The 57671-nt window shown below is 71.7% G+C and carries 49 protein-coding genes; 42 read left to right on the plus strand and 7 right to left on the minus strand.

What is annotated here, in order from left to right; translation table 11 throughout:
- Window positions 1–57: 57 nt before the first annotated feature.
- Window positions 58–1287 (minus strand): DUF349 domain-containing protein, encoded by a 1230-nt coding sequence (locus ACFXKG_RS33075; RefSeq protein ID WP_384846852.1) that lies wholly within the window; start codon window positions 1285–1287, stop codon window positions 58–60.
- Window positions 1288–1436: 149 nt separating this feature from the next.
- Window positions 1437–2225 (minus strand): peptidylprolyl isomerase, encoded by a 789-nt coding sequence (locus tag ACFXKG_RS33080; RefSeq protein WP_384846854.1) that lies wholly within the window; start codon window positions 2223–2225, stop codon window positions 1437–1439.
- Between the two features lie 202 nt (window positions 2226–2427).
- Here ACFXKG_RS33080 and ACFXKG_RS33085 point away from each other — a divergent pair, with 202 nt between their 5' ends.
- The 4 genes from ACFXKG_RS33085 to ACFXKG_RS33100 all read left to right on the plus strand — a co-directional run bounded on the left by ACFXKG_RS33085 (window position 2428) and on the right by ACFXKG_RS33100 (window position 6608).
- A complete protein-coding gene (locus tag ACFXKG_RS33085; protein WP_384846856.1) occupies window positions 2428–3141 on the plus strand; it encodes an MBL fold metallo-hydrolase in 714 nt (237 codons plus the stop codon).
- Window positions 3142–3154: 13 nt separating this feature from the next.
- Window positions 3155–4417, plus strand: a complete 1263-nt coding sequence (gene hisS / locus ACFXKG_RS33090) for a histidine--tRNA ligase (RefSeq protein WP_384846858.1) — start codon at window positions 3155–3157, stop codon at window positions 4415–4417.
- A 156-nt stretch (window positions 4418–4573) separates the two neighbouring features.
- On the plus strand, window positions 4574–5209 hold the full coding sequence (locus tag ACFXKG_RS33095; RefSeq protein ID WP_384846860.1) for a vitamin K epoxide reductase family protein: 636 nt from the start codon (window positions 4574–4576) through the stop codon (window positions 5207–5209).
- Window positions 5210–5252: 43 nt separating this feature from the next.
- The gene (locus tag ACFXKG_RS33100) at window positions 5253–6608 is read left to right on the plus strand and encodes a replication-associated recombination protein A (RefSeq protein WP_384846862.1); all 1356 of its coding nucleotides are present in this window, start codon (window positions 5253–5255) and stop codon (window positions 6606–6608) included.
- A gap of 72 nt (window positions 6609–6680) precedes the next feature.
- Here ACFXKG_RS33100 and ACFXKG_RS33105 read toward each other — a convergent pair whose 3' ends face one another.
- The gene (locus ACFXKG_RS33105; protein ID WP_384846864.1) at window positions 6681–7376 is read right to left on the minus strand and encodes a DUF2470 domain-containing protein; all 696 of its coding nucleotides are present in this window, start codon (window positions 7374–7376) and stop codon (window positions 6681–6683) included.
- Window positions 7377–7561: 185 nt separating this feature from the next.
- On the opposite strand from ACFXKG_RS33105, the gene rpsD reads away from it, so the two are divergent.
- From rpsD to nusB, 15 genes are all read left to right on the plus strand, one after another.
- Complete coding sequence (rpsD, locus tag ACFXKG_RS33110; RefSeq protein ID WP_114622954.1) at window positions 7562–8176, plus strand: 30S ribosomal protein S4; 615 nt, start codon at window positions 7562–7564, stop codon at window positions 8174–8176.
- Between the two features lie 244 nt (window positions 8177–8420).
- Complete coding sequence (locus ACFXKG_RS33115; RefSeq protein ID WP_384846866.1) at window positions 8421–8867, plus strand: DUF948 domain-containing protein; 447 nt, start codon at window positions 8421–8423, stop codon at window positions 8865–8867.
- An 8-nt stretch (window positions 8868–8875) separates the two neighbouring features.
- Window positions 8876–9211, plus strand: a complete 336-nt coding sequence (locus ACFXKG_RS33120) for a DUF6167 family protein (protein WP_384846868.1) — start codon at window positions 8876–8878, stop codon at window positions 9209–9211.
- Window positions 9211–11880, plus strand: coding sequence for an alanine--tRNA ligase (gene alaS / locus ACFXKG_RS33125; protein WP_384846870.1), 2670 nt, complete (start codon window positions 9211–9213; stop codon window positions 11878–11880). Before ACFXKG_RS33120 ends, alaS begins: the two co-directional genes overlap by 1 nt.
- A gap of 14 nt (window positions 11881–11894) precedes the next feature.
- The gene (ruvX, locus tag ACFXKG_RS33130) at window positions 11895–12368 is read left to right on the plus strand and encodes a Holliday junction resolvase RuvX (RefSeq protein ID WP_384846872.1); all 474 of its coding nucleotides are present in this window, start codon (window positions 11895–11897) and stop codon (window positions 12366–12368) included.
- Between the two features lie 122 nt (window positions 12369–12490).
- Window positions 12491–14314 (plus strand): endolytic transglycosylase MltG, encoded by a 1824-nt coding sequence (gene mltG / locus ACFXKG_RS33135; protein ID WP_384846875.1) that lies wholly within the window; start codon window positions 12491–12493, stop codon window positions 14312–14314.
- 1046 nt (window positions 14315–15360) lie between these two features.
- Entirely contained in the window at window positions 15361–16194 is an 834-nt protein-coding gene (locus tag ACFXKG_RS33140; RefSeq protein WP_384846877.1) for a shikimate dehydrogenase, read from the plus strand.
- Window positions 16195–16351: 157 nt separating this feature from the next.
- A complete protein-coding gene (gene aroC, locus ACFXKG_RS33145) occupies window positions 16352–17536 on the plus strand; it encodes a chorismate synthase (RefSeq protein ID WP_384846879.1) in 1185 nt (394 codons plus the stop codon).
- Window positions 17533–18108, plus strand: coding sequence for a shikimate kinase (locus ACFXKG_RS33150; RefSeq protein WP_384846881.1), 576 nt, complete (start codon window positions 17533–17535; stop codon window positions 18106–18108). Before aroC ends, ACFXKG_RS33150 begins: the two co-directional genes overlap by 4 nt.
- Entirely contained in the window at window positions 18105–19199 is a 1095-nt protein-coding gene (gene aroB, locus ACFXKG_RS33155) for a 3-dehydroquinate synthase (protein ID WP_384846883.1), read from the plus strand. The genes ACFXKG_RS33150 and aroB overlap by 4 nt, the downstream gene beginning before the upstream one ends.
- Window positions 19196–19636 carry a type II 3-dehydroquinate dehydratase gene (gene aroQ, locus ACFXKG_RS33160; RefSeq protein ID WP_384846885.1) on the plus strand — a complete coding sequence of 147 codons (441 nt, stop codon included), beginning with the start codon at window positions 19196–19198 and terminating at the stop codon, window positions 19634–19636. The genes aroB and aroQ overlap by 4 nt, the downstream gene beginning before the upstream one ends.
- Before the next feature lie 152 nt (window positions 19637–19788).
- Window positions 19789–20853: an AAA family ATPase gene (locus ACFXKG_RS33165; protein ID WP_384846887.1), complete on the plus strand. Its 1065-nt coding sequence runs from the start codon at window positions 19789–19791 to the stop codon at window positions 20851–20853.
- 105 nt (window positions 20854–20958) lie between these two features.
- Entirely contained in the window at window positions 20959–22071 is a 1113-nt protein-coding gene (locus ACFXKG_RS33170; RefSeq protein ID WP_384846889.1) for an aminopeptidase P family protein, read from the plus strand.
- 141 nt (window positions 22072–22212) lie between these two features.
- The gene (efp, locus tag ACFXKG_RS33175) at window positions 22213–22779 is read left to right on the plus strand and encodes an elongation factor P (protein WP_384846891.1); all 567 of its coding nucleotides are present in this window, start codon (window positions 22213–22215) and stop codon (window positions 22777–22779) included.
- A 2-nt stretch (window positions 22780–22781) separates the two neighbouring features.
- Window positions 22782–23210 carry a transcription antitermination factor NusB gene (nusB, locus tag ACFXKG_RS33180; protein ID WP_365813196.1) on the plus strand — a complete coding sequence of 143 codons (429 nt, stop codon included), beginning with the start codon at window positions 22782–22784 and terminating at the stop codon, window positions 23208–23210.
- A 255-nt stretch (window positions 23211–23465) separates the two neighbouring features.
- Here the strand turns inward: nusB and bldD are convergent, their stop codons facing one another.
- Entirely contained in the window at window positions 23466–23966 is a 501-nt protein-coding gene (gene bldD / locus ACFXKG_RS33185; RefSeq protein ID WP_329828429.1) for a transcriptional regulator BldD, read from the minus strand.
- 299 nt (window positions 23967–24265) lie between these two features.
- Here bldD and pyrR point away from each other — a divergent pair, with 299 nt between their 5' ends.
- From pyrR to ACFXKG_RS33255, 14 genes are all read left to right on the plus strand, one after another.
- The gene (pyrR, locus tag ACFXKG_RS33190) at window positions 24266–24895 is read left to right on the plus strand and encodes a bifunctional pyr operon transcriptional regulator/uracil phosphoribosyltransferase PyrR (RefSeq protein ID WP_384846894.1); all 630 of its coding nucleotides are present in this window, start codon (window positions 24266–24268) and stop codon (window positions 24893–24895) included.
- A gap of 95 nt (window positions 24896–24990) precedes the next feature.
- Window positions 24991–26028, plus strand: coding sequence for an aspartate carbamoyltransferase catalytic subunit (locus ACFXKG_RS33195; RefSeq protein ID WP_384846896.1), 1038 nt, complete (start codon window positions 24991–24993; stop codon window positions 26026–26028).
- 2 nt (window positions 26029–26030) lie between these two features.
- The gene (locus tag ACFXKG_RS33200; RefSeq protein ID WP_384846898.1) at window positions 26031–27317 is read left to right on the plus strand and encodes a dihydroorotase; all 1287 of its coding nucleotides are present in this window, start codon (window positions 26031–26033) and stop codon (window positions 27315–27317) included.
- Window positions 27314–27946 (plus strand): hypothetical protein, encoded by a 633-nt coding sequence (locus tag ACFXKG_RS33205; RefSeq protein ID WP_384846900.1) that lies wholly within the window; start codon window positions 27314–27316, stop codon window positions 27944–27946. Before ACFXKG_RS33200 ends, ACFXKG_RS33205 begins: the two co-directional genes overlap by 4 nt.
- Window positions 27943–29079: a glutamine-hydrolyzing carbamoyl-phosphate synthase small subunit gene (gene carA, locus ACFXKG_RS33210; protein ID WP_365813188.1), complete on the plus strand. Its 1137-nt coding sequence runs from the start codon at window positions 27943–27945 to the stop codon at window positions 29077–29079. Before ACFXKG_RS33205 ends, carA begins: the two co-directional genes overlap by 4 nt.
- Window positions 29072–32383, plus strand: coding sequence for a carbamoyl-phosphate synthase large subunit (gene carB, locus ACFXKG_RS33215; RefSeq protein ID WP_384846902.1), 3312 nt, complete (start codon window positions 29072–29074; stop codon window positions 32381–32383). Before carA ends, carB begins: the two co-directional genes overlap by 8 nt.
- A 14-nt stretch (window positions 32384–32397) precedes the next feature.
- Window positions 32398–33543 (plus strand): quinone-dependent dihydroorotate dehydrogenase, encoded by a 1146-nt coding sequence (locus ACFXKG_RS33220; RefSeq protein ID WP_384846992.1) that lies wholly within the window; start codon window positions 32398–32400, stop codon window positions 33541–33543.
- Window positions 33540–34430: an orotidine-5'-phosphate decarboxylase gene (gene pyrF / locus ACFXKG_RS33225; RefSeq protein WP_384846904.1), complete on the plus strand. Its 891-nt coding sequence runs from the start codon at window positions 33540–33542 to the stop codon at window positions 34428–34430. The genes ACFXKG_RS33220 and pyrF overlap by 4 nt, the downstream gene beginning before the upstream one ends.
- 233 nt (window positions 34431–34663) lie before the next feature.
- On the plus strand, window positions 34664–34987 hold the full coding sequence (locus ACFXKG_RS33230) for an integration host factor (RefSeq protein ID WP_329828420.1): 324 nt from the start codon (window positions 34664–34666) through the stop codon (window positions 34985–34987).
- 38 nt (window positions 34988–35025) lie between these two features.
- Complete coding sequence (gene gmk, locus ACFXKG_RS33235) at window positions 35026–35589, plus strand: guanylate kinase (protein ID WP_384846906.1); 564 nt, start codon at window positions 35026–35028, stop codon at window positions 35587–35589.
- A 172-nt stretch (window positions 35590–35761) separates the two neighbouring features.
- Window positions 35762–36034 (plus strand): DNA-directed RNA polymerase subunit omega, encoded by a 273-nt coding sequence (gene rpoZ, locus ACFXKG_RS33240; protein ID WP_003970369.1) that lies wholly within the window; start codon window positions 35762–35764, stop codon window positions 36032–36034.
- A gap of 115 nt (window positions 36035–36149) precedes the next feature.
- The gene (gene coaBC, locus ACFXKG_RS33245; protein WP_384846908.1) at window positions 36150–37358 is read left to right on the plus strand and encodes a bifunctional phosphopantothenoylcysteine decarboxylase/phosphopantothenate--cysteine ligase CoaBC; all 1209 of its coding nucleotides are present in this window, start codon (window positions 36150–36152) and stop codon (window positions 37356–37358) included.
- A 355-nt stretch (window positions 37359–37713) separates the two neighbouring features.
- Entirely contained in the window at window positions 37714–38937 is a 1224-nt protein-coding gene (gene metK / locus ACFXKG_RS33250) for a methionine adenosyltransferase (RefSeq protein WP_384846910.1), read from the plus strand.
- Window positions 38938–39117: 180 nt separating this feature from the next.
- Window positions 39118–41262: a primosomal protein N' gene (locus tag ACFXKG_RS33255; protein WP_384846912.1), complete on the plus strand. Its 2145-nt coding sequence runs from the start codon at window positions 39118–39120 to the stop codon at window positions 41260–41262.
- A gap of 173 nt (window positions 41263–41435) precedes the next feature.
- Here ACFXKG_RS33255 and ACFXKG_RS33260 read toward each other — a convergent pair whose 3' ends face one another.
- Window positions 41436–41969, minus strand: coding sequence for a hypothetical protein (locus ACFXKG_RS33260; protein WP_382896254.1), 534 nt, complete (start codon window positions 41967–41969; stop codon window positions 41436–41438).
- A 344-nt stretch (window positions 41970–42313) separates the two neighbouring features.
- Between ACFXKG_RS33260 and fmt the strand changes: the two genes are divergently transcribed.
- Window positions 42314–43258, plus strand: coding sequence for a methionyl-tRNA formyltransferase (gene fmt / locus ACFXKG_RS33265; RefSeq protein WP_384846914.1), 945 nt, complete (start codon window positions 42314–42316; stop codon window positions 43256–43258).
- A gap of 32 nt (window positions 43259–43290) precedes the next feature.
- Window positions 43291–44724 (plus strand): RsmB/NOP family class I SAM-dependent RNA methyltransferase, encoded by a 1434-nt coding sequence (locus tag ACFXKG_RS33270; protein ID WP_384846916.1) that lies wholly within the window; start codon window positions 43291–43293, stop codon window positions 44722–44724.
- A 58-nt stretch (window positions 44725–44782) separates the two neighbouring features.
- Here the strand turns inward: ACFXKG_RS33270 and ACFXKG_RS33275 are convergent, their stop codons facing one another.
- Window positions 44783–47206, minus strand: a complete 2424-nt coding sequence (locus tag ACFXKG_RS33275) for an excinuclease ABC subunit UvrA (RefSeq protein WP_384846918.1) — start codon at window positions 47204–47206, stop codon at window positions 44783–44785.
- 457 nt (window positions 47207–47663) lie between these two features.
- Between ACFXKG_RS33275 and rpe the strand changes: the two genes are divergently transcribed.
- The 7 genes from rpe to ACFXKG_RS33310 all read left to right on the plus strand — a co-directional run bounded on the left by rpe (window position 47664) and on the right by ACFXKG_RS33310 (window position 56172).
- Window positions 47664–48347 carry a ribulose-phosphate 3-epimerase gene (rpe, locus tag ACFXKG_RS33280; protein WP_384846920.1) on the plus strand — a complete coding sequence of 228 codons (684 nt, stop codon included), beginning with the start codon at window positions 47664–47666 and terminating at the stop codon, window positions 48345–48347.
- 196 nt (window positions 48348–48543) lie between these two features.
- Window positions 48544–49593, plus strand: a complete 1050-nt coding sequence (locus ACFXKG_RS33285; protein WP_365815796.1) for a sugar-binding domain-containing protein — start codon at window positions 48544–48546, stop codon at window positions 49591–49593.
- A gap of 208 nt (window positions 49594–49801) precedes the next feature.
- Window positions 49802–51244 carry a GuaB1 family IMP dehydrogenase-related protein gene (locus tag ACFXKG_RS33290; RefSeq protein WP_384846922.1) on the plus strand — a complete coding sequence of 481 codons (1443 nt, stop codon included), beginning with the start codon at window positions 49802–49804 and terminating at the stop codon, window positions 51242–51244.
- 154 nt (window positions 51245–51398) lie between these two features.
- Window positions 51399–51851 (plus strand): Lrp/AsnC family transcriptional regulator, encoded by a 453-nt coding sequence (locus ACFXKG_RS33295; RefSeq protein ID WP_384846924.1) that lies wholly within the window; start codon window positions 51399–51401, stop codon window positions 51849–51851.
- 177 nt (window positions 51852–52028) lie between these two features.
- Complete coding sequence (locus ACFXKG_RS33300) at window positions 52029–52856, plus strand: carbon-nitrogen hydrolase family protein (RefSeq protein WP_384846926.1); 828 nt, start codon at window positions 52029–52031, stop codon at window positions 52854–52856.
- Window positions 52857–52970: 114 nt separating this feature from the next.
- Entirely contained in the window at window positions 52971–54677 is a 1707-nt protein-coding gene (locus tag ACFXKG_RS33305; protein ID WP_384846928.1) for a flavin monoamine oxidase family protein, read from the plus strand.
- Between the two features lie 262 nt (window positions 54678–54939).
- Window positions 54940–56172, plus strand: a complete 1233-nt coding sequence (locus tag ACFXKG_RS33310) for a glycoside hydrolase family 6 protein (RefSeq protein ID WP_384846930.1) — start codon at window positions 54940–54942, stop codon at window positions 56170–56172.
- On the opposite strand, the gene ACFXKG_RS33315 is transcribed toward ACFXKG_RS33310, so the two are convergent.
- Window positions 56151–57590 carry a uracil-xanthine permease family protein gene (locus ACFXKG_RS33315; RefSeq protein ID WP_384846932.1) on the minus strand — a complete coding sequence of 480 codons (1440 nt, stop codon included), beginning with the start codon at window positions 57588–57590 and terminating at the stop codon, window positions 56151–56153. The genes ACFXKG_RS33310 and ACFXKG_RS33315 overlap by 22 nt on opposite strands.
- Window positions 57591–57671 lie beyond the last annotated feature (81 nt).

Raw genomic sequence — 57671 nt, forward strand, 5'->3', positions numbered from 1 at the left:
GGAATCCACTGCCGGGCCGCCCTCCGTACGCGTTGATCCAGCCGTTCCGGCCTTGGCTCAGCCGCCGAACTCCTGGAGGCCCTTGAGCGCCTGGTCCAGCAGCGCCTGCCGGCCCTCCAGCTCCCGGGCCAGCTTGTCGGCCTTCGCGTTGTTGCCCGCCGCGCGCGCCGTGTCGATCTGCGCGCGCAGCTTGTCCACGGCCCCCTGGAGCTGGCCCGTCAGACCCGCGGCCCGCGCACGGGCCTCCGGGTTCGTCCGGCGCCACTCGTTCTCCTCGGACTCCTGGAGCGCCCGCTCCACCGCGTGCATCCGGGCCTCGACCTTGGGCCTGGCGTCACGCGGTACGTGGCCGACGGCCTCCCAGCGCTCGTTCAGCGCGCGGAAGGCGGCCCGGGCCGCCTTGAGGTCCGTGACCGGCACCAGCCGCTCGGCCTCGACCGCCAGCTCCTCCTTGAGCTTCAGATTCTCCGACTGCTCGGCGTCGCGCTCCGCGAAGACCTCGCCGCGCGCCGCGAAGAAGACGTCCTGAGCGCCGCGGAAGCGGTTCCACAGGTCGTCCTCGGCGTCGCGCTGCGCGCGGCCCGCCGCCTTCCAGTCGGTCATCAGCTCGCGGTAGCGCGCCGCCGTACCGCCCCAGTCGGTGGAGCCGGAGAGCGACTCCGCCTCGGCAACCAGCTTCTCCTTGGCCTTACGGGCCTCCTCGCGCTGCGCGTCGAGCGCCGCGAAGTGCGCCTTGCGCCGCTTGGAGAACGCCGAGCGCGCGTGCGAGAAGCGGTGCCACAGCTCGTCGTCGGACTTCCGGTCCAGCCGGGGCAGGCCCTTCCAGGTGTCCACGAGCGCCCGCAGCCGCTCACCGGCCGACCGCCACTGGTCGCTCTGCGCGAGCTCCTCCGCCTCGGCGACCAGTGCCTCCTTGGCGTGGCGCGCCTCGTCGGTCTGCTTGGCCCGCTGCACCTTGCGCTCCTCGCGGCGCGCCTCGACCGTGGCGACCAGCGCGTCGAGCCGCGTCCGCAGCGCGGCGAGATCGCCGACGGCGTGGTGCTCGTCCACCTGACCGCGCAGATGGTCGATGGCCGTCGTCGCGTCCTTCGCGGACAGGTCGGTGGTCTTCACGCGCTTTTCCAGGAGGCCGATCTCGACCACCAGGCCCTCGTACTTGCGCTCGAAATAGGCCAGAGCCTCCTCCGGAGAGCCGGCCTGCCACGATCCGACCACCTGCTCGCCCTCGGCCGTACGCACGTACACGGTGCCCGTCTCGTCGACACGGCCCCACGGGTCGCTGCTCACAGCGCCTCCTCCACCTGATGCCCGCGAGGGGATTGGCCCCCGGGCATCATCCACAGTTCCTGGGGCGGGCCGCGCCCGCCCTGCACAACGCCAATCTAGGCGACCGGCCGCCCGGCTGTCCGCACTCAGCGCGGCCGAAATTCACAGGGTCACGCCGTGTCGACCGTGACCTTCTCCACGGTGACGGCCTTCTTGGGCGCGCCGTCGCTCGCCCCGCCGTCGACCCCGGCCTTCCCCACGGCCTCCACGGCCTTCAGTCCGGCGTCGTCCATGGTGCCGAACGGGGTGTAGCTGGGCGGCAGTTTGGTGTCCTTGTAGACCAGGAAGAACTGGCTGCCGCCGGTGCCCGGCTGGCCGGTGTTGGCCATGGCCACCGTGCCCGCCGGGTACGTCACGCTGCCGTCCGCGCCGGCCTTGCCGAGAGCCGTCAGGTTCTCGTCCTCGATCGTGTAGCCGGGGCCGCCGGTCCCGTCACCCTTCGGGTCGCCGCACTGGAGCACGAAGATCCCCTCGGTGGTCAGCCGGTGGCACTTCGTCTTGTCGAAGTACCCCTTGTCGGCGAGCGCCTTGAAGGAGTTCACCGTGTGCGGGGTCTTCTTCGCGTCCATGGCGATCGCGATGTCGCCCTGGCTCGTCCTGAGGTCCAGCGTGTACTTCGCGTTCTGGTCGATGGCCATCTTCGGCTCGGGCTCGGCGCTCTCCGAGGGCTCCGCCGACGGGCTCGCCTCGGCCGCGGCGTCGTCCTTCGCCGTCTTGTCGCCGTCGCTCAGGCCGACGGAGAAGTACGCCGCGCCTCCCGCGAGCACCACCACGGCCAGCACGGAGGCGATGATCGCGTTACGCCGCTTCGCCTTCTGCCGGGCCTCAACCCGCCGCTGCTGCTGCCGCTCGAACTTCTCCCTGGCGAGCTGCCGCCGCCGCTGATCGCTCTTGACCACCGGGTCCACTCCTCGTGTCTGTGTGTGATCCTGTTCGGTCCCATCCGGCCTGACCAGTGCCACGACCGGGCAAACCTTTCCGGGAGGGGCACCAGATGCGTACGGTATATGGGTTGGCTGTGGAATGAGGAGCGCCGGTATCCTCTCCGAACTGCCGCATACTCCGCCGGACCACGCGCCCGGACGACATATAAGGACGATCGTGCTCATTGCCGGGTTCCCCGCCGGAGCCTGGGGGACCAATTGCTACCTGGTCGCCCCCGCCGCGGGTGAGGAGTGCGTGATCATCGACCCGGGCCACCAGGCCGCCCAAGGGGTCGAGGAAACGGTCAGGAAGCACCGCCTCAAGCCCGTCGCCGTCATCCTCACCCACGGACACATCGACCATGTCGCCTCCGTCGTCCCGGTGTGCGGCGCCCATGACGTACCGGCGTGGATCCACCCCGCCGACCGCTTCATGATGAGCGACCCGGAGAAGGCCCTCGGCCGGTCGATCGGGATGCCGCTCATGGGCGAGCTGACGGTCGGCGAGCCGGACGACCTGCGGGAGCTGACCGACGGCGCCGGGCTCGCGCTGGCGGGCCTGGAGTTCACCGTCGCGCACGCCCCCGGCCATACGAAGGGGTCGGTGACCTTCGCGATGCCCGAGGCCGCGGACATCCCGCCGGTCCTCTTCTCGGGCGATCTGCTCTTCGCCGGCTCCATCGGACGCACCGACCTGCCCGGCGGTGACCACGCCGAGATCCTGGCCTCGCTGGGCCGCGTGTGCCTGCCGCTCGACGACTCGACCGTGGTGCTGTCCGGCCACGGCCCCCAGACGACCATCGGCCGGGAGCGCGCCACCAACCCGTATCTCCGGGACGCGGCCACCGGCCAGGGAGACGGCACGCACGCCGCTCCGCGACGAGGAATGTGAAACACCGATCTCCATGAGCACTTTCCAGGCACCCAAGGGCACCTACGACCTGATCCCGCCCGTCTCGGCGACCTTCCTCGCCGTACGCGAGGCGATCGCCGCGCCGCTGAGGAACTCCGGCTACGGCTATGTCGAGACGCCCGGATTCGAGAACGTCGAGCTGTTCGCCCGCGGTGTCGGCGAGTCCACCGACATCGTCTCCAAGGAGATGTACGCCTTCGAGACCAAGGGCGGCGACAAGCTCGCACTGCGCCCCGAGGGCACCGCCTCCGTGCTGCGCGCCGCGCTGGAGGCCAACCTCCACAAGGCCGGCAATCTGCCCGTCAAGCTCTGGTACTCCGGCTCGTACTACCGCTACGAGCGCCCGCAGAAGGGCCGCTACCGCCACTTCTCGCAGGTCGGCGCCGAGGCGATCGGCGTCGAGGACCCGGCGCTCGACGCCGAGCTGATCGTCCTGGCCGACCAGGCGTACCGCTCGCTGGGCCTGCGGAACTTCCGCATCCTCCTCAACTCGCTGGGCGACAAGGAGTGCCGTCCCGTCTACCGCGAGGCGCTTCAGGGCTTCCTGCGCGGCCTCGACCTGGACGAGGAGACCCGCCGCCGCATCGAGATCAACCCGCTGCGCGTCCTCGACGACAAGCGCGCCGACGTCCAGGAGCAGCTGGCCGGGGCGCCGATGCTGCGCGACTACCTGTGCGACGCCTGCAAGGCGTACCACGAAGAGGTACGGGAGCTGCTGACCGTCCAGGGCGTCGCCTTCGAGGACGACGAGAAGCTCGTCCGCGGCCTGGACTACTACACCCGCACCACCTTCGAGTTCGTCCACGACGGCCTCGGCGCGCAGTCCGCGGTGGGCGGCGGCGGCCGCTACGACGGGCTCTCCGAGATGCTCGGCGGCCCCGCGCTCCCCTCGGTCGGCTGGGCGCTGGGCGTGGACCGTACGGTCCTGGCCCTGGAGGCCGAGTCCATCGAACTGGACATCCCGCCGGCCACCAGCGTGTACGCGATCCCGCTCGGCGAGGAGGCGCGGCGGCGGCTGTTCGGCGTCGTCACGGAGTTGCGCGCGGCGGGGATCGCGACGGACTTCGCGTTCGGCGGCCGTGGTCTCAAGGGCGCGATGAAGTCGGCCAACCGCTCCGGCGCGCGCTACACGCTCGTCGCGGGGGAGCGGGACCTCGCGGAGGGCGTGGTCCAGCTCAAGGACATGGAGAGCGGCGAGCAGACGGCGGTCGCGCTCGACACCCTGGTGGCCGAGGTGGCCCGGCGGCTCGGCTGAGGTCTGGCCGCTGAAGCCGAGCCCCGGCCCCGGGAAGCCGAGCCCCGGCCCCTCCTGAAGCGCCTTTATCCCCCGCGGACGCCGGTCGTAGGAGCCTGTACGGCAGAATGAGCCTGCGCGTACAGGCCCCAGGCCCCTGACCGATGGAACGGCGATATGACGAGTGCTGCGGTTGACGACGTCTCCTCCGACCGGGAGGACGGGAAGATCTCCGGCGCGGTCGGCGGCGGCCGTGTGTTCGCGCTGCTTCTGGTCGTCACGGGCGCGGCGGGGCTGCTGGCCGCGTGGGTGATCACGATCGACAAGTTCAAGCTGCTGGAGGACCCCAATTTCACGCCGGGGTGCAGCCTGAACCCGGTGGTGTCCTGCGGCAACATCATGAAGAGCGCCCAGGCGTCGGTCTTCGGCTTCCCCAACCCGATGCTCGGGCTCGCCGCGTACTCCGTGGTCATCGCCATCGGCATGGGCCTGCTCGCAGGGGCCCGCTACCGCGGCTGGTTCTGGCTGGGGCTGAACGCGGGGACGCTCTTCGGCGTCGGATTCTGCACGTGGCTGCAGTACCAGTCGCTGTACAACATCAACTCGCTCTGCCTGTGGTGCTGTCTCGCCTGGGTCGCCACGATCCTGATGTTCTGGTACGTCACCGCCCACAACATCCGCCACCGGGTGCTGCCGGCGCCCGGCTGGCTGCGCGGCTTCCTCGACGAGTTCACCTGGGTGCCGCCGGCGCTGCACATCGGGATCATCGGGATGCTGATCCTGACCCGCTGGTGGGACTTCTGGACGAGCTGACAGCGCTGACGGCTGTGTCAGTGGGCTGGCATAGGCTTCACCCGTGGAGCCCGATCTCTTTACCGCAGCCGCCGAAGACCGCCAGGAGAAGGACCCGTCCGCCAGCCCCCTGGCGGTCCGGATGCGCCCCCGTGTCGTCGACGAGGTCGTCGGCCAGAGGCATCTGCTGAAGCCGGGATCCCCGCTGCGCCGGCTGGTGGGCGAGGGCGGCGGCGGCCCCGCGGGCCCCTCGTCGGTGATCCTCTGGGGCCCGCCCGGCACCGGGAAGACGACCCTCGCCTACGTCGTCTCCAAGGCGACCAACAAGCGCTTCGTCGAGCTGTCCGCCATCACCGCGGGCGTCAAGGAGGTCCGCGCCGTCATCGACGGGGCGCGGCGCGCCTCCGGCGGCTTCGGCAAGGAAACGGTCCTCTTCCTCGACGAGATCCACCGCTTCAGCAAGGCCCAGCAGGACTCCCTGCTGCCCGCCGTGGAGAACCGCTGGGTGACGCTGATCGCCGCCACCACGGAGAACCCGTACTTCTCGGTGATCTCCCCCCTGCTCTCCCGCTCCCTGCTGCTCACGCTGGAGCCGCTCACGGACGAGGACCTGCGCGCCCTGCTGCGGCGGGCGCTCACCGAGGAGCGTGGTCTCGGGGGCGCCGTCACCCTGCCCGAGGACGCGGAGGCGCATCTGCTGCGGGTGGCGGGCGGCGACGCCCGGCGGGCGCTGACCGCGCTGGAGGCGGCGGCCGGCGCGGCGCTCGCCAAGAGCGAGAAGGAGATCACCCTCCAGACCGTGGAGGAGACCGTCGACCGCGCGGCGGTGATGTACGACCGGGACGGCGACCAGCACTATGACGTGGCGAGCGCGCTCATCAAGTCGATCCGCGGCTCCGACGTGGACGCCGCGCTGCACTATCTGGCCCGGATGATCGACGCGGGGGAGGATCCCCGGTTCATCGCCAGACGGCTGATGATCTCGGCGAGCGAGGACATCGGTCTCGCCGATCCGACGGCGCTGCCCATCGCGGTCGCCGCCGCCCAGGCCGTGGCCATGATCGGCTTCCCGGAGGCCGCCCTCACCCTCAGCCACGCCACCATCGCGCTGGCGCTCGCGCCCAAGTCCAATGCCGCCACGACCGCGATCTCGGCGGCCCTGGAGGACGTGAAGAAGGGGCTGACGGGCCAGGTCCCGGCGCATCTGCGCGACGGCCACTACAAGGGCGCGGCCAAGCTCGGCCATGCCCAGGGTTACATCTATCCGCACGACGTCCCGGGCGGTATCGCGGCCCAGCAGTACGCGCCGGAGCCGGTGCGCGGCAGGCGCTACTACGAGCCCACGCGGTACGGCGCGGAAGCGCGCTACGCGGACGTGGTCGACAAGGTGCGCGAGCGGCTGCGCGGCGACGGCGGCTGAGTCCCCCGGCGTACGGCGACAGCGGTGCCGGACCGCGTACGGCCGCGGTGCCCGGTCGCACGGGGCGGCGGGTCAGCGGGCGGCCGCGTCGAAGAGTGTGTGCATCGCGTAGCGCAGCTCGTTGACGTTCCGCACCGGCTCGGGGAAGTCGAAGCGGGCGTCGAAGCACCGGACGCCGGTGAAGCGCACGCGCAGCCCGAAGCGGTCGAGCCCCACCGGTACGGCCGCGGTCCCGGCGGCCGAGGCGGACGCGGTCCGCTCGCCGAGCAGCGCGCGCAGCGACCGTACCTCGGCGCCGTGCGCGGAGTGGAGGTGCTGCAGCAGCTCCGCCTCGTGCTCCACCAGCGGATCGGGGGTGGCCGCCACGAAGTCCTCGGGCTCCACGGACTCGGCGCCCCACAGGTCGTCCACGCACGCCTCGCCGATCTCCAGGCGCAGCGTCATCCGGCCGGCGTCCGCCAGGCCGGGTTCGCGGGTGAGCCAGCCGGAGAGCCAGGCCCGGCCGCGGATACGGTGGGGCACGGAGACGGGCGCGACGTCGGTGAGCTCCAGCACCGCGTGGAGTTCGTCGTCCTGCGCGTGGGTGGCGGCCCGTACCGCGGGGGAGTCCGACGGGAAGACGAGGAACACCTCGCCGTCCGGGCCCACGGACCGTACGTCGGGCATGAGCTGGTAGGAGGGCCTGGCCCCGTGCAGACCGGGGATGAACAGCACCGCCGAGCATGTACCCTGTACGAGAGTTCGTGTGCGTTCGGCTGCTGACGGCATCCGATCGATTTCAAGCCCGCTGGGACGCGGCTGACCATGAGCTGATCGGACCTCCGTCGATTCGTCGCTCTGCGCGCCGAGCTTGTCTGTGATGTCCGTGATGCGCGTGGTGTTCCCAGGGCGAGACATGCGATCTCCTTTAGTAAGGTGAGCCTAACCTAACCTACAACGGAGGTCTGGAGAACGTGCCTAACCAGTCGCGTCCCAAGGTCAAGAAGTCGCGTGCGCTCGGTATCGCCCTGACGCCCAAGGCCGTCAAGTACTTCGAGGCCCGTCCTTACCCGCCGGGTGAGCACGGTCGTGGACGCAAGCAGAACAGTGACTACAAGGTCCGTCTGCTGGAGAAGCAGCGCCTGCGCGCCCAGTACGACATCAGCGAGCGCCAGATGGCCCGCGCCTACGACCGCGCCAAGAAGGCCGGCGGCAAGACGGGCGAGGCCCTGGTCGTCGAGCTGGAGCGCCGTCTCGACGCGCTCGTCCTGCGGTCGGGCATCGCCCGCACCATCTACCAGGCCCGTCAGATGGTCGTGCACGGTCACATCGAGGTCAACGGCGGCAAGGTCGACAAGCCGTCGTTCCGCGTCCGTCCCGACGACGTCGTGATGGTCCGCGAGCGCAGCCGCGACAAGGTCCCCTTCCAGGTCGCCCGCGAGGGTGGCTACGACACGGACGGCGAGACCCCGCGCTACCTCCAGGTCAACCTGAAGGCGCTGGCGTTCCGCCTGGACCGCGACCCGAACCGCAAGGAGATCCCGGTCATCTGCGACGAGCAGCTCGTCGTCGAGTACTACGCCCGCTGACCCGGACGCGGTAGCTCCACCACGCTTCGGCCCGCCGTCTCCCCGCCCTCGCGGACGGGAGAGCCGGCGGGCTTTCGCGTGGATCCTCCCACCATCCGACGAGGCTCTAATCCGGTACGGGGCGGGGGCGTCGGCGCGATAAGGTCGGAGGACGACTTTCCAGTCGCCTGTCAGGTGTCAGTGACCTTCTGTCGTGTCAGTGACCCGCTGCCAGGGGCCTTCGACGATCAGGGAGCGGTGCGGCGTGACCGGTGGAGAGGTTGCCGGAATCCTGGTGGCCGTGTTCTGGGCCATTCTGGTCTCCTTCCTCGCCGTGGTGCTGGTGAGGCTGGCCCAGACGCTCAAGGCGACCACCCGGCTGGTGGCGGACATCACCGAACAGGCAGTCCCTCTGCTCGCGGACGCCTCCGAGACGGTCCGTTCCGCGCAGACCCAGCTCGACCGGGTCGACGCGATCGCGTCGGACGTCCAGGAAGTCACCTCGAACGCCTCGGCACTCTCCACCACGGTCGCCTCGACGTTCGGCGGCCCCCTCGTCAAGGTCGCGGCGTTCGGCTACGGCGTACGCCAGGCCATGGGACGCCGGGGCGCGCCCGCCGCCGGGAGCGAGCCCACGGAGCGGGCCACCCGCCGTACGGTCGTCGTCGGCCGTACGCTCCCCGCCGCCCGGCTCAGGAAGAAGAAGGGCTGACCGCAGCGATGTTCCGCCGTACGTTCTGGTTCACCGCGGGCGCCGCAGCCGGCGTCTGGGCCACCGCCAAGGTCAACCGCAAGCTCAAGCAGCTCACCCCGGAGAGCCTCGCCGCCCAGGCTGCGAACAAGGCGATCGACGCCGGGCACAAGGTCAGGGAGTTCGCCGTCGACGTACGCTCCGGAATGGTGCGGCGCGAGGCCGAGCTCGGTGAGGCACTGGGCCTGGACGCACCGGCGGACCACGCGTTGCCCGCCCCACGCAGGCTCGCCGCGATCGACCGCCCCCTCGGAACCACGACCACGCACTCCTACAACCCGCACAACCGGAATGAGGACCACTGATGGAGTCGGCTGAAATTCGTCGCCGCTGGCTGAGCTTCTTCGAGGAGCGCGGTCACACCGTCGTCCCTTCGGCGTCGCTCATCGCGGACGACCCGACTCTGCTGCTGGTCCCGGCGGGCATGGTGCCCTTCAAGCCGTACTTCCTCGGCGAGGTCAAGCCTCCGTACGACCGGGCCACCAGCGTGCAGAAGTGCGTCCGTACCCCGGACATCGAAGAGGTCGGCAAGACCACCCGGCACGGCACGTTCTTCCAGATGTGCGGCAACTTCTCCTTCGGCGACTACTTCAAGGAAGGCGCCATCAAGTACGCCTGGGAGCTGCTGACCAGCTCCCTGGCGGACGGCGGCTACGGGCTGGAGCCGGAGAAGCTCTGGATCACGGTGTACGAACAGGACGACGAGGCCGAGCGCATCTGGCGCGATGTCGTCGGCGTCCCCACCGAGCGCATCCAGCGACTGGGTATGGGCCCCAACTACTGGTCCATGGGCGTGCCGGGCCCCTGCGGCCCCTGCTCGGAGATCAACTACGACCGGGGCCCCGAGTTCGGCGTCGAGGGCGGCCCCGCCGTCAACGACGAGCGGTACGTGGAGATCTGGAACCTGGTCTTCATGCAGTACGAGCGCGGCGCCGGCGAGGGCAAGGAGGACTTCCCGATCCTCGGTGAGCTGCCCTCCAAGAACATCGACACCGGTCTCGGCCTCGAACGTCTCGCCATGATCCTCCAGGGCGTACAGAACATGTACGAGACGGACACGCTCCGGGTCGTCATGGACAAGGCCACCGAGCTGACCGGCGTGCGCTACGGCGCCGAGCACGGCTCGGACGTCTCGCTGCGCGTGGTCGCCGACCACATCCGTACGTCCACGATGCTCATCGGCGACGGCGTCACCCCGGGCAACGAGGGGCGCGGCTACGTCCTGCGCCGCATCATGCGCCGCGCCATCCGCAACATGCGCCTTCTCGGCGCCACGGAGCCGGTCGTCGCCGCCCTGGTCGACGTGGTCATCAGGACCATGGGCGAGCAGTACCCGGAGCTGGAGACCGACCGCAAGCGCATCGAGACCGTCGCCCTCGCCGAGGAGGCCGCCTTCCTCAAGGCCCTCAAGGGCGGCACGAACATCCTCGACACGGCCGTCACCGAGACCAAGGCCGCCGGTGGCCAGGTGCTCTCCGGCGACAAGGCGTTCCTGCTCCACGACACCTGGGGCTTCCCCATCGACCTCACCTTGGAGATGGCCTCGGAACAGGGCCTCTCCGTGGACGAGGAGGGCTTCCGGCGGCTCATGAAGGAGCAGCGGGAGCGGGCCAAGGCCGACGCCAAGGCCAAGAAGTCCGGCCACGCCGACCTCTCCGCCTACCGCTCGGTCGCGGACGCCGGCGGCGCCACCGAGTTCACCGGCTACACCGCCACCGAGGGCGAGTCGACCGTGGTCGGCCTGCTCGTCGACGGGGTGCCCTCGCCCGCCGCCACCGAGGGCGACGACGTCGAGATCGTCCTCGACCGCACGCCCTTCTACGCCGAGGGCGGCGGCCAGCTCGCCGACCAGGGCCGGATCCGGCTCGACAGCGGCGCCGTCGTCCAGATCCGCGACGTCCAGCAGCCGGTCCCCGGTGTCTCCGTGCACAAGGGAACGGTGCAGGTCGGCGAGGTGACGGTGGGCGCCTCCGCGTACGCCGCCATCGATCTGAACCGCCGCCGGGCCATCGCCAGGGCCCACAGCGCCACCCACCTCACCCACCAGGCGCTGCGCGACGCCCTCGGCCCGACGGCCGCCCAGGCCGGTTCGGAGAACTCCCCGGGCCGCTTCCGCTTCGACTTCGGCTCGCCCGCCGCCGTACCGGGCACGGTGCTCCTCGACGTCGAGCAGAAGATCAACGAGGTGCTCGCCCGGGAGCTGGACGTCCAGGCCGAGGTCATGTCGATCGACGAGGCCAAGAAGCAGGGCGCCATCGCCGAGTTCGGCGAGAAGTACGGCGAGCGGGTCCGGGTCGTCACCATCGGGGACTTCTCCAAGGAGCTGTGCGGCGGCACGCACGTCCACAACACCGCCCAGCTCGGCCTGGTGAAGCTGCTCGGCGAGTCGTCGATCGGCTCCGGGGTGCGGCGTATCGAGGCCCTGGTCGGGGTGGACGCGTACAACTTCCTGGCCAGGGAGCACAGCGTCGTCGCCCAGCTCCAGGAGCTGGTCAAGGGCCGCTCCGAGGAACTCCCCGAGAAGATCGCCGGGATGCTCGGCAAGCTCAAGGACGCCGAGAAGGAGATCGAGAAGTTCCGCGCGGAGAAGGTGCTCGCCGCCGCCGCCGGACTGGCCGACTCCGCCAAGGACGTACGGGGCACGGCGCTGGTCACCGGGCAGGTCCCGGACGGCACCTCGGCCGACGACCTGCGGAAGCTCGTCCTCGACGTGCGCGGTCGCATCCGTGGCGACCGGCCGGTGGTCGTGGCGCTGTTCACCACGGCCGGCGGCCGACCGCTGACGGTCATCGCCACCAACGAGGCCGCCCGCGAGCGCGGACTCAAGGCCGGTGACCTGGTGCGTACCGCCGCCAAGACCCTCGGCGGCGGAGGCGGCGGCAAGCCGGACGTCGCCCAGGGCGGTGGCCAGAACCCGGCGGCCATCGGGGACGCGGTCGCCGCCGTCGAGCGCCTCGTCGCCGAGACCGCCTGAGGGGCGGGCACCGCATGAGCGGTATGCGCAGAGGACGCCGGCTCGCGATCGACGTCGGGGACGCCCGGATCGGGGTCGCCTCGTGCGACCCCGACGGGATCCTCGCCACACCGGTGGAGACCGTGCCGGGACGCGATGTCCCGGCCGCCCACCGGCGGCTGCGGCAGATCGTCGAGGAATACGAACCCGTCGAAGTGCTGGTCGGGCTGCCCCGCTCCCTCAACGGGGGAGAGGGGCCGGCCGCCGCGAAGGTGCGGGTGTTCGCCCAGGAGCTGGCGCGGGGTGTCACACCCGTGCCGGTACGACTGGTCGATGAGCGGATGAGTACAGTGACGGCCAGTCAAGGGCTGCGCGCTTCGGGCGTTAAGTCCAAGAAAGGTCGGTCCGTTATCGACCAAGTGGCGGCAGTTGTCATCCTCCAGAGCGCGCTGGAGGCCGAACGGGTATCAGGTAATCCTCCCGGCGAGAGCGTCGAAGTGGTCATCTGATCGCGGTACGGTAACGTTCCGCGCGATGCGGCGGTGTTCGAACAGCCACCGCACAGCAAAGAGGCGAAACGGACGCCGTGCCACTGCGGTCAGCGGTCACGCCTCGCGGCTCAAGGGGATCGATGACTGACTATGGCCGGGGCCCCGGCTCCGCACCGTGGCACCCCGGGGACCCCCTGTACGGGGACTCGGGGTGGGCGGCACAGCAGGCCACCGACGGCAGCGGTTCCTCCTACGGAGGGCAGCAGCAGTACCCGCAGCAGTCGCAGGCGCAGGCCCAGTACGGGGAGGCGCAGGACCCGTACCAGCAGCAGTACCAGCAGCAGCCGCAGCACCCTCAGTACCAGGGCGGGCAGCCCGAGTACGGTGCTCAGCAGTACGGCGGCCAGCAGTACGGCACGCAGCAGCAGCCGCAGTACCAGGAGCAGCCCCAGCAGCCGCAGCAGGGGCCGTACGGAGGCCAGCAGCACCCGCAGCACCACCCCCAGCAGCAGTACGCCGATCCGCAGTACAACGACCCGCAGTACAACGGCGGTTGGGACAACGGCCAGCAGGCCGCGATGCCGTACGGGGCCAACGCCCCGGCCCCCTACGCGGGCGAGCACGGAAACTACGCCGAGAACCACGACTACTACGGCACCCCCGACGCCTACCCGCCCCCGCAGCCCCCCGGCCGGCGGCAGCCCGACCCGGAGCCCGAGGCCGAACCCGGTCCGGCCGAGGCCGACGCGGACACGCCGGAGAAGGAGACGCACCCCTTCTTCACCGGTGGGGGCGGCGACGGGGACGACGACGGCGGCGAGGGCCGCGGTGGCGAGGGCCGCGAGCGCCGCGGCAAGACGAAGAAGAAAAAGAAGAGCCGCAACGGCACGGCCTGCCTGGTCGTCGCCGTGGTCTTCATCGGCGGCGCCGGCGGTATCGGCTATGTCGGCTACCAGTTCTGGGAGAGCAAATTCGGCCCGCCGCCGGACTTCGTGGGCGCGGGCTCCGGCGATATCCAGGTGGAAATTCCGCCGGGGGCCGGCGGGTATGAGATCGGCGCCATTCTGGTGAAGAACGGCGTGGTGAAGAGTCAGCGCGCCTTCGTCGCCGCACAGAAGCAGAACCCGAAGGGCAATACGATCCAGGCGGGCGTCTACACGCTCAGCAAGGAGATGTCCGCGCGCAACGCCGTCACGAAGATGCTCAGCCCGAGCAGCCGGAATGCTTTGATCGTGCCGCCCGGTACTCGTAATGTTGTGGTCTACAAGGCGATCGACAAGAAGATCGGTGCCAAGGCAGGCACCACCGAGGCGATTGCGAAGAAGGACTTCGCCAAACTCGGTCTGCCGAAATGGGCCAAGAGCGGTACGCCGATAAAGGATCCGCTGGAGGGCTTCCTCTACCCCGCCAGCTATCCGGTGGCGAAGGGGGCGAAGCCTGAGGACGTCCTCAAGAAGATGGTGGCCAGGGCGAACGTCGAGTACGAGAAGCTCGATCTGGAGACGAACGCCAAGAAATTCGACTTCGAAAGCCCCTGGGAGCTCGTCACTGTCGCCAGCCTGGTCCAGGCGGAGGGAAAGACGCACGACGACTTCAGGAAGATGGCCGAAGTCGTCTACAACCGGCTCAAGCCCACGAATACCGAGACGAATCAGCTCCTCCAGTTCGACTCGGCCTTCAATTACCTCAAGGGTCAGAGCAACATCAACATCAGCGAGTCCGAGATCAACAGCAACAAGGACCCGTACAACACCTATACACAGAAGGGCCTGACGCCCGGCCCCATCGGAAACCCGGGCGAGGAAGCGTTGGCTGCCACGCTCAATCCGACGGAGGACGGCTGGATCTACTTCGTGGCAACCGACGGAAAGCATAAGACCGAGTTTGCCAAAACCTACGAAGAATTCCAGGAGCTCAAGAATAAATTCAACGATCAGACGAGCAATGGCTCCGCCGGGAATTAGACGTGCTCTCCCTCGGCGCGCGCGTTCCTCGGTAGGGCAGGCGGTCGGTGATCGGCTGGCGTTGTGATCTGGAGTCGGGCGGCGTGGCCGGCGCCAAGGGCATGTTTCAAGAGCTGTATGCCGGTCGGGTGGCGCGAGAGCGGTCGGGTCTCCGCCCGATGCGCCTCCTCGATGTCATTCAAGATCGTTGCTGGATGTTTTGGAGGGGTATGGGTCTGTTCGCCCTCCCGAATGAAGCCCAATGAATTGCGGCGCTCGGTACGTTCTTCATGTGGTGTCCCGCCCTGTCGCCCTGCGGCAGGCAGGGCGACAGGGCAACGCATCTCTGCGGACAGGCGTACGGCGCCCGGACTCGAGATCTACACCCAGCAAGTTTTTGAATTCAGTAGAGTGTCGCCTTCGAATCTTGCTACTTGAATTCCAATCGCGTACATGCCGGCGGAGTCTGTTGCGGTGGTGTACCATGCTTGGCCTGCTCCAGCTCCTCCGGTCCACGACCTCCATCCCCAGTAGTAAACTTCCCCCACATAGTTCTGAGATACGAGTCGAATTCTTACGTGGTGCCCGTCAGAATTGGTGTCGACGACACCCAGGCCGATCCAGACGGTGGATTTCGTTCCGACTGACCAGTTGTCGTACTCCAGATCCCCTGAGGCGCCGGTCGTGCTGCATGTTATTGACCCCTTGCTCGCCGTTGTGGCTGCTTGGGCGGAGCCTGCTGTGATCCCGCTCAGTGTGAGCGCCATGCCTATTCCAAGTGATATGAGGGACTTTCGCATGAATTGATTCTCCTTCGAGGTCTGATGCGGTCTTTTTGTGATGCGGATCTACTTCTTGTGTGCGGTTCGGTGGCTCGATCCGACTGCCGAATTCCCTTCCTGTCGGAGAGTGCTGACCGCTGGATGTTCACGGAGGGTACTCGTTCAATTTCATGGAGTGACTATCGCAAATGATTCTGACGCCTGTCAAGGGTTTTGAATTTCGGCATATATTGACAGGATCCACGTGATCCACTAAAAGTGGATTTTTCTGCTCCTGGAGTCTCTGTGTTGCGCCATGCGATCAGGAAGGCGGCGGTCCTCGGATCGCCCATCGCTCATTCCCTTTCCCCGGCGCTGCACCGCGCCGCGTACGCGGAACTCGGCCTCGGCCAGTGGTCGTACGGCCGGTTCGAGGTGGACGAGGCCGGGCTCTCCGGATTCCTCGAAGAGGTGCGGGGCGACCCCTCCTGGGCGGGGCTGTCGCTGACCATGCCGCTCAAGCGGGCCGTCATCCCGCTGCTGGACGAGATCACCGGCACCGCGGCCTCGGTGGAGGCGGTCAACACGGTCGTCTTCGGTGAGGATGGCCGGCGCACCGGCGACAACACGGACATCCCCGGCATGATCGCCGCGCTCCGCGAGCGCGGTGTGGAGAAGGTGGAGTCTGCGGCGGTCCTCGGGGCGGGCGCGACCGCCTCGTCCGCGCTCGCGGCCCTCGCCGTGCTCTGCGCCGGCCCCGTCACCGCGTATGTGCGCAGCGAGGCCCGCGCCACCGAGATGCGCGGCTGGGGCGAGCGCCTCGGGGTCGATGTCCGGATCGCCGACTGGGCGGAGGCCGACGGCGCGCTGAGCGCGCCGCTGGTGATCGCCACCACCCCGGCGGGCACCGCCGACGTGCTCGCCGACGCGGTCCCGGAGGCGCCGGGCACCCTCTTCGACGTGCTGTACGAGCCGTGGCCGACGCCGCTCGCGGCGGCCTGGTCCGGGCGCGGCGGAGCCCTCGTGAGCGGGCTCGACCTGCTGGTCCACCAGGCGGCGCTCCAGGTGGAACTGATGACGGGCCGCTCGCCCGCGCCGCTCGACGTGATGCGCGAGGCCGGCATCGCGGCGCTCGGCTGACCCGTACCCGGTCCGGTCCGTCGGACGTGGTGGTCCGGTCTGCGGACCGCTGCCCGCCGCCGGTCCCCGCCGTGGGAGAATCGGACAAGGCGGGCCAGGGCCGCGCACCCGGTCGCGCCGTTGTCGTTTCGGGCGCGCGCGAGTATGAGGAGCACCGTTGAGCAGGTTGCGCTGGCTGACCGCGGGGGAGTCCCACGGACCCGCACTCGTGGCGACGCTGGAGGGTCTTCCCGCCGGTGTGCCCATCACCACGGAGATGGTGGCGGACCACCTGGCCCGGCGCCGTCTCGGCTACGGCCGCGGTGCTCGGATGAAGTTCGAGCAGGACGAGGTCACCTTCCTCGGCGGGGTACGGCACGGCCTGACCATGGGCTCGCCCGTCGCGGTCATGGTGGGCAACACCGAGTGGCCCAAGTGGGAGCAGGTCATGTCGGCCGATCCGGTCGACCCCGCGGAGCTGGCCCAGCTCGCGCGCAACGCCCCGCTGACCCGGCCCAGGCCCGGTCACGCGGATCTCGCGGGCATGCAGAAGTACGGCTTCGACGAGGCCCGTCCCGTACTGGAGCGCGCCAGCGCCCGGGAGACGGCCGCGCGGGTGGCGCTCGGCGCCGTGGCGCGCTCGTACCTGAAGGAGACGGCCGGGATCGAGATCGTCTCCCATGTCGTCGAGCTGGCCGCGGCGAAGGCCCCGTACGGGGTCTACCCGGAGCCGTCCGACGTGGCGAAGCTCGACGCCGACCCGGTGCGCTGTCTGGACGCCGACGCGAGCAAGGCTATGGTCGCGGAGATCGACCAGGCCCACAAGGACGGCGACACCCTCGGCGGGGTCGTCGAGGTGCTGGCGTACGGCGTGCCGGTCGGACTCGGCTCGCACGTCCACTGGGACCGCAGGCTCGACGCCCGGCTCGCCGCCGCGCTCATGGGCATCCAGGCCATCAAGGGCGTCGAGGTCGGCGACGGCTTCGGGCTGGCCCGGGTGCCGGGCTCGAAGGCGCACGACGAGATCGTCCCGACCGCCGACGGCATCCGGCGAGCCTCCGGCCGTTCCGGCGGCACCGAGGGCGGGCTGACCACCGGTGAGCTGCTGCGCGTACGGGCCGCGATGAAGCCCATCGCGACCGTGCCGCGCGCGCTGGCCACCGTCGACGTGGCCACCGGCGAGGTGACCAGCGCCCACCACCAGCGCTCCGACGTGTGCGCCGTGCCGGCCGCCGGCATCGTCGCCGAGGCCATGGTCGCGCTGACCCTCGCCGACGCGGTCGCGGAGAAGTTCGGCGGCGACAGCGTCACGGAGACGCGCCGCAACGTCGACTCGTACCTCGACAACCTCCGGATCCGATGAGCGCCCCGGATCCGGCGAACGGGCCGGTGGTGGTCCTCGTCGGCCCCATGGGCGTCGGCAAGTCGACCGTCGGCGAACTGCTCGCCGCGCGGCTCGGCACCGCCTTCCGCGACAGCGACGCCGACATCGTCGCCGCCCAGGGACGGTCCATCGCGGAGATCTTCGTGGACGACGGCGAGACGCACTTCCGGGAGCTGGAGCGCGCGGCGGTACGGCGCGCGCTCGCCGAGCACCCCGGCGTCCTCGCGCTCGGCGGCGGCGCGGTCCTCGACGCCGCCACTCGCGCGGAGCTGACCGGGCTGCCGGTCGTCTATCTCTCGATGGAGGTCGCCGAGGCGGCCCGGCGGACCGGGCTGAACACGGCGCGCCCGCTGCTGGCCGTCAACCCCCGCCAGCAGTGGAAGAAGCTGATGGAGGGGCGCCGCCACCTGTACACGGAGGTGGCCCGGGTCTGCGTCGCCACCGACGACCGCGCACCCGAAGAGGTCGTGGACGCCGTCCTCGACGCGCTGGAGCTCACCCCTCCTCCGGCGGAAGAGCTCAGGACCCCCGGCAAGGAGAACCCCGTATGACGGACCAGGCAGTCACCCGTATCCAGGTCGGCGGCACCGCGGGGCACGACCCGTACGAGGTGCTGGTCGGCCGGCAGCTCCTGGGCGAGCTGCCCGGGCTGATCGGGCCGCGGGTCCGGCGGATCGCCGTCATCCACCCCGAGGCGCTGGCGGGCACCGGCGAGGCGCTCCGGGCGGACCTCGCCGAGCAGGGGTACGAGGCCGTCGCGATCCAGGTGCCGAACGCCGAGGAGGCGAAGACCGCAGAGGTCGCCGCGTACTGCTGGAAGGCGCTCGGGCAGACCGGTTTCACCCGCAGTGATGTGATCATCGGCGTGGGCGGCGGTGCCACCACCGACCTGGCCGGGTTCGTCGCCGCGACCTGGCTGCGCGGGGTGCGCTGGATCGCCGTACCGACGACCGTGCTCGCGATGGTCGACGCGGCCGTGGGCGGCAAGACCGGCATCAACACCGCCGAGGGCAAGAACCTCGTCGGCGCCTTCCACCCGCCCGCCGGGGTGCTCTGCGACCTCGCAGCGCTGGACTCCCTCGGGGTGAACGACTACGTCAGCGGCATGGCGGAGATCATCAAGGCGGGGTTCATCGCGGACCCGGCCATCCTGGAGCTGGTCGAGGCCGACCCGGAGGGCGCCCGTACGCCGTCGGGGCCGCACACCGCCGAGCTGATCGAGCGGTCGATCCGGGTCAAGGCCGAGGTCGTCTCCAACGACCTCAAGGAGTCCGGTCTCCGGGAGATCCTCAACTACGGCCACACCCTGGCGCACGCCATCGAGAAGAACGAGCGCTACAAGTGGCGGCACGGCGCGGCCGTCTCCGTCGGCATGGTCTTCGCCGCCGAACTGGGCCGGCTGGCCGGCCGGCTCGACGACGCGACCGCCGACCGGCACCGCGCCGTCCTGGAGTCCGTCGGCCTTCCGCTGACCTACCGCGGTGACCAGTGGCCCAAGCTGCTGGAGACGATGAAGGTCGACAAGAAGTCCCGGGGCGACCTGCTGCGCTTCATCGTGCTCGACGGCCTCGGCAAGCCGACCGTGCTGGAGGGCCCGGACCCGGCGGTGCTGCTCGCGGCGTACGGGGAGGTGTCCGCGTGACCCGGCGGGTCCTCGTCCTCAACGGGCCCAACCTGGGCCGCCTCGGCTCGCGCGAGCCCGACGTGTACGGGGCGACGTCGTACGCCGGGCTGGTGGACGCCTGCCGCGACCTCGGCAAGGAGCTGGGGCTCGACGTCGACGTACGGGAGACGAACGACGAGGGGGAGCTGATCCGCTGGCTCCACGAGGCCGCGGACGGCGCCCTGCCGGTCGTCCTCAACCCCGGCGCGTTCACCCACTACTCGTACGCGATGCGGGACGCGGCGGCGCAGCGCACGGCGCCGCTGATCGAGGTGCACATCTCGAACCCGTACGCGCGCGAGGAGTTCCGCCACACCTCGGTCGTCGCGGCCGTCGCCAGCGGTACGGTCGCGGGCTTCGGCATCGGCTCGTACCGGCTCGCACTGCGCGCTCTCGCCGAAGAGCTGACGAGCTGACCGCCTGACGGGACGGGCCGGGGTGCGCGGGCGCCGCCGCCCGCGCACCCCGGCCGTTCCCACCGCGGCGGCCGGGGGCGGTACCGTTCGGTGGCGCGGCCCCGCCGGGCCCCGCAGACCAGCGTCAGTCGTACGAGACGGAGTGGCACCGGATGCAGCACTCAGTGGGGGTTCCGCTGCCGCCTCCCCAGGGACCAGGGCGGGGCACCGGGGGATGGCCACCGCAGGCACCCGCCGCGCACCAGGCCCACGGCACGTACCCGGCACAGGGCCCGCAGGGCCCGCACCAGGCACAGGGTCCCCACGGGCCGCAGGGGCCCCATGGACCGCACCAGGCCCATGGACCACAGCAGGCGCCGGGGCCTCATCCGGTGCAGGGGCCGCAGCAGCCTCCCGGGCGCCCTCAGTCCTCGGGGCCGCAAGGGCCTCCGGTGCCCCCCGGCGCGCAGGGACGGCCCCCGCAGCCCCCTCAGCCTCAGATCCCGGGCCAGCACCCGGGACCGCCTCCCGGGCCCGCGCAGGGGCACGGACACGGCCCCGTGCCGCCGCCCGGCCCGGGGAGCGGGCCGCCGCCCCCGGACGTCACCGGGCATGTCCAACTGCCGCCCGGCGGACCCGTGCCGATCCCCGCCGTCCCGCCGGCCGACAGCGGCACGGGCACCGCGACCCTCGCGGTCCTGCTGATCGGGCCCGCGGGCGCGGGCAAGACGACCGTCGCCCGGCACTGGGCGAGCAGCCGCCGGGTGCCCACCGCGCACATCAGCCTGGACGACGTACGCGAATGGGTCTGCGCGGGCTTCGCCGACCCGCAGTCCGGCTGGAACGACCACTCCGAGGCGCAGTACCGGCTGGCCCGCCGCACCTGCGGCTTCGCCGCGCGCAACTTCCTCGCCAACGGCATCTCCTGCATCCTCGACGACGCGGTCTTCCCGGACCGCCCGGTCGTCGGGCTCGGCGGCTGGAAGCGCCATGTCGGCCCCGGACTGCTCCCGGTGGTCCTGCTCCCCGGCCTGGAGATCGTGCTGGAGCGCAACGCCGAGCGCAGCGGCAACCGCCGGCTGGCGGACGAGGAGGTCGCGGGCATCCACGGCCGGATGGCCGGCTGGTACGGCTCGGGGCTGCCCATCATCGACAACTCCAAGTACGACGTGGAGACCACCGCCCGGGTCCTGGACGACGTCCTGGCCCGCGCGCTGGCCTCGCCGCCGAGCTGGTGAGCCGCTCCCCGGGGCCGTCGCGGGGGCTCCCGCGACGGCCCCGGGGGTTCCCCGGTCGGACGCGCTGAACCGGCCGGGTGAGGTGCACACTCGTACGATCGGGTCATGTCAGACGTGCATGCGGTCCGCCGCGCGCGGCTGCGTGACCGGTACGCCGCCGCGGGCAACGACGCGGCGCTGGTCTCCCGGCCCGCCAACGTCCGCTACCTCGCGGGCGGGGCGCCGCCCGGCGCCGTACTGCTGCTCGGCCCGTACGACGACGACACGCTGCTCTGCCCGCCCGCCCCCGGCCACGGGGGCGAGGACGGGCACGCACCGGTCGACGAACAACTGCGCCGCACCGCCGTACCGGGCAGCGGCGACCCCGCCGTGGCCGCCGCGGGCCTCCTCACCCCGTCCGCCGCGGTCAGGCTCGCCGTCGAGGAGCACCACCTCACCGTCGCCCGGCACCGGGCGATCGGCGCCGTCGCGCCCGCCCTGCGCCTGACGGACCTCGGCTGCGCCGTCGAGCAGCAGCGGATCGTGAAGGACGAGGAGGAGATCGCCTGTCTGCGGATCGCCGCCGAGATCGCCGACCACGCGCTGGGGGAGCTGCTGGAGTCGATCCTGGTGGGCCGCACGGAGCGGCATCTCGCGCTGGAGCTGGAGCGGCGGCTCGTCGACCACGGCGCCGACGGCCCCGCCTTCCCGACCGTCGTCGCCACCGGGCCGCACTCGGGCCGCCCCGGGCACCGTCCCTCGGACCGGCGGGTGGAGGAGGGGGATTTCCTCTCCGTCGGCCTCGGTGCCGACTACCGCGGATACCGGTGTCTCATCGGCCGTACGTTCGTCATCGGGACCTCCCCGGCCGACTGGCAGATCGAGCTGTACGAGCTGGTCTTCGCGGCACAACGGGCAGGTCGGGAGGGGCTCGTGCCCGGCGCGGGCTACCGCGACGTGGACCGCGCGACGCGGTATCCGCTGGAGGCCGCCGGGCACGGCGAGGGGCTCGCGCCCCGTACGGGACACGGTGTCGGACTCGAAATCGACGAGGACCCGCAGCTCGCTCCCGCGGCCATGGGTAAACTGGACGCTCGTGTGCCGGTCACCGTCGGACCGGGGGTCCACCTCCCGGGCCGGGGCGGTGTCCGGATCGATGACACGCTCGTCGTCCGCCCCGAGGCGGACGGCGGACCCGAGCTACTCACCATCACGACCAAGGAGCTGCTCGCGCTTTAGCGCCGCGACCTGCAATGTCTGCCCCGAAGGCAGAGCTTGCCGGGAGGGGCGCTGGTGCCGCTGGCCGGCGATGTCCGCCCGCCGGGGCGGCGCGCGGCCCCCGGTCGTCCACCTGCTTTCAGTCCAGGAGATTCCGCAACCGTGGCTTCCACGAACGACCTCAAGAACGGCCTGGTGCTCAAGCTCGACGGAGGCCAGCTCTGGTCCGTCGTCGAGTTCCAGCACGTCAAGCCCGGCAAGGGCCCGGCCTTTGTGCGCACCAAGCTGAAGAACGTGCTCTCCGGCAAGGTCGTCGACAAGACCTTCAACGCCGGCGTGAAGGTCGAGGTGGCCACTGTCGACCGCCGCGACATGCAGTTCTCGTACATGGACGGCGAGTACTTCGTCTTCATGGACATGAGCACGTACGACCAGCTCATGATCGACCGCAAGGCGGTCGGCAACGCGGCGAACTTCCTGATCGAGGGCTTCACCGCCACGGTCGCCACGCACGAGGGCGAGGTGCTCTACGTCGAGCTGCCCGCCGCGGTCGAGCTGGTCATCAAGCACACCGACCCGGGTGTCCAGGGCGACCGCTCCACCGGCGGCACCAAGCCGGCGACGCTGGAGACCGACTACGAGATCGGCGTCCCGCTCTTCATCACCACCGGCGAGAAGATCAAGGTCGACACCCGCACGGGCGACTACCTCGGCCGGGTGAACAGCTAACCGTGGCTGCCAGGAGCAATGCCCGTAAGCGCGCGTTCCAGATCCTCTTCGAGGCCGATCAGCGCGGTACGTCCGTACAGAACGTTCTCGCGGACTGGATCAGGCACTCCCGCTCCGACGACCGGCAGCCGCCCGTCAGCGAGTTCACCATGGAACTGGTCGAGGGATACGCGGAGCACGTGGCCCGTATCGACGAGCTCATCGGCACCTACGCGGTGGACTGGGACCTCGACCGGATGCCGGTCGCCGACCGCAACATCGTGCGGCTCGGCACGTACGAACTGATCTGGCTGGACGGCACCCCGGACGCGGTGGCGATCGACGAGGCGGTCCAGCTCGCCAAGGAGTTCTCCACCGACGAATCCCCGGCGTTCGTGAACGGCCTCCTCAGCCGCTTCAAGGACCTCAAGCCGAGTCTGCGCCGCGCCTGAGCGGCGGTCCGCCCTCACGCGCCGGACGGGATCAGCCAGCCCGCCCGGTACGTGAGGGCGCGCGTGTGTCCGGACCCGTGCGGGCCTGCCGGGCCCGCGGGATCCGCCGGGCCGCCGGGAACACCGGCTCAGGCCGGGAGCACCGGCCGGACGCCGGACGCGCCGATGGGCGGTCCCGTACGTGCGTACGGGACCGCCCATCGGACATATGGAGGGGACGTTTCTGCCGATCCGCGGGCCGGGCCCGCGGGGCGGTCAGCTCTCGTCGTGCGCGACCGCGCGCCGCGCGTCCGCGTCCAGCACACCCCAGCTGATGAGCTGCTCGGTCAGGACCGACGGCGACTGGTCGTAGATGACGGCGAGGGTGCGCAGGTCGTCCTGGCGGATCGACAGCACCTTGCCGTTGTAATCGCCCCGCTGGCTCTGGATCGTCGCCGCGTACCGCTGGAGCGGGCCGGCCTTCTCCTGCGGCACGTGGGCCAGGCGCTCCAGGTCGAGAACGAGCTTCGGCGGCGGCTCGGCGGCACCGCCGGGCGTCGTGCCGGGAAGAAGCTCCTGGACCGGGACACCGTAGAAGTCCGCCAGCTCGGCGAGGCGCTGCACCGTGACGGCACGGTCTCCCCGCTCGTACGAACCCACCACCACGGCCTTCCAGCGGCCCTGGGACTTCTCCTCCACGCCGTGGAGAGAGAGGCCCTGCTGGGTGCGGATGGCGCGGAGTTTGGCCCCGAGCTGCTTTGCGTATTCGCTGGACATATAGCTCCCCGGACGCTGGAACATTGTGCGGCTCCGCCGCGTGGCTGGTAACTCACTGTGAGGTTACGCAGCGTTACTTGGATGCGTCAAGCCGGGGGCCCCGGACCGGGGTCCGTACCGGCCTCCGTACCGCCGTCCGTACCGCGCTCCGTACCGCCCACGGGCGCCTTTCCGCAGGGGGTGGTGCCGAATGTGCCGTGGACCCCCTGCTAGCCTGAGTGGCGTAATTTCAGTGGTTTCGGTATTTCCGACGTCCTTTAAGGTCCGTCCAGTGAGGCGGAGAAGGAGGTCCGTTTCTCATGGACACCGGCAGCACCCCCAGCAGTGACACGCACGGCGACACGAGCCGTACGGAGAGCACGGCCCCGTCAGGTTCGGCGCGCCCCGTTCTGGAGGCCCCCGACATCGCGCGGGTCCTGACCCGTATCGCCCACGAGATCGTCGAACGCGCCAAGGGCGCCGACGACGTCGTGCTCCTCGGCATTCCGACCCGCGGGGTCTTCCTGGCCCGCCGCCTCGCCGGAAAACTCGCCGAGATCACCGGCCGCACCATCCCGGTCGGCTCCCTCGACATCACCATGTACCGCGACGACCTGCGGCTGCGGCCCGCCCGCGCGCTGGCCCGCACCGACATCCCCGGGGACGGCGTCGACGGACGGCTGGTCGTCCTCGTCGACGACGTGCTCTTCTCCGGCCGGACGATCCGCGCCGCCCTCGACGCGCTCGGCGACATCGGCCGGCCGCGCGCCGTCCAGCTCGCGGTCCTGGTCGACCGCGGCCACCGCGAGCTGCCGATCCGCGCCGACTACGTCGGCAAGAACCTCCCCACCTCGCTGCGGGAGACGGTCAAGGTCCAGCTCGCCGAGGAGGACGGCCGCGACACCGTGCTGCTCGGCCTCCAGCGGCCCGCCGAGTCCGGCGAGCGGTAGCGGGCGCGGCCCGCCCCCGTACACCACCCACCCCGTACGGCTGCCTCCGCGCGCCCGCACGCCCGCACACCCCATCACACCGGAGCGCTCTTCCGATGCTGCGTCTTCCCGGGGCGAACCCCCGCACACCCGGCCACCTGATCTCCGCCGCCGACCTCAGCCGCGACGACGCCGTGCTGATCCTCGACACCGCCGAGGAGATGGCCCGGGTCGCCGACCGGCCCATCAAGAAACTGCCGACCCTGCGCGGCCGTACCGTCGTCAACCTCTTCTTCGAGGACTCGACCCGTACCCGGATCTCCTTCGAGGCCGCCGCCAAGCGGCTCTCCGCCGATGTGATCAACTTCTCCGCCAAGGGGTCGTCGGTCTCCAAGGGCGAGTCGCTCAAGGACACCGCGCTCACCCTGGAGGCGATGGGCGCCGACGCCGTCGTCATCCGGCACGGCGCCTCCGGCGCCCCGTACCGCCTCGCCACGTCCGGCTGGATCGACGGCGCGGTCGTCAACGCGGGCGACGGCACCCACGAACACCCGACCCAGGCCCTGCTGGACGCCTTCACGCTCCGCCGCAGGCTGGTCGGCGCGGACGCCGGGATCGGCCGCGACCTGGCCGGGCTGCGGGTCACCATCGTCGGCGACGTGCTGCACAGCCGCGTCGCCCGCTCCAACGTCCTGCTGCTGCACACGCTCGGCGCCCATGTCACCGTCGTCGCGCCGCCCACCCTCGTGCCCATCGGCGTCGAGCACTGGCCCTGCGAGGTCAGCTACGACCTGGACCGGGTGCTGCCCGCGTCCGACGCCGTGATGATGCTGCGGGTCCAGCGTGAACGGATGAACGCCGCCTTCTTCCCGACCGAGCGCGAGTACGCGCGGCGTTACGGTCTGGACGGGGAGCGGATGGGCCGGATGCCCGGAACGTCCGTCGTCATGCACCCCGGGCCGATGAACCGCGGCATGGAGATCACCGCGGAGGTCGCCGACTCCGACCGCTGCACGGCGGTCGAGCAGGTCACCAACGGCGTCTCCATCCGCATGGCCGTGCTCTACCTGCTGCTGGGCGGCAACGAGCCCGCCGTCACCACGTCCCGCCCGTCGTCCGAGCCGTCCCGCCCGTCACCCGAGGAGAACAAGTAATTATGAGCAAGATCCTTATCCGGGGCGCGCAGGTGCTCGGCGGCGACATCCAGGACGTACTGATCGACGGTGAGGTCATCGAGGCGGTGGGCACCGGCCTGGACGCCGGTGACGCCACCGTCGTGGAGGCCGCGGGGCAGATCCTGCTGCCCGGCCTGGTCGACCTCCACACCCATCTGCGCGAGCCCGGCCGCGAGGACTCCGAGACCGTCCTGACCGGCACGAAGGCCGCCGCCGTCGGCGGCTTCACCGCCGTCCACGCCATGGCCAACACCTTCCCCGTCGCCGACACCGCCGGCGTCGTCGAGCAGGTCTGGCGGCTCGGCAAGGAGTCCGGCTACTGCGACGTGCAGCCCGTCGGCGCCGTCACCGTCGGCCTGGAGGGCAAGCACCTCGCCGAACTGGGCGCCATGCACGACTCCGCCGCGGGCGTCCGGGTCTTCTCCGACGACGGCAAGTGCGTCGACGACGCGGTGATCATGCGCAGGGCGCTGGAGTACGTGAAGGCGTTCGACGGGGTCATCGCCCAGCACGCCCAGGAGCCGCGGCTCACCGAGGGCGCCCAGATGAACGAGGGCGTCGTCTCCGCGGAGCTGGGCCTCGGCGGCTGGCCCGCCGTCGCCGAGGAGTCGATCATCGCGCGCGACGTCCTGCTCGCCGCGCACGTCGGCTCCCGCGTGCACATCTGCCACCTCTCCACCGCGGGCTCCGTCGAGCTGGTCCGCTGGGCGAAGTCCAAGGGGTGGAACGTCACCGCCGAGGTCACCCCGCACCACCTCCTCCTCACCGACGAGCTCGTACGGTCGTACAACCCCGTCTACAAGGTGAACCCGCCGCTGCGCACCGAGGCCGACGTCCTCGCCCTGCGCGCGGCCCTCGCGGACGGCACGATCGACTGCGTCGCCACCGACCACGCGCCCCACCCGCACGAGGACAAGGACTGCGAGTGGGCCGCGGCGGCCATGGGCATGGTCGGTCTGGAGACCGCCCTGTCGGTGGTCCAGGAGACGATGGTCGAGACCGGGCTGCTGGACTGGGCGGGCGTCGCCGACCGGATGTCGTTCCGTCCGGCGCGCATCGGCCGCCTCGAAGGCCACGGCCGGCCTGTCTCGGCAGGCGAGCCCGCCAACCTGACCCTGGTGGATCCGGCATACCGTGGAGCCGTGGACCCCGCGGGCTTCGCCTCGCGCAGCCGTAACACCCCCTACGAGGGGCGTGAGCTGCCGGGACGTGTGACCCACACCTTCCTGCGGGGCCGGGCCACGGTCGTCGACGGGAATCTGGCGTGACAACTGCGAACCTTCTTCTCCCCCTGGCCGCCGAGCAGAAGTCGGCGGACGTGACCGACTGGGCCGCCCGGATCGGCTGGGTGGCCGGTCTGCTGCTCTTCGTCGCCTTCGTGTACTGGCTGATGCGCCAGGGCTGGAAGTGGCGCGGCAGCCTCCAGTCGGACCTGCCCGGGCTCCCCACGGCCCCGGACGACCCCGGTACGGCGCGGCTGACCATGGCGGGCCGCTACCACGGCTCCACGACCGCCGGGCAGTGGCTCGACCGGATCGTCGCCCACGGGCTCGGCGCCCGCAGCCGCGTGGAGCTGACGCTCACGGACGCGGGGCTCGACGTCGTACGACCCGGCGCCAACGACTTCTTCATCCCGGCGGAGCAGCTGCGCGGGGCCCGGCTCGACAAGGGCATCGCGGGCAAGGTCCTCGCCGAGGGCGGGCTGCTGATCGTCACCTGGGAGCACGGCGAGCGACTGATCGACTCCGGCTTCCGCTCCGACCGGTCCGCCGAACACGCGGCCTGGGTCGACGCCATGAACTCCATGGACGAGCTCATCACGGCGAACCCGTCCGGCACGGCGCGCGAGAGCGCCACCACGCACCACACCAGCACTACGGAAGGCCCCGCACGATGACCACCTCCATCCGGGGAACCGGCCGCGTTCCCGCCGTACTCGTCCTGGAGGACGGCCGCAGCTTCCGCGGCCGCGCCTACGGGGCCGTGGGGGAGACCTTCGGCGAGGCCGTCTTCTCCACCGGCATGACCGGCTACCAGGAGACCCTCACCGACCCGTCGTACCACCGCCAGGTCGTCGTGATGACGGCCCCACACATCGGCAACACCGGCGTCAACGACGAGGACCCCGAGTCCCGGCGGATCTGGGTCTCCGGCTACGTCGTACGCGACCCCGCGCGCACCCCGTCCAACTGGCGCTCGCGCCGCTCCCTCGACGACGAGCTGGTCGCCCAGGGCGTCGTCGGCATCAGCGGCGTCGACACCCGCGCCCTCACCCGCCACCTCCGCGAGCGCGGCGCCATGCGCGTCGGCATCTTCTCCGGGGAGTCCCTGGCGGACGAGGCGGCGCTGCTCGCCCGGGTCCGGCAGGCCCCGGAGATGACCGGCGCCGACCTCTCCGCCGAGGTCGCCACCGAGCAGCCGTACGTCGTCCCCGCCATCGGCGAGAAGCGCTTCACCGTCGCCGCGCTCGACCTCGGCATCAAGGGCATGACCCCGCACCGGATGGCCGAGCGCGGCATCGAGGTGCACGTCCTGCCCGCCACCGCCACGCTGGACGAGGTGTACGCGACCCGCCCCGACGGGGTTTTCCTCTCCAACGGGCCCGGCGACCCCGCCACCGCCGACCTCACCGTCGTCCGGGGCGTGCTGGAGCGCGGCACACCGCTCTTCGGGATCTGCTTCGGCAACCAGCTCCTCGGCCGCGCGCTCGGCTTCGGCACGTACAAGCTGAAGTACGGCCACCGGGGGATCAACCAGCCCGTACAGGACCGCACCACGGGCAAGGTCGAGGTCACCGCGCACAACCACGGCTTCGCCGTCGACGCCCCGCTCGACCGCGTCTCCGACACCCCCTACGGCCGCGCCGAGGTCTCGCACGTCTGCCTCAACGACAACGTCGTCGAAGGACTCAGGCTGCTCGACCGGCCGGTCTTCAGCGTCCAGTACCACCCCGAGGCGGCCGCGGGCCCGCACGACGCCGCGTACCTGTTCGACCGCTTCACACAGCTCATGGAGGGCCAGCGTGCCTAAGCGCACCGATATCCAGTCCGTCCTGGTCATCGGTTCAGGACCGATCGTCATCGGCCAGGCCGCTGAGTTCGACTACTCCGGAACCCAGGCCTGCCGCGTCCTCAGGGCCGAGGGGCTGCGGGTCATCCTGGTCAACTCCAACCCCGCCACGATCATGACGGACCCGGAGATCGCCGACGCCACGTACGTCGAGCCGATCACCCCCGAGTACGTCGAGAAGATCATCGCGAAGGAGCGCCCCGACGCGCTGCTGCCCACCCTCGGCGGCCAGACCGCGCTGAACACCGCGATCTCGCTGCACGGCGCGGGCACCCTCGACAAGTACGGCGTCGAACTGATCGGCGCCAATGTCGAGGCCATCAACAAGGGCGAGGACCGCGACCTCTTCAAGGACGTCGTCAGGGCCGTCCACGCCAAGATCGGCCACGGCGAGTCCGCCCGCTCGGTCATCTGCCACACCATGGACGACGTCCTCGCCGGCGTCGACACGCTCGGCGGCTACCCCGTCGTCGTCCGCCCCTCCTTCACCATGGGCGGCGCCGGTTCGGGCTTCGCCCACAACGAGGAGGACCTGCGCCGGATCGCCGGACAGGGCCTGATGCTCTCGCCGACCACCGAGGTGCTCCTGGAGGAGTCCATCCTCGGCTGGAAGGAGTACGAGCTGGAGCTGATGCGCGACAAGCACGACAACGTCGTGGTCGTCTGCTCCATCGAGAACTTCGACCCGATGGGCGTGCACACCGGCGACTCGATCACCGTCGCGCCCGCGATGACGCTCACCGACCGCGAGTACCAGATCCTGCGGGACGTCGGCATCGCCGTGATCCGCGAGGTCGGCGTCGACACCGGCGGCTGCAACATCCAGTTCGCGGTCAACCCCGAGGACGGCCGCGTCATCGTCATCGAGATGAACCCGCGCGTCTCCCGCTCCTCCGCGCTCGCCTCCAAGGCCACCGGTTTCCCGATCGCCAAGATCGCCGCCCGGCTCGCCGTCGGCTACACGCTGGACGAGATCCCCAACGACATCACCGAGAAGACCCCGGCGTCCTTCGAGCCCACGCTCGACTACGTCGTCGTCAAGGTGCCGCGGTTCGCCTTCGAGAAGTTCCCGGCCGCCGACGCCAGCCTCACCACCACCATGAAGTCCGTCGGCGAGGCCATGGCCATCGGCCGTAACTTCACCGAGGCCCTCCAGAAGGCGCTGCGCTCCCTGGAGAAGGCCGGCAGCCAGTTCTCCTTCACCGGGGAACCCGGCGATCGTACGGAGCTGCTGGAGACCGCCGGGATCCCCACCGACGGCCGGATCAACACCGTCATGCGGGCCATCAGGGCCGGGGCCACCCCCGAGGAGGTCTTCGACGCCACGAAGATCGACCCGTGGTTCGTCGACCAGCTCTTCCTCATCAAGGAGTACGCGGACGAGCTGGCCGCCGCCGAGCGGCTCGACGCCGGCCTGCTCGCCGAGGCCAAGCGGCACGGCTTCTCCGACGCCCAGATCGCCGAGATCCGCGGGCTGCGCGAGGACGTCGTCCGCGAGGTCAGGCACGCCCTCGGCGTACGCCCCGTCTACAAGACGGTCGACACCTGCGCCGCCGAGTTCGCCGCGAAGACCCCGTACTTCTACTCCTCGTACGACGAGGAGAGCGAGGTCGCGCCGCGCGAGAAGCCCGCCGTGATCATCCTCGGCTCCGGCCCCAACCGGATCGGCCAGGGCATCGAGTTCGACTACTCCTGCGTCCACGCCTCCTTCGCCCTGAGCGACGCGGGGTACGAGACCGTGATGGTCAACTGCAACCCGGAGACCGTCTCCACCGACTACGACACCTCCGACCGGCTCTACTTCGAGCCGCTCACCCTGGAGGACGTCCTGGAGATCGTCCACGCCGAGACCCTGGCGGGACCGGTCGCCGGCGTCGTCGTCCAGCTCGGCGGCCAGACCCCGCTCGGCCTCGCGCAGGCCCTCAAGGACAACGGCGTGCCCGTCGTCGGCACCTCCCCCGAGGCGATCCACGCCGCCGAGGACCGGGGCGCCTTCGGCCGGGTCCTCGCCGAGGCCGGCCTGCCCGCGCCCAAGCACGGCACCGCCACCACTTTCGCCGAGGCCAAGGCCATCGCGGACGAGATCGGCTACCCGGTCCTCGTCCGGCCCTCGTACGTCCTCGGCGGACGCGGCATGGAGATCGTGTACGACGAGACCAGGCTCTCCGCGTACATCGCCGAGTCCACCGAGATCAGTCCCACCCGCCCGGTCCTGGTGGACCGTTTCCTCGACGACGCCATCGAGATCGACGTCGACGCGCTCTACGACGGTACGGACCTGTACCTCGGCGGCGTCATGGAGCACATCGAGGAGGCCGGCATCCACTCCGGCGACTCGGCGTGCGCCCTGCCGCCCATCACCCTCGGCGGCTTCGACATCAAGCGGCTGCGCGCCTCCACGGAGGCCATCGCCCGCGGTGTCGGCGTGCGCGGACTGATCAACATCCAGTTCGCGATGGCCGGCGACATCCTCTACGTCCTGGAGGCCAACCCGCGCGCCTCCCGCACCGTCCCCTTCACCTCGAAGGCGACCGCCGTACCGCTCGCGAAGGCCGCCGCCCGGATCTCCCTCGGCGCCACCGTCGCGGAGCTGCGTACGGAGGGGCTGCTGCCCGCGCAGGGCGACGGCGGCACGCTGCCGCTCGACGCGCCGATCTCCGTCAAGGAGGCCGTCATGCCCTGGTCGCGCTTCCGCGACATCCACGGCCGCGGCGTCGACACCGTCCTCGGCCCGGAGATGCGCTCCACCGGCGAGGTCATGGGCATCGACTCCGCCTTCGGCACGGCGTACGCCAAGTCGCAGGCCGGGGCGTACGGCCCGCTGCCCGTCAAGGGCCGCGCCTTCATCTCCGTCGCCAACCGCGACAAGCGCTCGATGATCTTCCCGGCGCGCGAGCTGGTCGCCCACGGCTTCGAGCTGCTGGCCACCTCCGGCACCGCGGAGGTCCTCAAGCGCAACGGCATCAACGCCACCGTCGTACGCAAGCAGAGCGAGGGCGAGGGCCCGGCCGGCGAGAAGACCGTCGTCCAGCTCATCCACGACGGGGACGTCGACCTCATCGTCAACACCCCGTACGGCACCGGCGGCCGGCTGGACGGCTACGAGATCCGCACGGCGGCCGTGGCGCGCGGCATCCCGTGCCTCACGACGGTCCAGGCGCTGGCCGCCGCCGTCCAGGGCATCGACGCCCTCAAGCACGGCGACGTCGGCGTCCGCTCCCTCCAGGAGCACGCGGAGCACCTCACCGCGGCGCGCGAGGACTGAGCGGTATGGACATGATGTACCGGATGCTCTTCCGGCTGGTCTTCCGGCGGATGGACCCCGAACAGGCGCACCACCTGGCCTTCCGGTGGATCCGGCTCGCCGCCCGCGTCCCCGTGCTGCGCACCTTCGCCGCCGCCGCCCTCGCGCCCCGCTTCGAGGAGCTGCGCACCGAGGCGTTCGGGCTGCGCATGCACGGCCCGTTCGGGCTCGCCGCGGGATTCGACAAGAACGCCGTGGGCATCGACGGACTGGCGATGGCCGGCTTCGACCATGTCGAGATCGGCACCGTCACCGGCGAGCCGCAGCCCGGCAACCCGAAGCAGCGGCTCTTCCGGCTCGTCCCCGACCGCGCGCTGATCAACCGCATGGGCTTCAACAACGAGGGCTCCGCCGCGGTTGCGGAGCGCCTCGCGGCCCGTGCGGCCCGTGAGCCGGCCTTCAGGACGACCGTCGGCGTCAACATCGGCAAGACCAAGGTCGTCCCCGAGAGTGAGGCGGTCGCGGACTACGTGCTCTCCACGGAGCGCCTGGCCCGCCACGCCGACTACCTCGTGGTCAACGTCAGCTCGCCCAACACCCCCGGGCTGCGCAGCCTCCAGGCCGTCGACCAGCTCAGGCCGCTGCTCACCGCCGTGCGCGAGGCCGCCGACCGCACCGTCCCCGGGCGCCGGGTGCCGCTGCTGGTCAAGATCGCGCCGGACCTCGCGGACGAGGACGTCGACGCCGTCGCCGACCTCGCCGTGGAGCTGGGCCTGGACGGCGTCATCGCCACCAACACCACCATCGCCCGCGCGGAGCTCGGCCTCGTTTCCGGCCCCGACCTGACCGCCGAGACCGGCGGGCTCTCCGGCGCGCCGCTCAAGGAGCGCTCGCTGGAGGTGCTGAGCCGCCTGTACGCGCGTGTGGGCGACCGGATCACCCTGGTGGGCGTCGGGGGCGTGGAGGACGCCGAGGACGCCTGGCAGCGCATCCTGGCCGGTGCCACGCTCGTCCAGGGATACAGCGCGTTCATCTACCGGGGCCCGTTCTGGAGCCGCGAGATCCACAAGGGGCTCGCGGCGCGGCTCGCGCTCTCCCCGTACGCCACGCTCGCCGAGGCCGTCGGCGCGGCCACGAGGTCCACCAGGGACACCGCGAACCGGAAGCAGGCCGACGCATGAGCGCACCGATCCCTCCCCGCCCCGCGCACCCCGTGGTCCCCTTCGGGGCACGGCTGCGGCAGGCCATGGACCGCCGTGGCCCGCTCTGCGTCGGCATCGACCCGCACGGCTCGCTCCTCACCGACTGGGGGCTGAACGACGACGTCGCCGGCCTGGAGCGGTTCACCCGTACGACGGTGGAGGCGCTGGCCGACCGGGTCGCCGTGCTCAAGCCGCAGTCGGCGTTCTTCGAGCGCTTCGGCTCGCGGGGCATCGCCGTCCTGGAGAAGGCCGTCGCGGAGGCACGGGCGGCCGGGGCACTGGTCCTGATGGACGCCAAGCGCGGCGACATCGGCTCCACGATGGGCGCGTACGCGGCGGCCTACCTCGACCCGGCCTCACCGCTCTTCTCGGACGCGGTGACGCTTTCCCCGTACCTCGGCTTCGGCTCGCTGCGCCCGGCGCTGGACGCGGCCTCGGCGGCCGGCTGCGGGGTCTTCGTCCTCGGGCTGACCTCCAACCCGGAGGGCGCCGAGGTGCAGCGCGCCACCGCCGCCGACGGGCGCCCGCTCGCGGGGCTCATGCTCGGCCACATGGCCGCCGAGAACGCGGGTGCGACGCCGCTCGGCTCGGTCGGCGCCGTCGTGGGGGCCACCCTCGGTGATCTCGCGGACACGGGCGTGGACCTCGCGATCAACGGGCCGCTGCTGGCGCCCGGCATCGGAGCGCAGGGCGCGACGCCTGCGGATCTGCCCGCGGTCTTCGGCGCGGTGGTCGGCAACGTCGTACCGAGCGTCAGCCGGGGTGTTCTCCGTCACGGTCCGGATGCCGGAGCGCTGCGGAAGGCCGCGGACCGCTTCGCGGACGACGTGAGAACGGCCGTCGGCGGTGACGCGGCGGGCAGGTGACGGAGGCAATGCGCGGCTTCCTGTCCAAAAAGTTGGGCAAAATGACCAAAATGTCACCCCTGATCGATGCTGACCAGGACTTTTCGTCTGTTCTCGCTGACTCGGGCGGAGTTGGCCGCTAGTCTCCGTCGAGAGCCAACGCGCAGTTCGTTGCCCGTTGCTCGCCTGGTGTGGGGCGATTAGGTTCCGCACCGGTCCGTATCCGACAGTTCGACATCCGAGGTGACGTAGGCGTGGCTCTTCCGCCCCTTACCCCTGAACAGCGCGCAGCCGCGCTCGAAAAGGCCGCCGCGGCTCGCCGGGAGCGGGCCGAGGTCAAGAATCGACTCAAGCACTCCGGCGCTTCGCTCCATGACGTGATCAAGCAGGGTCAGGAGAACGACGTCATCGGGAAGATGAAGGTCTCCGCCCTCCTTGAGTCACTGCCCGGCGTGGGCAAGGTCCGTGCCAAGCAGATCATGGAGCGGCTCGGGATCTCCGAGAGCCGCCGCGTGCGGGGTCTCGGCTCCAATCAGATCGCGTCCCTGGAGCGCGAGTTCGGCGGTGGCGGCGCCTGACGTTTCCGGGTTCCCCCGGGAACCTGGATAATCACCGCATGGCAGCAGACGTACGACCGCGGCTGACCGTGCTCTCCGGCCCCTCCGGGGTCGGCAAGAGCACGGTCGTCGCGCATATGCGCAAGGTCCACCCCGAGGTATGGCTCTCGGTGTCGGCCACCACGAGAAAACCGCGCCCCGGCGAGCGCCACGGCGTCCAGTACTTCTTCGTCACCGACGACGAGTTCGACAAGTCGGTGGCCAACGGCGAACTGCTGGAATGGGCGGAGTTCGCGGGAAACCGTTACGGCACCCCGCGGCAGGCGGTCCTGGACCGGCTGGCCGCGGGGGAGCCCGTACTCCTGGAGATCGACCTCCAGGGCGCCCGGCAGGTCAAGGAGTCGATGCCGGAGTCCCGGCTGGTCTTCCTGGCCCCGCCGAGCTGGGACGAGCTGGTGCGCAGGCTCACCGGCCGGGGCACGGAGTCGCCCGCGGTGATCGAGCGCAGGCTGGCGGCCGCGAAGGTGGAACTGGCCGCCGAGTCGGAGTTCGACACGACGCTGGTCAACACCTCGGTCGAGGACGTCGCACGCGAGCTGCTAGCCTTGATGGCACTTGCATGATCTTTAGTGTGCCGTCCGGATACCGGGGGACCACCGGAAGTGCGAGAAGCGCGAGAACCCTCGGAACCACGAGGATTCCCCGGTCCGCGGTGCACGGTCCGCACTCCCCTGAGGGTGCGGCCACAGTATTTCCCTGAAGTATTTCCCTGATTTTTCTTCGGAAGGCAAGAGAGTGTCCTCTTCCATCACCACGCCCGAGGGCATCATCAACCCGCCGATCGATGAGCTGCTCGAAGCCACGGACTCGAAGTACAGCCTCGTGATCTACGCGGCCAAGCGCGCGCGCCAGATCAACGCGTACTACTCGCAGCTCGGCGAGGGCCTGCTTGAGTACGTCGGTCCGCTGGTGGACACCCACGTCCACGAGAAGCCGCTCTCGATCGCCCTGCGCGAGATCAACGCGGGTCTGCTGACCTCCGAGGCCATCGAGGGCCCGGCCCAGTAGGCGCCCAGGCACCACACGTTTTTCGGCACAGGCCCGGTGGAGCGACCGCCGGGCCTGTGGTGTGTCATGGGAGCTGTCACGTTCTGGTCGGGGCCGGTGGAGGGGAGTGGGCACGGTGGACAAGCCGAAGGTCGTTCTGGGGGTCGCCGGGGGGATCGCCGCGTACAAGGCGTGCGAGCTGCTGCGCCGGCTGACCGAGTCGGGCCATGACGTACGGGTCGTGCCGACCGACTCGGCGCTGCACTTCGTCGGGGCGGCGACCTGGTCGGCCCTGTCCGGGCATCCCGTCTCCACCGAGGTCTGGTCGGACGTCCACGAGGTGCCGCACGTACGGATCGGCCAGGGAGCCGACCTGGTCGTCGTCGCCCCGGCCACCGCCGACCTGCTCGCGAAGGCGGCGCACGGCCTCGCGGACGACCTGCTGACCAACACGCTCCTCACGGCCCGCTGCCCGGTCGTCTTCGCACCCGCCATGCACACCGAGATGTGGGAGCACCCCGCCACCCAGGAGAACGTCGCGACCCTGCGCGCCCGGGGCGCCGTCGTCGTCGAGCCCGCCGTGGGCCGCCTCACCGGCGCCGACACCGGCAAGGGGCGGCTGCCGGACCCGGGCGAGATCTTCGAGCTCTGCCGCCGGATCCTGGCCCGTGGCGTCCCCGCGCCCGACCTGGCGGGACGCCATGTGGTGATCAGCGCGGGCGGTACGCGCGAGCCGCTCGACCCGGTCCGCTACCTGGGCAACCGCTCCTCGGGCAAGCAGGGGTACGCCCTGGCCCGTACGGCCGTCGCCCGGGGGGCCAGGGTCACGCTGATCGAGGCGAACACGGGGCTGCCCGACCCGGCGGGCGTGGACATGGTCCACGTCGGCACGGCCGTACAGCTCCGGGAGGCCGTGCTGAAGGCCGCCGCCGAGGCCGACGCGGTGGTCATGGCGGCGGCCGTGGCCGATTTCCGGCCGGCCGCCTACGCCACGGGCAAGATCAAGAAGAAGGACGGCGAGGAGCCCGCCCCGGTCGCCCTCGTCCGCAACCCCGACATCCTCGCCGAGCTCGCCGCCGAGCGGCCCCGCCCGGGACAGGTGGTCGTCGGCTTCGCGGCGGAGACGGACGACGTCCTCGCCAACGGCCGGCGCAAGCTGCGGCGCAAGGGGTGCGACCTCCTCGTGGTCAACGAGGTCGGGGACCGCAAGGCGTTCGGCGCCGAGGAGAACGAGGCCGTCGTCCTCGCGGCCGACGGTGCGGAGACGCCCGTACCGTACGGTCCGAAGGAGGCCCTGGCGGACGTGGTCTGGGACCTGGTGGTGCCCCGGGTGGTGGCCGGATAGCGACGGGCGGCGGCGACGTGCCGAGGTCACGGACGGCCTCGGCGGCGGGCCCATGTCCGCCGGCGTCGGCGTAGGTGGCGAGGAGCCTCCGGCCGGATGAATTCTTCGTTACGCACCCTTCCTCCCCCTGTGCCGCTTACGCGCCCTTCGTCACATCTTTCTCAGGGCTCTGGCCAGGGGCGATCACCGTGGCGCATAATGCGAGACCGCGAGCGTGGGGGCTCCCACAGATCGAGACACTTGCCCCCGTGGCCCGATTCGACCGATAAAGTGGTCGAGGACCGCCGCGGGGCGTGCAGCGCCCCGTACGTCCGCCAATGATCAGCCAGCAGCCGCTGCAACCTCAGGGAGCGATGTGTCCCGCCGTCTGTTCACCTCGGAGTCGGTGACCGAAGGTCACCCCGACAAGATCGCTGACCAGATCAGCGACACCATTCTCGACGCGCTCCTCCAGGAGGACCCGTCCTCCCGGGTCGCCGTGGAAACCTTGATCACCACCGGTCTGGTGCATGTCGCCGGCGAGGTGACCACCAAGGCGTACGCGCCGATCGCCCAGCTCGTGCGGAACAAGATCCTGGAGATCGGCTACGACTCGTCGAAGAAGGGCTTCGACGGTGCCTCCTGCGGCGTCTCGGTCTCCATCGGCGCGCAGTCGCCCGACATCGCGCAGGGCGTCGACACGGCGTACGAGAAGCGGGTCGAGAGTGCCGCCGCGGGCGGGGACGACGACGAGCTGGACAAGCAGGGCGCCGGCGACCAGGGCCTGATGTTCGGCTACGCCTGCGACGAGACCCCCGAGCTGATGCCGCTCCCGATCCACCTCGCGCACCGGCTCTCGCGCCGCCTCTCCGAGGTCCGCAAGAACGGGACCATCCCGTACCTGCGCCCCGACGGCAAGACCCAGGTCACCATCGAGTACGACGGCGACAAGGCCGTACGCCTCGACACGGTCGTCGTCTCCTCGCAGCACGCGTCCGACATCGACCTGGACTCGCTGCTCGCCCCCGACGTCCGTGAGTTCGTCGTCGAGCACGTGCTCAAGGAGCTGGTGGACGACGGCATCAAGCTGGACACCGAGGGCTACCGCCTGCTGGTGAACCCGACCGGGCGCTTCGAGATCGGCGGCCCGATGGGCGACGCCGGCCTTACCGGCCGCAAGATCATCATCGACACGTACGGCGGCATGGCCCGCCACGGCGGCGGCGCCTTCTCCGGCAAGGACCCGTCCAAGGTCGACCGCTCGGCGGCGTACGCGATGCGCTGGGTCGCCAAGAACGTCGTGGCCGCGGGCCTCGCCGCCCGCTGCGAGGTCCAGGTCGCGTACGCGATCGGCAAGGCCGAGCCGGTCGGCCTCTTCGTCGAGACCTTCGGCACGGCCACGGTCGAGCCGGAGAAGATCGAGCAGGCCATCGGCCAGGTCTTCGACCTCCGCCCGGCCGCGATCATCCGCGACCTCGACCTGCTGCGCCCGATCTACGCGCAGACCGCGGCGTACGGCCACTTCGGCCGGGAGCTCCCCGAGTTCACCTGGGAGCGCACGGACCGCGTGGACGCGCTGCGCGAGGCCGCGGGCGTCTGAGCCGCGGACCGCATTCCTGAGCGAGGCCCCGGACACCACCTCGGTGTCCGGGGCCTCGCTGTCGGCCGGGGGACGTCGGGGACATGGGGCGTCCGGCGGTTCACGCGGTCGTCGTGGCGCGGCGTCCGGCGGATCTCCGCGGGTGTGGCGGTGTCGGTGGCGTCTGGTAGGTATGAAGCTGTGAGCAGCGACAACGAGCGGCCCGACGAACCCGCCGGTGGTGGGCCCGAGCAGCTTGCGCTCATTCGGGAGAGTGTGCGGAAGGCGAAGGTGCCGCGGGCCAAGCCGCGGACCTGGCGGGGGGCCGCGCTGGCCGGGGGGTTGCCGGTGGCGCGGGTGGTGGTGAACAAGGGGGTGCTCCATCTCGACCAGTTCTTCGACTACGCCGTGCCCGAGGAGCTGGACGAGGCGGCGCAGCCCGGGGTGCGGGTGCGGGTGCGGTTCGGGGCCGGGGCGCGTCAGGTGCGGGGCGGGCGGCGTGAGGGCGGCCGGCTGATCGACGGGTTCGTGGTGGAGCGGCGGGCCGAGTCGGACTACGCGGGCCCGCTCGCCGCGCTGGCCGGGGTCGTGTCCACCGAGCCGGTGCTCGGCCCGGAGCTGCTGGGGCTGGCGCGGGCCGTCGCCGACCGGTACGCGGGGAGCCTCGCCGACGTGCTCCAGCTCGCCGTGCCGCCGCGGAACGCGCGCGCCGAGGCGAAGCCGTCGCCGGAGCCGGCCCCGCCGCCCGCCGCGCCGGAGCCGGGGGGCTGGGAGCGGTATGCGAACGGGCCCGCGTTCCTCGGCGCGCTCGCGGGAGGTGGCGCGCCGCGCGCCGTGTGGACCGCGCTGCCGGGGCCGGGCTGGGCGGACGAGCTGGCGCGGGCCGTCGCCGCGACGCTCGCCTCGGGGCGGGGCGCGCTCGTCGTCGTACCGGACGGGCGGATCGCGGCGCGGGCCGACGCCGCGCTGACGGCGCTGCTGGGCGAGGGGCGGCACGCGCTCCTCACGGCGGAGGCCGGGCCCGAGAAGCGCTACCGGGAGTGGCTCGCGGTGCGGCGCGGCGCGGTGCGGGCGGTCGTCGGGACCCGTGCGGCCATGTTCGCGCCCGTCCGGGACCTGGGGCTGGTGGCCATCTGGGACGACGGCGACTCCAGCCACAGCGAGCCGCACGCCCCTCAGCCGCACGCCCGCGAGGTGCTGCTGCTGCGCGCCGCGCACGACAAGTGCGGCTTCCTGCTGGGCAGTACGTCGTGCACGGTCGAGGCGGCCCAGCTCGTCGACACCGGCTGGGCGCTGCCGCTGGCTGCGAGCCGGGAGCAGGTGCGTACGGCCGCGCCGCTGGTGCGCACCATCGGCGACGGCGAGCTGGCGCGCGACGAGGCGGCGCGGGCGGCCCGGCTGCCCAGCCTCGCCTGGGGGGCCGTCAGGGACGGGCTGCGCAGCGGCCCGGTGCTGGTGCAGGTGCCCCGCCGCGGCTATGTGCCCCGGCTGGCCTGCGAGCTCTGCCGTACCCCGGCCCGGTGCCGGCACTGCGCGGGGCCGCTGGAGGCCCCGCGCGAGCGGGAGCTGCACTGTGGCTGGTGCGGACGGGAGGAGCCGGACTGGCACTGCGCCGCCTGCGGGAGCCCCCGGCTGCGCGCGCGGATCGTGGGGGCACGGCGTACGGCGGAGGAGCTGGGCCGGGCCTTCCCGGCCGTCCCGGTCCGTACGTCGGGACGCGACCATGTGCTCGACTCCGTGCCGGGGCGCCCCGCGCTCGTCGTCAGCACGCCGGGCGCCGAGCCCGTCGCGGAGGGCGGCTACGCGGCGGCGCTGCTGCTCGACGGCTGGGCGATGCTCGGCCGCCCCGATCTGCGGGCGGGCGAGGAGGCGCTGCGCCGCTGGACGCAGGCGGCGTCCCTGGTCCGGGGGCAGGGCGAGGGCGGCACGGTGGTGGTGGTCGCCGAGCCGACCCTGCGGCCGGTGCAGGCGCTGGTCCGCTGGGACCCGGTGGGGCACGCGCGGCGTGAGCTGGCCGAGCGGACCGAGCTGGGGTTCCCCCCGGTGTCACGGATGGCCGCCGTGGTGGGGCGCACGGAGGCGGTGGACGCGTTTCTCGCCTCGGCCGAACTACCGGGCGACGCCGAGGTGCTGGGGCCCGTACCGCTGCCCATGACCGACCCGGGCCGGCCGCGCAGGCCGGGCGATCCGCCGCCGGGGGAGCGCTGGGAGCGCGCCCTGCTCCGGGTGCCGCCGGGCAGCGGCGCCGCGCTGGCACGGGCGCTGAAGGCGGCTCAGGCGGCGCGGATGTCGCGGGGCGGCGGCGATCCGGTGCGGATCAGGATCGATCCCCCGGACATCGGCTGAGGGGACATCAGCTGAGGCCCTAACGGGACGGGGCGCGGCGGTGCGGCCGGGCGGCTGCCGGCCGCACCGCGCTCTGCCGCCCGTACGCGGTGGGGGTGCGGTACGGGCTGGCTCGTCGCGCCGTCGACGGGTGACCGGCTCCGGCGCGTGGGGAGGGGCGAGGGGAGGGAGTCTCAGCCGCCGCGTGGGCCGGGGAAGGCGTTGGGGCGGCTCTCCTCGCGGAGCGACGGGAGGCTCGCGGACGGCTGCGGCGGCATCGAACGGGCCGCCGGCACCGCGGGGACGGCGCCCGGCAGCGAGGCACGGGGCGCGCCGGGGTCCTGCGCGCGGTCCGGGTCGGCCGCGCCGGGCTGCTGCGTGGCCCGCCGCGTACCGTAACGCCGGTGCACCGCCTGCTTGGTGACCCCCAGCGCCGAACCCACCGCGTCCCACGAGAACCCGAGCGAGCGGTCGAAGTCCACCGCCGCGGTCACCAGTGTCTCGACGCTGTCCCGCAGCTCCTGCGCGAGGCGGACGGTCGGGGCGGGCGCCCTGCCGTAGACGACGAAGCCCGTGGAGGGGCCCGAGCGCCGCGGGCGGTAGACGTTGCCCAACTGGGCGGTGAGCGTGCGCAGCGCGTCCACCTGCCGCCTGACCCGCTCGATGTCCCGCACCAACAGGTGCAGACTTGCCCGGGCTTGTGCGTCGTGGGTTGCGTGGTCGGCCATGAACAAGCCTCTCGAACCGGCATGGAAAAGGATCCGGGCCGCACCGGTGCGGCCCGCGTGGGTCAATCTCTCTTGACAACGCTCCATTGGGCGATGTGGTCACGCTGCGGGGGCGTATGCGCATATGCGCGGGGCGCACAGGCCGTCGTACGCCCCCTGAGGCGGGGGGACGGGACTCCCCGCTCGCGCATCTACACTGGTACGCCGTTCACGGGCCCGCGAAGATCCGTACCGGTCCCGCGGCACCGGGCCGCCGCGCGGCGGCCCGGACGGGAGCGTCTCCGGCCCTCCGGCCGGTACTCTCCCTCCGTTCGACCACCAGTCCGAGAGGTAGTCAGCCACCGATGAAGCTCGTCTTCGCCGGCACCCCCGAGGTCGCCGTACCCGCCCTGGACGCACTCATCGCCTCGGAACGGCACACCGTCGCCGCCGTCGTGACCAGGCCCGACGCACCCGCGGGACGCGGGCGCAGGCTGGTGGCCAGCCCGGTCGCCCAGCGCGCGGAGGAAGCGGGCATCGAGGTGCTCAAGCCCGCCAAGCCCCGGGACGAGGACTTCCTCGCCCGGCTGCGCGAGATCGGCCCCGACTGCTGCCCGGTCGTCGCGTACGGCGCCCTGCTGCCCAAGACCGCCCTCGGCGTGCCCGTCCACGGCTGGGTGAACCTGCACTTCTCGCTGCTGCCCGCCTGGCGCGGCGCCGCGCCCGTGCAGCACGCCGTCATGGCCGGCGACGAGATGACCGGCGCGGCCACCTTCCAGATCGAGGAGGGGCTCGACACCGGCCCCGTGTACGGCGTGCTCACCGAGCACGTCCGGTCCACCGACACCAGCGGCGACCTGCTGACCCGGCTGGCGTTCGCCGGTGCCGGACTGCTCTCCGCGACCATGGACGGCATCGAGGACGGCTCCCTGGTCCCCGTACCGCAGCCCGCCGACGGCATCTCCCTCGCCCCCAAGATCACCGTCGAGGACGCACAGGTCGACTGGGCCGCCCCCGCGCTCCGCGTCGACCGGGTCGTACGCGCCTGCACCCCCGCGCCCGGGGCCTGGACGCTCTTCCGCGGCGAACGGCTCAAGCTCGTCCAGGCCCGGCCCGCACCCGAGGCCGACACCCTGGCGCCCGGGGAGCTCGCCGTCGGCAAGAACACCGTGCACGCCGGCACCGGCTCGCACGCGGTCGAACTGCTCTGGGTCCAGCCGCAGGGCAAGAAGCCGATGCGCGCCGCCGACTGGGCGCGCGGAGTGCGGATCGCCCCGGACGAACGGCTCGGCACCGCCGACGTAGGCTGAGAGGGATCCACTCTTCTCACCGCGGAGCACCTTTGAACGAGCAGGCCACGCGCCGCCCCTCCAAGCCGTACCGCCGCCCCAAGAAGGACCCCGTACGGCTCCTCGCCTTCGAGGTGCTCAGGGCCGTCGACGAGCGGGACGCCTACGCCAACCTCGTGCTGCCCCCGCTGCTCAAGAAGGCCCGCGAGAACAGCGACTTCGAGGCGCGGGACGCGGCGCTCGCCACCGAGCTGGTGTACGGGACGCTGCGCCGCCAGGGCACGTACGACGCGATCATCTCGGCCTGCGTGGACCGGCCGCTGCGGGAGGTCGACCCGCCGGTGCTCGACGTGCTCGCGCTCGGCGCGCACCAGCTCCTCGGCACCCGGATCCCCACCCACGCCGCGGTCTCCGCCAGCGTGGACCTGGCCCGGGTGGTGCTCGGCGACGGGCGCGCCAAGTTCGTCAACGCCGTCCTGCGCAAGATCTCCAAGGACGACCTGGACGGCTGGCTGGAACGGGTCGCGCCGCCGTACGACGAGGACGCGGAGGACCATCTCGCGGTGGTCCACTCGCACCCCCGCTGGATCGTCTCGGCGCTCTGGGACGCCCTCGGCGGCGGGCGCGCCGGAATCGAGGACCTGCTCGAAGCCGACAACGAACGCCCCGAGGTGACCCTCGTGGCCCGCCCCGGACGCTCCACCACCGACGAGCTGACCGACCTGCTCGGCGCGGACACGGTGCTGCCGGGACGCTGGTCCCCGTATGCCGTACGGCTCGCCGAGGGCGGCGAACCGGGCGCCGTCGAGGCGGTACGGGACGGCAGCGCCGGGGTCCAGGACGAGGGCAGCCAGCTCGTGGCCCTGGCCGTGGCCAACGCGCCGCTGGAGGGCGCCGACACGCGCTGGCTCGACGGCTGCGCGGGTCCCGGCGGCAAGGCGGCGCTGCTGGCCGCGCTTGCCGCCGGACGCGGCGCCGCGCTCCTCGCCGCGGAGAAGCAGCCGCACCGCGCCCGGCTCGTCGAGCGCGCCCTCGCCGGGAACCCGGGCCCGTACCAGGTCATCGCCGCCGACGGCACCCGCCCGCCCTGGCGCCCGGGCTCCTTCGACCGCGTCCTGGTCGACGTCCCCTGCTCGGGGCTGGGCGCGCTGCGCCGCAGGCCGGAGGCGCGCTGGCGGCGCCGCCCGGCCGACCTGGACGGTTTCGCGCCGCTCCAGCGCGGGCTGCTGCGCGAGGCGTTCCAGGCCGTACGGGTCGGCGGCATCGTCGGGTACGCGACCTGCTCCCCGCATCTCGCCGAGACCCGGGTCGTCGTCGAGGACGTCCTCAGGGGCCGGGGCGGCCCGCCGGTCGAGGCCGAGTGGGTCGACGCCAGGCCCCTGATGCCCGGCGTCCCGGCGCTGGGCGACGGCCCCGACGTACAGCTCTGGCCGCATCTGCACGGCACGGACGCCATGTACCTGGCACTGCTGCGCCGTACGGCCTGAGCCGCTTCCGGGCGTCCTGAGCCACCGCCGGTCCGTGCGCGGTGGCTCAGGCCGTCGGTCAGGCGCCCACGTACTCCGCGAGGTGCTCGCCGGTGAGGGTGGAGCGGCCGGCGACGAGATCGGCCGGCGTGCCCTCGAAGACGATCCGGCCGCCGTCGTGGCCGGCGCCGGGGCCGAGGTCGATGATCCAGTCGGCGTGCGCCATGACCGCCTGGTGGTGCTCCACGACGATGACCGACCTGCCGGAGTCGACGAGCCGGTCGAGCAGGCCGAGCAACTGCTCGACATCCGCGAGGTGGAGGCCGGTGGTCGGCTCGTCGAGGACGTAGACCTGCCGGTCGGCGCCCTTCTCGGCCAGGCGGGTGGCGAGCTTGAGCCGCTGCCGCTCGCCGCCGGAGAGCGTGGTGAGCGGCTGGCCGAGGGTGAGGTAGCCGAGCCCGACGTCGGAGAGCCGGCCGAGGATCGCGTGCGCGGCGGGCGTCCGCGCCTCGCCGGAGCCGAGGAACTTCTCCGCCTCGTCCACCGACATCGCGAGCACCTCGCTGATGTCGCGGCCGCCGAGGTGGTGGTCGAGCACGGCCGGCTGGTACCGCTTCCCCTCGCACTCCTCGCAGGTGGTGGCGACGCCGGCCATCATCGCCAGGTCGGTGTAGACGACACCGGCGCCGTTGCAGTTGAGGCAGGCGCCCTCGGAGTTGGCGCTGAACAGCGCCGGCTTCACGCCGTTGGCCTTCGCGAAGGCCTTGCGGATCGGTTCGAGCAGTCCGGTGTACGTCGCCGGGTTGCTCCGCCGGGAGCCGCGGATGGGGCTCTGGTCGACCGACACCACACCGGGGCCGGCCGTTCCCGGGCCGTCGACCAGCGACCCGTGCACGAGCGAGCTCTTGCCCGAGCCCGCGACCCCGGTGACCACGACCAGCACCCCGAGCGGGATGTCGACATCGACGTCACGCAGGTTGTGCGCGGACGCGCCGCGGATCTCCAGCGCCCCGGTGGGCGTCCGTACCTTCTCCTTGAGGGCGGCCCGGTCGTCGAAGTGGCGGCCGGTGAGGCTGTCGCCGGCCCGCAGCCCCTCGACGGTGCCCTCGAACTGGACGGTGCCGCCCGCCGTACCGGCGCCGGGGCCGAGGTCGACGACATGGTCGGCGATCGCGATCATCTCCGGCTTGTGCTCCACGACGAGCACCGTGTTGCCCTTGTCGCGCAGCCGCAGCAGCAGGCCGTTCATCCGGCCGATGTCGTGCGGGTGCAGGCCGATGGTGGGCTCGTCGAAGATGTAGGTGACATCGGTGAGCGAGGAGCCGAGGTGACGGATCATTTTGACGCGCTGCGCCTCGCCCCCCGACAGCGTGCCCGCTGGCCGGTCGAGCGAGAGATAGCCGAGGCCGATCTCCACGAACGAGTCGAGGGCCGCCCCCAGCGCGGTGACGAGCGGCGCCACCGACGGCTCGTCGATGCCGCGCACCCAGTCGGCCAGGTCGCTGATCTGCATCGCGCAGGCGTCGGCGATGCTGATCCCGTTGATCTTCGAGGACCTGGCCCCCTCGTTGAGCCGGGTGCCGTCGCACTCGGGGCAGGAGGTGAAGGTGACCGCCCGGTCCACGAAGGCCCGGATGTGCGGCTGCATGCCCTCCCGGTCCTTGGCGAGCATCGACTTCTGGATCCGCGGGATCAGTCCCTCGTACGTCATGTTGATGCCCGCGATCTTCATCCTGGTCGGCTCGCGGTGGAGGAAGTCGTGCAGCTCCGTCCCGGTGTACTCGCGGATCGGCTTGTCCGGGTCGAAGAAGCCGGAATCGGTGTAGAGCCGGTAGTTCCAGCCGCCCGGCTTGTAGCCGGGGACGGTCAGCGCGCCGTCGGCGAGCGACTGGGAGTCGTCGTAGAGCTGGGTCAGGTCGAGATCGGAGACGGTGCCCCGGCCCTCGCAGCGCGGACACATGCCGCCGGTGATGCTGAAGCTGCGGCGCTCCTTCACGGTCTGTCCGCCGCGTTCCACGGTGACGGCCCCCGCCCCGCTGATCGAGGCGACGTTGAAGGAGAACGCCTTGGCCGAGCCGAGATGCGGCTGCCCGAGCCGGCTGAAGAGGATGCGCAGCATCGCGTTGGCGTCGGTCGCGGTGCCGACGGTGGAGCGGGGGTCGGCGCCCATCCGCTGCTGGTCGACGAGGATCGCCGTCGTCAGCCCTTCGAGCACGTCGACCTCGGGCCGTGCCAGCGTCGGCATGAAGCCCTGGACGAAGGCGCTGTACGTCTCGTTGATCAGCCGCTGCGACTCGGCGGCGATCGTGCCGAACACCAGGGAGCTCTTGCCCGAGCCGGAGACACCGGTGAACACCGTCAGCCGGCGCTTCGGGATCTCGACGCTGACGTCCTTGAGGTTGTTCACGCGCGCGCCGTGCACCCGGATCAGATCGTGGCTGTCGGCGCTGTGGACGCCGTCCGGCGCGGACGGCTGCGTGCCCGTGCTCGTGGCTATGCTCATCGTGGTGTCTCCATGGTTCAGGCGGAGCCGTCCGGGCGATCTCCGTCGGCGTCGACTGGCTCGATCTAACCAGCTTCGGGCAGTACGTCTGGATTTTTTCCTCGGGGGTGCGGTCGTCCCGGACCGTCGGGCGCCGGCGCCCGACGGTGCCGGACGGTGCCGGACCGCGTTCGACGTCCGCGACCGCGCACGCCACGCTACGGGCGGGACGGCGGGCGGTGCTTCTCGATTCCTGCCCGGTTCCGGCCGGGAGTCCTGCCCGGTTCCGGCCCGAGGTTCCGACCGGTTCCGGCCGGAAGCCCGGAGCCGCGGAGTCAAGCCGATCTCTCCGTAAACCCGGATCTGTCCACAGAAACGCGAGGATTGCGCGGACTGTGCCCATTCCCGTACGGGATTGGTCGGTACCCGGGTTCCCGGGACGGTCGGGAAGTGCTCCGGAGCATGGCAGGCTTGGCACATGGCCCAGATCAACCCCAGCATCCTGTCCGCCGACTTCGCCCGCCTCGCCGAGGAGGCGAAGGCGGTCGACGGCGCGGACTGGCTCCATGTCGATGTCATGGACAACCACTTCGTGCCCAACCTGACCCTGGGCGTGCCCGTGGTCGAGGCGCTCGCGCGGGCGACGGACACCCCGCTGGACTGCCATCTCATGATCGAGGAGCCCGACCGCTGGGCCCCGCAGTACGTCGAGGCCGGCGCGGGCTCCGTGACCTTCCACGTGGAGGCCGCCGCCGCCCCCGTACGGCTGGCGCGGGAGATCAGGGCCAAGGGCGCCAAGGCGTCGATGGCGTTGAAGCCCGCGACCCCGGTCGAACCGTACGAGGACCTGCTCCCCGAGCTCGACATGCTGCTGATCATGACGGTGGAGCCGGGCTTCGGCGGACAGGCGTTCCTGGACATCATGCTGCCGAAGATCCGCCGCACCCGGGAGCTGATCTCCAAGCACGGACTCGAACTGTGGCTCCAGGTCGACGGCGGGGTCTCCGCGACCACCATCGAGCGGTGCGCGGAGGCCGGGGCCGATGTCTTCGTCGCCGGATCCGCGGTGTACGGCACGGACGATCCGGCGGCGGCGGTACGGATGCTGCGCAACCAGGCGACCGAGGCGACCGCCTCGGCCTCCTGGGCCTGCGGCCACTGATCCGCGGCCGGGGAACCCCGGGCGCGCGAACCGTGATCTCGCGACCCGCGAACCCGCTCCCCGCGAACCCGCGGAAAACGGGGCGCACGGCGCGGCTCCCCGGTGGACGACCAGTGAGCCACAGGAACATGAACGGGGCCTTCCGAGGCCGATCAAGGACCGCTGGATCTGACAGGATGAACAGCGAGTCCAGAGTGTGAACAAAGGTGAGGAGATCGCGGTGTCTGGTATGTCGGCGGGTCGGCCAGCCCTGCGGATGGGACCCGCGGAACTGGTGCAGGCGGCGGCCATGGCCCGCCGCTTCTACCTGGAGGGCAAGTCCAAGATCCAGATCGCCGAGGAGTTCGGCGTCAGCCGCTTCAAGGTGGCCCGGGTCCTGGAGACCGCGCTGGAGCGCGACCTCGTACGGATCGAGATCCGCGTCCCCGCCGAGCTGGACGCCGAGCGCTCCGACGCGCTGCGCGCCCGCTACGGCCTGCGGCACGCGGTCGTCGTCGAGTCCCCCGCGGAGGGCGAGGACGAGTCGCCCGACCCCGAGAACCTCGGTGAGGTCGCCGCCGATCTCCTCGGCGAACTGGTGGTCGAGGGCGATGTCCTCGGGCTCGCGTGGGGCCGCTCCACCATCCACATGGCCGCCGCGCTCGACCGGCTGCCGCCCTGCACGGTCGTCCAGCTGACCGGCGTGTACGACGCGGGCACCGCCGAGCGCGGCTCCGTCGAGGCCGTCCGGCGCGCCGCCCAGGTCTCCGGCGGCGAGGCGCACCCCATCTACGCCCCGATGCTGCTGCCCGACCCGGCGACCGCCGCCGCGCTGCGCAGCCAGACCGGGATCGCGCGCGCCTTCGAGTACTTCGACAAGGTCACCGTCGCGGCCGTCTCCATCGGCTCCTGGGAGCCCGGGATCTCCACGGTCCACGACATGATCACCGAGGAGGAGCGCACCCATTACGCCTCGCTCGGCGTCGCCGCCGAGATGTCCGCGCACCTCTTCGACGCGGAGGGCCGCCGGGTCGGCCGCGACCTGGGCGAGCGCTGCATCACCGTCGAGGCGGACCGGCTGCGCCGTATCCCGGAGGTCGTGGCGATCGCGGGCGGGCTGCGCAAGGCCGAGGCGATCGGGGCCGTACTCCGCTCCGGGCTGGTCACCAGCCTGGTCACGGACACCGCCGCGGCCGACTTCCTGCTGACGGAGTTCACCCCCGCCCCGCACCCCGCGCTGGAGCGGGCGGACCCGGACGACGACTAGGCACCGACGGTGATTCGACGGGGGATTTCGGAGGATGCTTCGAAGATCACCACCGGCCCTCTGGCGGAACGTACAGAGCCGGCCGGCAGGTTCGCCAGAACGCCGGCGGATCGGTGATGATGGCGTAGGAGCCGCAGCCGGGGCCCACCGGGCCCGTCGCTGACTCCCCACCCGCCCCTCAAGTGAAACAGCAGGTGAGAGAGTCAGTATGCGTTTCCTCAATGACGTCACGCCCCCGTACGACCTGACGTACGACGATGTCTTCATGGTGCCGAGCCGCTCCGCCGTCGGCTCCCGCCAGGCTGTGGACCTCTCCTCGCCGGACGGCACGGGCACGACCGTTCCGCTCGTCGTCGCGAACATGACGGCGATCGCGGGCCGCCGGATGGCCGAGACCGTCGCCCGGCGCGGCGGACTCGTCGTGATCCCGCAGGACATTCCGATCGAGGTCGTCACCGACGTCATCTCCTGGGTCAAGACGCGCCATCTCGTGCTCGACACGCCGATCGTGCTGACCCCGTTCCAGACCGTCGGCGACGCGCTCTCCCTGCTGCCCAAGCGGGCCCACGGCGCGGGCGTCGTGGTCGACGGCGACCGCAAGCCCGTCGGCATCGTCACGGACCACGACCTGACCGGCGTGGACCGCTTCACCCAGCTCTCCGAGGTGATGTCGAAGGACCTGGTGCTGATCTCCGCGGACCTCGACCCGGGCGAGGCGTTCCACATCCTCGACAACGCCAACCGCAAGCTCGCCCCGGCCGTCGACGCCGAGGGCCGGCTCGCCGGTGTCCTCACCCGCAAGGGCGCGCTGCGCGCGACCCTCTACACGCCCGCCACCGACGCCGCGGGCAAGCTGCGGATCGCCGCCGCCGTCGGCGTCAACGGCGATGTCGCGGGCAAGGCGGCGCAACTGCTCGACGCGGGCGTCGACACCCTGGTCGTCGACACGGCCCACGGCCACCAGGAGTCGATGATCAGCGCCGTCAAGGCGGTCCGCGCGCTCGACCCGAAGGTGCCGGTCGTCGCGGGCAACGTGGTCGCCGCGGAGGGCGTACGCGATCTGATCGAGGCCGGCGCGGACATCGTCAAGGTCGGGGTCGGTCCCGGCGCCATGTGCACCACCCGCATGATGACCGGCGTGGGACGCCCGCAGTTCTCGGCCGTGCTGGAGTGTGCCGCCGAGGCGCGCAAGGCAGGGAAGCACGTCTGGGCCGACGGCGGGGTCAGGCACCCGCGCGATGTCGCCATGGCGCTGGCCGCCGGCGCGTCGAACGTGATGATCGGCTCCTGGTTCGCCGGTACGTACGAATCGCCCGGTGACCTCCAGCAGTCCGCCGACGGGCGGCTCTACAAGGAGTCCTTCGGCATGGCCTCCGCCCGCGCCGTACGCAACCGTACGAGCGAGGAGTCGGCGTACGACCGGGCGCGCAAGGCGCTCTTCGAGGAGGGCATCTCCACCTCGCGGATGTTCCTGGACCCCGCGCGACCCGGCGTCGAGGACCTGATCGACTCGATCATCGCGGGCCTCCGCTCCTCGTGCACCTACGCGGGCGCGAACTCCCTCGCGGAGTTCGCCGAGAAGGCGATAGTCGGCGTCCAGAGCGCCGCCGGGTACGCCGAGGGCAAGCCGCTGCACCACAGCTGGAGCTGATCGGGCAGGCGGGACGGCTCTCCCGTACCGTTCGGGTACGGGAGGGCACGGAGCCCCTCGCAAGGAGCCTCCGCACAGAACTCCCGCACAGAACCCCGGCACGGAGCCCCCCCCGCACGGAGCCCCCCCCGCACAGAGAAATGAACCACCAGCAGTGCGACTGAACGAACTCGACGAACGCATCGTCCACGCCCTCGCCGAGGACGCCCGCCGCTCCTACGCCGACATCGGCTCCCTCGTCGGGCTCTCCGCCCCCGCCGTGAAGCGGCGCGTCGACCGGCTGCGCGCCACGGGCGCGATCACCGGGTTCACCGTACGGGTCGCCCCTGCCGCCCTCGGCTGGGAGACCGAGGGGTTCATCGAGATCTACTGCCGCCGCAACACCTCGCCCGACGCCATCCGGCGGGGCCTGGAGCGGCTGCCCGAGGTCGTGGCGGCCTCCACCGTGACCGGCGAGGCGGACGCCGTCGTCCAGGTCTTCGCCGCCGACATGCGCCACTTCGAGCAGGTCCTGGAGCGGATCGCGGGCGAGCCGTACGTGGAGCGCACGAAGTCGGTGCTCGTCCTGTCCCCGCTGCTGCGCCGGCACTCCGCCGGACCGCCGTAACCGCCGGCTCCCATCGCCTCGGGACAACGAATCGCCGCCGGGGCCGCCGAACACGCAACGGATCGATGGCTCGCGCGCAACGGACGCGTCTTGTCGCGCCCGGCGGCCGGACCGTACCGTCGAGCTGTCCCGGCGGACTCCCGCCGGACCCCCTTCGCACCCCGCCCGAGGTCAGCCATGCCCCCGCTCCGTACCGCCCTGCTCCAGAGCTCGGGACGGCCCGGTTCCGTCGACGGCAGTCTGCGTGTGCTCGACGAGGCCGCGGGACGGGCCGCGGCGGCCGGGGCCGGGCTGCTCGTCTGCCCCGAGATGTTCCTCACCGGTTACGCCATCGGCGACGCCGTCCATCGGCTCGCCGAGACCGCCGGGGGCCCCGGCGGCGCGGCGGTCGCGGAGATCGCCGTACGCCACGGGCTCGGGGTGCTCTACGGCTACCCCGAGCGGGACCCCGCACCGGCGAGCGGCGCGGTCTACAACTCCGCGCAGCTCATCGGTCCCGACGGCAACCGCCTCGCCAACTACCGCAAGACCCACCTCTTCGGCTCCTTCGAGCGCACCTGGTTCACCCCGGGGGAGCGCCCCGTCGTCCAGGCCGAACTGGCCGGACTGCGGCTCGGGATCATGATCTGCTACGACGTGGAGTTCCCGGAGAACGTCCGCGCCCACGCCCTCGCCGGCACCGATCTGCTGCTGGTGCCCACCGCCCAGATGCACCCGTTCCAGTTCGTCGCGGAATCGATGGTGCCGGTCCGGGCCTTCGAGAACCAGATGTACGTGGCGTACGTCAACCGGACCGGCGAGGAGGGCGCGGCCGGTGAGCGGGACACGTTCGAGTTCGTCGGGCTGAGCTGCCTGGCCGCCCCCGACGGAGCCGTCCGCGCCCGCGCCGGACGCGGCGAGGAACTGCTCCTCGGCGAGGTCGACGGCGCACTCCTGGCCGCCTCCCGCGCGGCCAACCCGTATCTGGACGACCGCCGCCCCGGCCTCTACACGTCGCTGGGCTGACCTCCGCGCCTCTCCTCTCCTCTCCCCTCCCGAATCCGCTGAATCGTTCCGCCCCTGTCCCGCATGCCCTGTCCCGCATGCCCGGTCCCCTATGCCGCGAGGAGTCCGTACCCCATGACGTCCACGGTGCCCACCGCCGTCCAGCACACCGACGCGCAGCCGCCGGTCACCATGGCCGGTCCCGACTTCCCCTACGCGTACGACGACTTCCTCGCCCATCCCGCCGGGCTCGGCCAGATCCCCGCGGCCGAGCACGGCACGGAGGTCGCCGTCATCGGCGGCGGGCTCTCCGGCATCGTCACCGCGTACGAACTGATGAAGATGGGGCTGAAGCCCGTCGTGTACGAGGCCGACCGGATCGGCGGGCGGCTGCGTACCGTCGGCTTCGACGGCTGCGACCCCGGGCTGACCGCCGAGATGGGCGCGATGCGCTTCCCGCCGTCCTCCACCGCGCTGCGCCACTACATCGACCTGGTGGGCCTGGAGACCCGGCCCTTCCCCAACCCGCTGGCCCCCGGCACCCCCTCCACCGTGGTCGACCTCAAGGGCACCTCCCACTACGCGCGGACCGTCGACGAACTGCCGCCCGTCTTCCACGAGGTGATGGACGCCTGGAACACCGCCCTGGAGGAGGGCGCCGACTTCTCCGCCATGAACCGGGCGCTGCGCGAGCGCGATGTGCCCCGGATCCGGGAGATCTGGGCGAAGCTGGTCGAGAAGCTCGACAACCAGACCTTCTACGGCTTCCTCTGCGACTCCCCGGCCTTCGCGTCCTTCCGGCACCGGGAGATCTTCGGCCAGGTCGGCTTCGGCACCGGGGGCTGGGACACCGACTTCCCGAACTCCATCCTGGAGATCCTGCGGGTCGTCTACACCGAGGCCGACGACCACCACCGCTCCATCGTCGGCGGCAGCCAGCAGCTTCCGCTGCGGCTCTGGGAGCGCGCGCCCGGCAAGCTGACACACTGGCCGGCCGGTACCTCGCTCGCCTCGCTGCACGACGGCGCGCCGCGTCCCGCGGTGACCCGGCTGCACCGTACGGCGGGCAACCGGATCACGGTCACGGACGCCTCGGGCCGGATCCGTACGTACCGCGCCGCGGTCTTCACCGCCCAGTCCTGGCTGCTGCTCTCCAAGATCGCCTGCGACGAGTCGCTCTTCCCGATCGACCACTGGACGGCGATGGAGCGCACCCACTACATGGAGTCCTCCAAGCTGTTCGTGCCGGTCGACCGGCCGTTCTGGCTGGACGAGGCCGTGGACGACCGGGGGGAGCCGACCGGGCGCGACACGATGTCGATGACGCTCACCGACCGGATGACCCGGGGTACCTATCTGCTGGACGACGGGCCGGACCGGCCCGCGGTCATCTGCCTCTCGTACACCTGGTGCGACGACAGCCTCAAGTGGCTGCCGCTGTCGCCGGAGGAGCGGATGGAGGTGATGCTGACCTCGCTCGGCGAGATCTATCCGAAGGTCGACATCAGGAAGCACCTCATCGGCGGGCCGGTGACCGTGTCCTGGGAGAACGAGCCCTGGTTCATGGGCGCGTTCAAGGCCAATCTGCCCGGTCACTACCGCTACCAGCGGCGGCTGTTCACCCACTTCATGCAGGACCGGCTGCCCGCGGACCAGCGGGGGATCTTCCTGGCCGGGGACGACATCTCGTGGACGGCGGGCTGGGCCGAGGGCGCCGTGCAGACCGCGCTCAACGCGGTGTGGGGGGTGATGCGCCACTTCGGCGGCGCCACCGACCCGGTCAACCCCGGGCCCGGCGACCTGTTCGACGAACTCGCGCCCGTGGAACTTCCGGAGGGCTGAGCCCGCCCGGGAGCGCTCCCGGTTCCCGTCGTACGACAGGTGTCCACCGGCGGCCCGCGCCGGGGCGGAGGGCCGGCTGCGCAGCGGGGCCGAGCGCGGCCGGGCCCGGGCGACCGAAGCGGGCGTACATCGGTGCGGCGTGCCCCGGTCGGGGCCGTGCACCTCGCCGATCCGTGCCCGTGCGCCCCGCCCACCGGCATAGGCTCGCGCACGCCCGGCCCGGCGCTCGCCCGGCCGGGCACCGTGCGAAGGGGGAGTCCAGGTGGCGGGAACAGGGGCGCGGCGCTCCACGGCTCAGCTCGAACGGGCCGAACGGCGCCGTGCCGTACGGCACCACGCCATGGCCGTCGCGGCCTCGGCGGTGGTCGTCGTCTCCACCGTCACCGGCGTGCTGAGCGCCGCCGCGGGACCGGACGGGCGGGACACGGCCGGGCCCGCCCCCACCTCGTCGCCGGTGCTCGCGCCGCTGCCCGGGGCGCCCACCCGGGTCGCCGTCGCCCCGTCGGTGTCCTCGCCGCCGCCGTCGAGCACCCCGCTGTCGGCGCCGAGCCCGTCCCGTACGGCCGCGGCGCGCACCCCGTCGGCCGCCGCCCCCGAGGGCGGGCGCCGCTCCCCGGAGCGCGCCGGGCCCGTGGACGCCGCGCTCTACCGGCATCCCGCGTCCCAGGTGCTCGACTGGGTCGCCGCGCACCGCGACGACCCCCGGCGCCCGCTGATCGAGTCGCGGATCGCGGACCGGCCCGCCGCGGTCTGGTTCGCCGCCTACAACCCGGGCGCCGTCACGGGGGAGGTGCGCGCGGTGACGGCCGGGGCCGCCGCGGCCGGCCGGGTGCCCGTCCTCGTGCCGTACGCGATCCCCGACCGGGACTGCGGGGGCGCCTCGCAGGGCGGGGCGCCCGACCTCGCGGCGTACGACGGCTGGATCGCGGAGTTCGCGGCGGGGCTCGGCGCGGGACCGTCGATCGTCGTCCTCGAACCCGACTCGGTCGCGCTCTCCGACTGCCTCGACGCGGCGGCGCGCGCGGCCCGGTACGCCTCGCTGGCCCGCGCGGCCCGGACGATCCACGCGGCCGCCCCGAAGGCGCGGGTCTACTTCGACGCGGGCCACTCCGGCTGGCACCCGGCGGAGCGGCAGGCGTCGCTGCTGCGTGCCGCCGGGGCCGCGAGCAGCGGTGACGGCATCTTCACCAACGTCTCCAACTTCCACCGCACCGCCGACGAGGCGGCGTACGCCCGGCGGGTGCTGGCCGCGCTCGGCGGCCCGGCCCGGCTCGGCGCGGTGATCGACACCAGCCGGAACGGCAACGGGGCCCCGGCCGCCGGGCAGTGGTGCGATCCGGCGGGCCGGGCGCTGGGCCGGGCGCCGACGACCGACACGGGCGAGGCGCGGATCGACGCCTACCTGTGGGTGAAGCTGCCGGGGGAGTCGGACGGCTGCAACGGGGCGGCGGGTTCGTTTACCCCGGACTACGCCTACGAGCTGGCGACCGGCTGAGCGGGCTCGTCGGATCCGCCCGCTCCGGGTCCCTCGGAACCACCGGATCCGCCGGATCCGTCGAGCCCGTCAGCTCCGTCGGATCCCTCGGATCCTTTGAGATGTGCCGGGGCGAAGGCGCGCAGCGCGTGGTAGCCGGTGATCACCACGATCGTGCCGAGGGCGATCCCGCCGATCTCGAAGTTGTCGGTGATCTTCAGGCTCACCCCGCCGACCCCGATGATGACGCCCGCGGCCGTCGGCACCAGATTGAGCGGATTGCGCAGATCCACCCCGGCGTTGGTCCAGATCTGCGCGCCGAGCAGGCCGATCATGCCGTACAGGATGACGGTGATGCCGCCGAGGACCCCGCCCGGGATCGCGGCCACGACCGCGCCGAACTTGGGGCAGAGGCCGAAGAGCAGGGCGAAACCGGCGGCGGCCCAGTACGCCGCGGTGGAGTAGACGCGCGTGGCGGCCATGACGCCGATGTTCTCGGAGTACGTGGTGTTGGGCGGGCCGCCGACGGCGGTGGAGAGCATGGAGGCCGCGCCGTCCGCCGCGATCGCCGTGCCCAGCTCGTCGTCGAGCGGGTCGCCGGTCATCTCGCCGACGGCCTTCACATGGCCCGCGTTCTCCGCGATCAGCGCGATCACGACCGGCAGCGCGAGCAGGATCGCCGACCACTCGAAGCTCGGCCCGTGGAAGTCCGGCAGCCCGATCCAGGGGGCCTTGCCGACGCCCGACAGATCCAGCCGCCAGTGGTCGACGGCCTCGGCGCCGCCCGCCGGGGAGTGGATCCGGCCCAGGACCCGGTCGAAGATCCAGGAGATCGCGTACCCGAAGACCAGCCCGAGGAAGATCGCGATCCGGGACCAGAAGCCGCGCAGACAGACCACGGCGAGGCCGGTGAACACCATCACCAGCAGCGCGGTCCACTGGTCCTGCGGCCAGTACGTGGCGGCCGTCACCGGCGCCAGGTTGAAGCCGATCAGCATCACGACCGCGCCCGTCACCACGGGCGGCATCGCGGTGTGGATGATCCGGGCGCCGAAGTGCCGTACCGCGAGCCCGGCCAGCAGGAGCACACCGCCCACGACCAGGATCGCGCCGGTGACGGTGGAGCTGTCGCCGCCCGAGGCCCGGATCGCCGCGGCCACTCCGACGAACGAGAGCGAACACCCCAGATAGCTCGGCACCCGGCCACGGGTCGCCAGCAGGAAGATCACCGTCGCGATGCCGGACATCATGATCGCGAGGTTGGGGTCCAGGCCCATCAGGACCGGGGCCACGAACGAGGCGCCGAACATCGCCACCACGTGCTGGGCGCCGAGTCCCGCCGTACGGGGCCACGACAGCCGCTCGTCGGGGCGGACGACGGCGCCCGGTGCGGGCGTGCGCCCGTCTCCGTGCAGGGTCCAGCGCACGCCGAGCTTCATGGGTGGTGCTCCACTTCTGGGGGTCGCGTCCGGCACGGGGACCGGCGCCGCCACGGCCCGGACCGGGCTCGGAGGCTGTCG

It is taken from the genome of Streptomyces sp. NPDC059255 (assembly GCF_042752355.1).
Classification (GTDB): Bacteria; Actinomycetota; Actinomycetes; order Streptomycetales; family Streptomycetaceae; genus Streptomyces.

Coding starts and splice junctions, on each gene's coding strand:
- hisS (WP_384846858.1), top strand. CDS start 3,155: ATGAGCACTTTCCAGGCACCCAAGGGCACCTACGACCTGATCCCGCCC.
- ACFXKG_RS33095 (WP_384846860.1), top strand. CDS start 4,574: ATGACGAGTGCTGCGGTTGACGACGTCTCCTCCGACCGGGAGGACGGG.
- ACFXKG_RS33105 (WP_384846864.1), bottom strand. CDS start 7,376: ATGCCGTCAGCAGCCGAACGCACACGAACTCTCGTACAGGGTACATGC.
- ACFXKG_RS33120 (WP_384846868.1), top strand. CDS start 8,876: ATGTTCCGCCGTACGTTCTGGTTCACCGCGGGCGCCGCAGCCGGCGTC.
- alaS (WP_384846870.1), top strand. CDS start 9,211: ATGGAGTCGGCTGAAATTCGTCGCCGCTGGCTGAGCTTCTTCGAGGAG.
- ruvX (WP_384846872.1), top strand. CDS start 11,895: ATGAGCGGTATGCGCAGAGGACGCCGGCTCGCGATCGACGTCGGGGAC.
- mltG (WP_384846875.1), top strand. CDS start 12,491: ATGACTGACTATGGCCGGGGCCCCGGCTCCGCACCGTGGCACCCCGGG.
- ACFXKG_RS33150 (WP_384846881.1), top strand. CDS start 17,533: ATGAGCGCCCCGGATCCGGCGAACGGGCCGGTGGTGGTCCTCGTCGGC.
- aroB (WP_384846883.1), top strand. CDS start 18,105: ATGACGGACCAGGCAGTCACCCGTATCCAGGTCGGCGGCACCGCGGGG.
- ACFXKG_RS33165 (WP_384846887.1), top strand. CDS start 19,789: ATGCAGCACTCAGTGGGGGTTCCGCTGCCGCCTCCCCAGGGACCAGGG.
- ACFXKG_RS33170 (WP_384846889.1), top strand. CDS start 20,959: ATGTCAGACGTGCATGCGGTCCGCCGCGCGCGGCTGCGTGACCGGTAC.
- bldD (WP_329828429.1), bottom strand. CDS start 23,966: ATGTCCAGCGAATACGCAAAGCAGCTCGGGGCCAAACTCCGCGCCATC.
- pyrR (WP_384846894.1), top strand. CDS start 24,266: ATGGACACCGGCAGCACCCCCAGCAGTGACACGCACGGCGACACGAGC.
- ACFXKG_RS33195 (WP_384846896.1), top strand. CDS start 24,991: ATGCTGCGTCTTCCCGGGGCGAACCCCCGCACACCCGGCCACCTGATC.
- ACFXKG_RS33200 (WP_384846898.1), top strand. CDS start 26,031: ATGAGCAAGATCCTTATCCGGGGCGCGCAGGTGCTCGGCGGCGACATC.
- carA (WP_365813188.1), top strand. CDS start 27,943: ATGACCACCTCCATCCGGGGAACCGGCCGCGTTCCCGCCGTACTCGTC.
- ACFXKG_RS33220 (WP_384846992.1), top strand. CDS start 32,398: ATGTACCGGATGCTCTTCCGGCTGGTCTTCCGGCGGATGGACCCCGAA.
- pyrF (WP_384846904.1), top strand. CDS start 33,540: ATGAGCGCACCGATCCCTCCCCGCCCCGCGCACCCCGTGGTCCCCTTC.
- gmk (WP_384846906.1), top strand. CDS start 35,026: ATGGCAGCAGACGTACGACCGCGGCTGACCGTGCTCTCCGGCCCCTCC.
- ACFXKG_RS33260 (WP_382896254.1), bottom strand. CDS start 41,969: ATGGCCGACCACGCAACCCACGACGCACAAGCCCGGGCAAGTCTGCAC.
- fmt (WP_384846914.1), top strand. CDS start 42,314: ATGAAGCTCGTCTTCGCCGGCACCCCCGAGGTCGCCGTACCCGCCCTG.
- ACFXKG_RS33275 (WP_384846918.1), bottom strand. CDS start 47,206: ATGAGCATAGCCACGAGCACGGGCACGCAGCCGTCCGCGCCGGACGGC.
- rpe (WP_384846920.1), top strand. CDS start 47,664: ATGGCCCAGATCAACCCCAGCATCCTGTCCGCCGACTTCGCCCGCCTC.
- ACFXKG_RS33290 (WP_384846922.1), top strand. CDS start 49,802: ATGCGTTTCCTCAATGACGTCACGCCCCCGTACGACCTGACGTACGAC.
- ACFXKG_RS33300 (WP_384846926.1), top strand. CDS start 52,029: ATGCCCCCGCTCCGTACCGCCCTGCTCCAGAGCTCGGGACGGCCCGGT.
- ACFXKG_RS33305 (WP_384846928.1), top strand. CDS start 52,971: ATGACGTCCACGGTGCCCACCGCCGTCCAGCACACCGACGCGCAGCCG.
- ACFXKG_RS33315 (WP_384846932.1), bottom strand. CDS start 57,590: ATGAAGCTCGGCGTGCGCTGGACCCTGCACGGAGACGGGCGCACGCCC.